The sequence below is a fragment of the Pseudomonas sp. GW822-FHT05A08 genome (genome assembly GCF_058800485.1).
In genome coordinates this window covers 5,388,958-5,443,230 of the sequence record NZ_CM179511.1, presented here as the reverse complement: position 1 = coordinate 5,443,230, position 54,273 = coordinate 5,388,958, and the positions used below count along the sequence as shown (strand labels likewise).

The following is a 54,273-nucleotide window of genomic DNA, read 5'->3' as shown; positions in this document are numbered from 1 at the left end:
GCTCTTGATCCGCGCCAGGGCGCTGACCAGCTCCGGGTTGCCGACCATGAAGCCGATGCGCCAGCCGGCCATGTTGTAGCTCTTGGACAGGGTGAAGAACTCCACCGCGATGTCCTTGGCGCCCGGCACCTGCATGATCGACGGGGCTTTCCAGCCGTCGTAGACGATGTCGGCGTAGGCCAGGTCGTGGATCACCAGCACGTCGTACTGCTTGGCCAGGGCGATCACCCGTTCGAAGAAGTCCAGTTCGACGCACTGCGCGGTAGGGTTGGATGGGAAGCCGAGGATCATCATCTTCGGTTTCGGGATCGAGCCGCGGATGGCCCGCTCCAGCTCGTCGAAGAAGTCCACGCCCGGCACCAGCGGCACCGAACGCACCTGGGCGCCGGCGATCACCGCGCCGTAAATGTGAATCGGGTAGCTGGGGTTGGGCACCAGCACGGTGTCGCCCTGGTCCAGGGTGGCGAGCATCAGGTGCGCCAGGCCTTCCTTGGAACCGATGGTGACGATGGCTTCGCTTTCCGGGTCGATATCGACCTCGTAGCGATCCTTGTACCAGCGCGAAATGGCCCGGCGCAGACGCGGAATACCCTTGGAGGTGGAGTAGCCGTGGGTGTCTTCGCGCTGGGCGACGGTGACCAGTTTCTCGACGATGTGCGGCGGAGTCGCACCGTCGGGGTTACCCATGCTCAAGTCGATGATGTCTTCGCCGCGCCGACGCGCAGCCATCTTCAGCTCGGCAGTGATATTGAATACGTAGGGGGGGAGTCGATCTATGCGCGCAAAGCGGCGCGGCGAACCTTGTTCGGCCATTGTTGCCTCGAGTACGTGAGCGCCCGGAACCGTCCGAGCGACGTCGGCCACTGCGGTGGCCTGGGGGCAGACGATAAGGGCTGTGGCGCCAGGCTGTCCAGAGGGGCGCGGCAACTATTTTTTGCCGGCAGCGGCGTTGCCTGGACAGGGATTTGCATCATGCAGGCTGGATTCGCAGCCCGCGCATTGTGTTTGCCGGGCCCTCCCGCGTTAAATACCCCCCACTCGAACAACCGCATCGAACAGGATGAATGATGGAGTTTACCAGCGGCTTTCTGCTGAGCCTTTCGCTGTGCCTGGACATAGGCGTGGCCAATATCGCGATGATTACCCTGGCCATGCAGCGTGGTTATTTCCAGGGTTTCTGTCTGGGCCTGGGCACCTGTGTCGGTGACCTGGTCTACGCCGTGCTGGCGCTGGCCGGCATGACCGTGCTGCTGCAGTACGAAGCGGTGCGCTGGGTGCTGTGGATCGGCGGATCGGCGCTGCTGGTGTACTTCGCGGCGAAGATGATCTATTCGGCGATCCACCACAGCGCGGTGCTGGCCGAGGCCGGGGAGGTGGACAACGGTTCGCCGCGCAAGGAGTTTTTCCGCGGCATTTTCCTGGCCATGTCGTCCCCCAGCGCGATCCTCTGGTTCGCCGCAGTGGGCGGTACCCTGATTGCCCGTTCCGGTGGTGGTGACCTGCTCAGTTCCGGGCTGTTCCTCAGCGGCTTCTTCTGCGCCGGGCTGGCCTGGGTCGTGGGCCTGTGCTTTGCCGCGACCCAGGGCGGCAAGCTGCTGGGCGACAAATTGTTGCGCTACTCCTACCTGGCATCTGCGGCGATCTTCTGCTATTTCGCGGTCTACGTGATCCTGTCCGGTTACCAGGAGTTCATTGTCGGCGCGGCGGTCGCGGAGCTTCCCGCGCTCTGACCCAGCGATTCGGGTTTGGCCTCTATACTCCCTGCCGAACCCATTTTTCAGGCAGGAGTCGCATCATGGATGAGCAAAAACAGGTCAGCGGGCCAGTGCCGCGTTTCGAGAAGGGGCGCTTTCTGCTGATCGCCGGTCTGGGCGGGCGTTTCACTCCCGAGACGACGCAGGGCATTCCTGAACTCTGGGAGCGCTTCATTCCCCATATCGGCAAGGTTCCCGGCCAGGTAGGGGAGGAGACCTACGGCCTCTGCTGCAACCCCGACGGCAAGGGCGGGTTCGAATACATCGCCGGGGTCGAAATCAGCAAACTCGACGATTTGCCCGAGCTGTACCGCTGGGTCGAGGTGCCGCCGCAGCACTATGCGGTGTTCGAGCACCAGGGGCCGCTTGCGGGCCTGCCGCAGACCTTCCAGTACATCTGGAAAACCTGGCTGCCACAGTCCGGGCGCGAAGCCGCCGATGCGCCGGAATTCGAACGCTACAGCGCCGACTTCAACCCCGATACCGGCCAGGGCGTGCTGGAAATCTGGCTGCCGCTCAAGGAACAGTGACCCGCACCGCGAGCACCGGCCGGGCCCGCGGTGGGCCCGGTCATTTGCCTTTGTTCGGCCGGCGGGCGCGCCACAGGTCGATGGACAGGGTGACAAAACCGAACGCACTGATACCGAACAGCACCAGCAAACCGATCTGAACATTGCTCATGGCGACTTCCGTACTCGACCAGGATGGGATTGATTGAGCCCTGATAAATAACCCGCTCGGCGCGCGGATGACAGCGACTCTACGCAGGTTTTACGGGCTTGCCGCCGTTCGATATGCAAGCCTTATTACTTTATGATCGGCGGCATTTCCCATAGCCGATCCGTTCCCCATGACCTTATCCAGCCTGTTGATCCGTCAGGTCGCCGCCGCTGACCTGGACCGCTGCTTCGCCATCGAAACCCTGGCCTACGAAGGCGACGAAGCCGCCACCCGGGAAAAGATCGCCACCCGCATCGCCACCTGGCCCGAGGGCTTCATCGTCGCCGAAGTGGAGGGCGTGGTGGCCGGCTTCATCAACTCCGGGGCGGCCTTCGAGGTGGAGATGGCCGACGAGGCCTTCAAGGAACTGATCGGCCACGACCCGGCCGGGCCCCATGTGGTGATCATGTCGGTGGTGGTGCTTCCGGACTCTCAGGGCCAGGGGGTTTCCCGGCGTCTGCTGGAGGCCTTTATCGAGCGCATGCGCGGCCTGGGCAAGGCCAGCATCAACCTGATGTGCAAGGAGCGGCATGTGCCCTTGTACGAGCGCTTCGGCTTCGTCTATCTCAAGGCTTCGGCGTCGGACCATGGCGGCATGGCCTGGCACGAGATGGTGCTGGAACTGTGAGGTCGTAACGCAGGTCGTAACGCCACGGCGTAGGGGCGAGGCTTGCCCGCGATAGGCGCGCCGCGGTCTGGCTGATGTACTGCGTCAGCCTTCATCGCGAGCAAGCTTCGCTCTTGCAGGGCCTTCAATACAGGCTGTTGCGCACCCGTTCCGGCATTTCCCGGTCGTAGCGGTCGGCGTCGAACTGGCCGTCGCAGAGGCGCTTGAGGATGGCGCCGGCCGAGGGCAGGGCCGAGCGTTCCAGGTAGTGCTCGGGGTTCCACAGGTCGGAACGCACGATGGCCTTGGAGCAGTGGAAGTAGGCCGCCTCGACGTCCACCAGGATCACTGTGCGCGCCGGCTTGCCATTCACCGCGAAGCTGTCCAGCAGCGCCGGCTCGGCCGAGATCCGCGCCCGGCCATTGACCCGCAGGGTCTCGCCGATGCCCGGAATGATGAACAGCAGGGCCACCCGCGGGTCGCTGACGATATTGCGCAGGCTGTCGATGCGGTTGTTGCCCGGGCGGTCGGGCAGGGCCAGGGTGCGCTCGTCGATGATCCGCACGAAACCCGGGGTATCGCCGCGGGGCGAGCCGTCCATGCCGTCCGGGCCGCTGGTGCTCAGGATCACCAGCGGCGAGGCGCGCACCATGGCCTGGTAGTCCGGGTTGAGGAAGGGGATTTCCTTGCGCACGGCCCGCTCAATGGGCTGGCCGTAGATTGCTTCCAGTTGCTCGAGGGTGGTCAGCATCATGCTTCTCCTGGGTAATGTCAGAACATCAGGACCAGACGGCGTTCATAGCCGATGCGGCCCCTGTAGGCCTCGCCGCTGTCGACCCAGCCTTGCTTCAGATAGAGGCTGAAGGCCGCGGCGTTGTCCGCGTCCACCGACAGCATCAGCCCCTTGATCTCTGGCCACGCCTGGCGCGCGGCGGCGGGCAGGGCTTGCAGGCAGGCCCGGCCGTAGCCCTGGCCCTGGACCCGCTGATCGACCTGCAAGGCATGCAGGGTGGCGGTGTCGGGGTCGGCCCAATGGGGCAGGAACGGTGGGCGCTTGAGCAGCAGGAACGCCACCGGGACCTCTTCGGCCAACAGGGCGAAGCCCTTGATACCGGGCTCCGGCGCCTTGAGCAGGGTATGCAGCGCGGTGTAGATATCGCCGGAATAACTCTTCTGCCGCGGGTGCACTTCGAGCGCGTCGAGCTGCTGCAATTGCCTGGCGTCGAGCTGTTCGTAGGGCACGAGTCGGGTGGTCACTGGGCTGTCCATATCCGGGCACTGAGGGTGGGCTGTATGAGTGGCGATTCTAGCGATTTTGTCCAGGGTTCCGGTTTTTTTCCGGGCCCTGTCGATTTACCGGGCGGCCAGACGACTAAGGGTGTCTTCACGATTTAACGGTCGCCTGTGGCGGCCACCTTGAGCCCGTATCACTCAATCGCAAGGAGAGTCGCCATGAACGCCCAAACCACCGAAAGCGAAATCCGCAGCCTGATCGACGCCTGGCGCCAGGCCGTGATGGCCAAGGACATCGAGCGCATCGTCAGCTATTACGCCGACGACATCACCGCGTTCGACGCCGTGGCCGCGTTGCAATTCAAGGGCAAGCAAGCTTACCGCGCGCACTGGAAGGCCTGCATGGAGTTCTGCCCCGGCCCTGGCATCTTCGACTTCGAGCAACTGCACATAGTCGGCGCCAGCGACAGCGCCTTCGCCCACTGGCTGGCCCACTGCGGCGGCACCGACGACAAGGGCGAGACCAAGGCCTGCTGGATGCGCGTGACCGCTGGTTACCAGCGCCTGGGCGGCCAGTGGAAAGTGGTCCACGAACACTGGTCGGCGCCGTTCGACATGCAGAGCGGCACCGCCTTGTTCGACCTGCAACCCTGATCGTCGGGTTTTTCGCCAAAGCCTGAAACTGCAGCCATAGTTGATCAGCCCGATCGAGGAGAGCCCCATGAAATACCTATGCCTGGTCTACAGCGACGAACAGCTGTTGCACAGCCTGCCGGAGAGCCCGAAGGACGCCGAGTGCATGGCGTATGCCGAGTCGGTGCAAGGCAGCGGCCGGATGCTCGCCGCCGAGGCCCTGGAGTCGGTGCAGACCGCGACCACGGTGCGTATGCGCGGCGGCCGGCTGTCGATCACCGACGGCCCGTTCGCCGAAACCAAGGAACAGTTGGCCGGGTTCTACCTGATCGATGCCAAGGACCTCAACGAAGCCATCCAGGTCGCCGGCAACATCCCGGCGGCCCGGGTCGGCAGCGTCGAGGTACGTCCGGTGCGCGAGTTGAATCCCTGATCGCCACCCTGGAAAAACGAGCCCTGAAAAAACAAGCATAAGCAGGAGTTTCGCCATGACCGAGCACAGCGTGGGCCGTGCGCCCGCCCAATATGAGTTGTCCATCAGCCGCCTGATCGATGCGCCGCCCGGCAAGCTGTTCCGTGCCTGGACCGAACCGCAGTTGCTGGTGCAATGGTGGGGCCCCCACGGCATGACCACCCCGGAGTGCGAAATGGACCTGTGGGTCGGCGGCCAGTTTCGCACCCTGATGCGCGCCCCGGACGGCAACGAATACCCGACCATGGGCGTGTTCCTGGAGATCGTCGCGCCGCGGCGGCTGGTGTTCACCGATGCCTTCCTGCCGGGCTGGATTCCTTCGGACAAGGCCTTCATGAGCGCCGAGGTGACCTTCGACGACCTGGACGGCAAGACCCTCTACACCGCTCGCGCCATGCACTGGAGCGAAGAGGATCGCCAGGCCCATGAAGCCATGGGCTTTCACGAGGGCTGGGGGCAGAGCCTGGATCGCCTGGAAAGCCTGGTGACCCGAGGCATGCCGGACTGATGCCGACGGCAACGCAAGACAGCGTCAAGGCGCTGGTGGAGACGGTCTACCGCAACGAGTCGCGGCGGATCCTGGCGACCCTGATTCGCCTGCTGGGGGATTTCGACCTTGCCGAGGAAGCCTTGCACGAGGCGTTCTTCGTCGCGGTCGAACGCTGGCAGCGCGATGGCGTACCGGACAACCCGCGGGCCTGGCTGGTGTCGGCCGGGCGTTTCAAGGCCATCGACGGTTTGCGTCGGCGGGCGCGTTTCGCCGCGTCCCAGGCGGCGCTGGTCAGCCAGCTCGAAGAGCTGGAGCAGGCTGACTGGAGCGAGGAGGACCTGGAAGACGACCGCCTGCGCCTGATCTTCACCTGCTGCCACCCGGCGCTGGCGGCGGACGCCCAGGTGCCGCTGACGTTGCGGGAGATCTGCGACCTGACCACCGAGGAAATCGCCCGGGCCTTTCTCTCGACGCCGGCCACCATCGCCCAGCGCATCGTGCGCGCCAAGGCCAAGATCCGCGATGCGCACATCCCTTATCAGGTACCGTCCCTGAGTGAACTGCCCGAGCGCCTGGACAGCGTGTTGCGGGTGATTTACCTGGTATTCAACGAAGGCTATTCGGCGTCGATGGGCGCGGAGCTGACCCGCGAAGACCTGACCCATGAGGCGATCCGTCTCGGCCGTCTGTTGCTGGAACTGCTGCCGGAACCCGAAGTGATGGGCCTGCTGGCCTTGATGCTGCTGCATGAGTCGCGGCGCCTGGCGCGAACCTCGGCCACCGGGGAGCTGGTGCTGCTGGACGAACAGGACCGCTCGCTGTGGGACCGCGAACTGATCGCCGAAGGCTGCGCCCTGGTGGAACACGCCCTGGGCACCCGCCGTTTCGGTCCGTACTGCCTGCAGGCGGCGATCGCCGCGGTGCATGCCGAGGCGGCGACGGCCGGGGAAACCGACTGGCAGCAGATCGTCGGCCTGTATGACGTGCTGTTGCGCGCCATGCCCTCGCCGGTGATCGAACTGAACCGCGCAGTCGCCATCGCCCAGCGGGACGGACCGTTGGCCGGCCTGGAGCGGGTCGAGGCGATCCTGGCCCGGGGCGAGTTGCAGGATTACCACCTGGCCCATTCGGCGCGGGCCGAGTTCTGCCGGCAATTGGGCCGGGTGGAGCCGGCGCGGGAAGCCTATCTGCGCGCCCTGGAACTGACCCGCCAGGAACCGGAGCGGCGTTTTATCGAGAGCAAGCTCGAAGCTCTGAAAACCCTCTGAACGCCTGCCGATCCGAAGACTGCGGTCGGCCGAGCGGTCGTGGTCTATTGACGATCGCTGAAGGCCTGCGGCCTTATCGCAGCCTGCGGCAGCGGCTACAGGGAGGGTGGCGCGAGCAGGGGCCGGGACCGACCTCGGAAACGTCGCAACGATGCGCTTTTCTTCAGATCAGCCGAGCCCTGTTGGCCTTATCGCAGCCTACGGCAGCGGTTACAGGGAGGGTGGCGCGAGCAGGGGCCGGGAGCGACCTCGGAAACGTCGCAACGATGCGCTTTTCTTCAGATCAGCCGAACCCTGTAGCCGCTGCCGCAGGCTGCGATCGGGCGCGGAGCGGCCGCCAGCGGGGCGAGCCTCTGCAAAAAAACGCTTATTCCAGCATCCGCCCCAGCAACCAGCTGCCCGCCGGGCCTGGCGGATGCAGGCGCGACCACAGGGCGTCGACCGCCACGTTGCGCGGCCAGCCACGGGCATCGAGTTCCACCAGGCTGTCGGCGCCGAAACGTTCCACCAGCCAGCGCGGCAGGGGCGCCCAGCCAAAGCCGCCCTGGGCCATTTCCAGCAGCATCAGGTAGCTCGGCGCCGACCACACCCGGCCCCGGGCCCGGCTGTCGTAGGGGTTGACGATGGTCGCCAGGCGCAGCTCGCGGTGCTGTTGCAGGCGTGCCTGATCGATATTTTTCAGCGCCGCCAAGGGGTGGTTGCGCGACACGAACAGGGCGATTTCGGTGCGCTCGTCCACCGTCGAATGGTCGAGGTCCGCCGGGTATTCGGGCTGCATCTCGGCGAAGGCGATCTGCGCCCGACCGCGCTGGACCAGCTCGATCAGGTCGTCGCATTCGGCGATCAGGCATTCCAGCTCCAGGTCCGGGTAGCGTTGTTCGAAGGCGCTCAGCGAGGTTTCGAAACGATCCGACTGATAGGTGTCGGACAGGGCCACCGTGAGCTTGGCTTCCACGCCCTGGGCCAGCTGGCTGGCAGCCATTTCCAGGCGGCTGGTGGCGGCCAGGATGTCTTCGGCCCGCTGCAGCATGACGTGGCCTTGTGGGGTGAGGGCGGGCTTGCGGCTGCTGCGGTCGAACAGCTGCAGGTCGAGGTCGATCTCCAGGCTCGCCACCGCCGCGCTGATGGTCGACTGGCTCTTGCCGAGCTTGCGCGCGGCCGCGGAAAACGAGCCTTGGGTGGCCGCCTGGACAAAGGCCAGCAGTACTTCGTGTGAGGCCATGAACTATCGCCTTGATCGATGGTTAATGATTATGAAGTATCGACAGGCAGGGTGATCATGGCAACCACATTCACTTGCAGGAGCCAGATCATGAGCAGCACCAAATCCTTGACCGAACGGGTTTTCCAGGCCGTGGGCTTCGAGCTGCTGGCGTTCGCGCTGTGTACGCCGCTGCTGGCCTGGATCATGGACAAGCCCTTTGTCGACATGGGCGTGGCGACTATCGCCATCGGCCTGATCGCCCTGGCCTGGAACGTGGTCTTCAATGGCCTGTTCGACCGCCTGCTCAAGCGCCTGGCCCTGGCGCCCAGCGGCTGGACCCGGGTCGCCCATGCGCTGCTGTTCGAAGGTGGTCTGGTGGCGGTAAGCGTGCCGCTGATCGCCTGGTGGCTGCAGGTCAGCCTGATGCAGGCGTTGATTCTCGACATCGGCGTGCTGCTGTTCTTCCTGCCGTACACCTATGTCTATCACTGGGGTTACGACCTGGTGCGGGAACGCTTGATGCTGCGTCGCCCGCTCGATCGCGCCAGTTGAACACCGCAGGGGTCAGCGGGCGGCGTGATGCCGCTCGATGGCCTCCAGGTAGGCTTTCATCGCCCGGGGGACTTCCTGCAACAGCAGGATGCTCTTGAGCTGACTATTCTCCAGAGCAACCTGGAACAGGCCGATGGGCAATCCGCGCATGGCCGTCACGTAGGCGTCGCGTTCCGCGGCGCTGGCGGTGGGCAAGCGCAGGGCGAGCATGCGGTCGTAGGTTTCCTGGATTCGTGCCTGGATGGTCGGGGCCTGGAGCTGGCAGGGCGTGAAGGTGGGGCTGATCATCTGCAGCAGGTCGGGATGGGTCTCGAGGTATTCCATGATCGGCATGATCATCCGGTCGATCACCTCCTGGCTGCTCGACTCGACCCAGGTGGCCGGGTCGATGGCCAGAAGGTTGGCGGTGATCTGTTCGAAGGCGTCGATATGGCGCTGGCCCAGAGCGTCGAGCACGCTCTGCTTGTCGCTGAAGAAGTGGTACAGCGAACCGATGGAGGTGCCGGCTTCGCGCGCGAGGCCATGCATGGTCAGGCTGGCCACTCCCTGGCTGACCAGCAGGTGGGCGCAGGCGTCGAGAATCGCCGTGACCCGTTCATGGCCACGAGTCTGTTTCGGCGAGCGCGGGTTTTTGGCCGGGAGCATTTTTGAATCGTTCATGGTCTGAGAGGCAGCAAGGGGCATACATTATGGCGCACCAGGGCGTTTGCAGTCCTCAGGTAAAACTAGACACCATCCTCTACTTTTGCAGAGAATACGCGCCATGGATCAGCGCCCTCCGCTGTCCCACCTGACTCGAAGACCATGACACTCTCTCCCAACTGGATCATCTGCGAGCATTGCGATTCGCTGTACGAATCCGTGCCGCTTGCAAAAGGCCAGACCTCCCAGTGCTCGCGCTGCGGGGCGGTGCTGGAGCGCGCCCGGCACCTGAACGTGCAGCAACTGCTGGCCCTGTCGATCACTGCGGCGCTGCTGTTCGTGTTCGCCAACGCCTTTCCGGTGATCGGCATCAGCCTCGAAGGCCTGAGCAACGAAGCCACCCTCTGGCAGTCGGTCGAGGCCCTGGCCCAGGGCCGCATCAGTCTGATCGCCGCCGTCACCGGCCTGGCCATCATCCTTGCCCCCGGCCTGCAGATTGCCCTGCTGTGCTGGGTGCTGGGCTTTGCCAACATCGGGCGCGCGGCGCCGGGCTTCAAGGCCTGCATGCGGGCCCTGGAACACCTGCGGCCGTGGAGCATGCTGGAGGTGTGCCTGCTGGGCATCCTGGTGGCCATCGTCAAGCTGGCCGGCATGCTCGACGTGCACCCGGGCCTGGGGCTGTGGTCGTTGGCGATGCTGACGGTGCTGATCATCCTGATTTCCGGCAAGGGCATCCGCCGCCTCTGGGACGACCTGGAGGGCCGCTACTGATGAACCAGCCTCCCTACGCCCGCGACCTGGGCCTGATGCTGTGCCACACCTGCGGCCAGACCTGCCCCCAGGACGTTCACTACTGCCCGCGCTGCGAGGCTGTGGTGCATGCGCGCAAACCCAACAGCCTGAGCCGTACCTGGGCCTTTCTCGTGGCCAGCCTGATTCTCTACATCCCGGCCAACGTGCTGCCGGTGATGTATACCCAGATCTTCGGCAGCGGCAGCGAAAACACCATTCTCAGCGGCGTGCTGGAGTTCTGGCAGCACGGCTCCTGGGACATTGCCCTGTTGATCTTCATCGCCAGCGTGGTGGTGCCGTGCAGCAAGTTCCTGGTCCTGGGGATGCTGCTGATCACCTGCCAGCGCCGCAGCCATTGGGCGATGCGCGAGCGCGCCAAGCTGTACCGCTTTATCGAGGTGATCGGCTACTGGTCGATGCTCGACGTGCTGGTGGTCGCCCTGGTGGCGGCGCTGGTGCAATTCCACGCCCTGAGCTCGATCGAGCCGCGCATGGGCATCCTGTTTTTTGGTTTGGTCGTGGTCCTGACGATGTTCGCGGCCATGAGTTTCGATCCCCGGCTTATCTGGGATGTAGAGGTTGAAGATGTCTGATCATCCAGGTTCCAACGCTTCAAGCGCGCCAGCGAGGCCGGGTACCCCCGCGGTCAGGACGCGCCGGTTCAATATCTCGCTGGTGTGGATCGTGCCCATAGTCGCGGCCCTCGTCGGCCTGTCGATGCTGGTGCACAAGTCGCTGTCGGCCGGGCCCGAGATCTCCATCAGCTTCCAGACCGCCGAAGGCCTGGAAGCCAACAAGACCCAGGTCAAATACAAGAACGTGGTGATCGGCAAGGTCACCTCCATCGCTTTGAGCAAGAACCGCAGCAAGGTGATCGCCAAGGTCGAGCTGGACCAGTCGGCGGAGTCCTTCACCGCCGCCGACTCGATGTTCTGGGTGGTGCGCCCGCGCATTGGCGCGGGCGGTGTGTCCGGGGTCGACACCCTGCTGTCGGGGGCCTTTATCGGCGCCGACGCCGGCCAGGAAGAAAAACGCAAGAAGAGCTTCGTCGGCCTGGAAACGCCGCCCCCGGTGACTTACGGGCAAAAGGGCAAACGCTTCACCCTGCGCACCGATGACCTGGGCTCGCTGGACGTCGGTTCGCCGGTCTATTACCGGCGCATCGAGGTGGGCCAGGTGATTTCCTACAAACTGTCGGAAAACGGCAAGGGCGTGGACGTGCGGATCTTCGTCAACGCGCCCAACGACCAGTACGTCACCACCGACTCGCGTTTCTGGAACGCCAGCGGCGTGGACGTGACCCTGGGCGCCAACGGCCTGAAGGTCAACACCGAATCCATGTCGTCGATCCTCGCCGGCGGCATCGCCTTCGTCGAACCCAAGTACAGCCCCAACGCCAAGCCGGCCGAGGAAAACGCCAGCTACCAGCTGTTCGCCGACCAGGACACCGCGCTGGCGCCGCCCGATGGCGACCCGTACTACATGCGCATGCGTTTCGACCAGACCCTGCGCGGGCTGGCGCTCAATGCGCCGGTGGAGTTCCTGGGGGTGAACATCGGCCGGGTGGTGTCGATGGACCTGGATTACGACGAGCAGAAAAAGACCTTCTCCACCGTGGTCGGCGTGGTGATCTACCCGGCACGCCTGGGCAAGGTCCATCAGCAACTGGAGAAGCTCAGCGGCGCCGACGAAAGTCGCGCGGGCTACCTGATCAGTACCTTTGTCCAGCACGGCCTGCGGGCCCAGGCGCGCAGCGGCAACCTGCTGACCGGCCAGTTGCTTATCTCCCTGGACTTCATCCCCAACGCCAAGCCGGTGCCTTTCGATGCGACCGCGCGGCCGCTGGAAATTCCTACCGTGCCGGGCGGCCTCGACAAGCTGCAAGAGCAGTTGCAGCGGGTGGTGGAGAAGATCAGCAAATTGCCGATCGATACCATCGCCAACAACCTCAACGGCAGCCTGACCGAGATGCAGAAGACCTTGCAGAACGTCAACGGCAAGGTATTGCCGGAGATGCGCGACACCCTGGAACAGACCAAGAAAACCCTGACCACGGCCAACGACAGCTTCGCCGAGGACTCGCCGCAGCGGCTGCAACTGGGCCAGGCGATGGACGAAGTGCAGCGCACCGCCCGTTCGGTGCGGGTGCTCACCGACTTCCTCAGTCGTCATCCCGAAGCACTGATCCGTGGGCGGCTCAAGGACAATCAGCCGGACGCCTACAAATCCTCGACCTCGTCTTCTCGTGAGCCTGAATCGGAAGTCCAGCCATGAAAAAAACTCTAGTGTTGCTGATCGCGTCCCTGGGCCTGGCGGCCTGCAGCTCGGCGCCGACCCATTACTACACCCTGATGCCGCCGGCGCCCGAGCCGGCGGCGGCTGGTGGCACGGCGTCGGGCCTGCAGTTCGAGATGGCCGGGGTGCGCATTCCGATGCAGGTCGACCAGCCGCAAGTCGTGGTACGCCAGGACGGTGGCACCCTGGCGATCCTGGAAACCGCGCGCTGGAGCGCGCCGCTGGTGGACGAGTTCCACGACGCCCTGGCCAGCCAGATGGAGCAGCAATTGGGTACGCGCAACCTGGAAGGCCTGCCCAAGTCCGCGGGGCAGCCGATCCTGTCGTTGCAGACCGATGTGCGTCGCTTCGAATCGGTGCCAGGGCGTTATGCGCTGATCGACGTGGTGTGGAACCTGCGCCTGCGCGGCGATGGCGTCGAGCGTCGCAGCCTGACCTGCAGCAGCCGCATCAGCCAGCCGGCCAGCGTCGAGCTGTCGAGCCTGGTCCAGGCCCACCAGCGGGCTATCGACGAGCTGGCCAAGCGCATTGCCGGCACCGCCAAACGCTGGGCGCAAAACCCTGCCATGCGCTGTCCCTGACCCGGCTCTTGTAGCCGCTGCCGTAGGCTGCGATAAGGCCGCAGGCCTTCAGCGATCTTCAGTACGCAGCGGCCGTACCGGCCGATCGCAGCCTGCGGCAGCGGCTACAGGGGGCCGTATACCGAAGGGCAATCCGGCCCCCTGTAGGAGCGAGCTTGCTCGCGATGGCGTCAGCAGCCACACCGCCGATTCAGCCGAAGAGGCGTGTTCAGAACAATTGGGTGAACAGCCAGTACAGGCTGCCGGACAGCAGGATCGCCGCCGGCAGGGTCAGTACCCAGGCCATCAGCAGGTTGCGGATGGTCTGCATCTGCAGGCCGCCGCCGTTGGCGACCATGGTCCCGGCCACACCTGAAGACAATACGTGGGTGGTGGACACCGGCAGGCCGAACAGATCGGCGGCGCCGATGGTCAGCATCGCCACGGTTTCCGCCGAGGCACCCTGGGCGTAGGTCAGGTGGGTCTTGCCGATCTTCTCGCCGACGGTGACCACGATGCGTTTCCAGCCGACCATGGTGCCCAGGCCGAGGGCAATGGCCACGGCGATCTTCACCCACAGCGGAATGAAGCGCGTGGCGTTGTCGATCTGCTGCTTGAACAGTTGCAGCTTGCCCTGGGTGTCGGCGTCGAAGTCGCCGACCTGGTTCTTGTCCATCAGGCGGATGGTTTCGCTGCTCAGGTACATGTCGTTGCGCACGTTACCCATGGCTTCGGCCGGCACCTTGGCCAACGAGCCGTAGCCCTTCACTTCGTCACCGATATGACCGGTCAGGGCGGCCAGGGCCGGGACCAGCTGCGGCGTGGCTTCCTTGCTGCGCACATAGTCGGAAAGCACCGCGCGCGGGTCGGCGGGGGCCGGTTGCGGGGCGTTTTTCACCAGGGCTTGCTGGGTGACCTCGGCCACCGCGGCGAATTGCAGGGCCTGGTCGGCCGGCATGGTGCGATTCAGCGCGTAGGCCATGGGCAGGGTGCCGACCAGGATCAGCATGATCAGGCCCATGCCTTTCTGGCCGTCGTTGGAGCCGTGGGCGAAGGACACGCCGGTGCAGGTGACGATCAGCATGCCGCGAATCCACCACGGCGGCGGGGTGTTGCCCTTGGGCGCCTTGTACAGCGCGCGGTTCTTGACGAACAGGCGCAGGGCCAGGAGCAGCAGGGCGGCGAAGGCGAAGCCGATCAGCGGCGAGAACAGCAGGGCGTAGCCGACCTTGGTGGCCTGGCTCCAGTCCACGCCGCTGGTGCCGTCGCGGCCGTGCATCAGGGCGTTGGCCACGCCGACGCCGATGATCGAGCCGATCAGGGTGTGGGACGACGAGGCTGGCAGGCCCAGCCACCAGGTGCCGAGGTTCCACAGGATGGCGGCGATCAGCAGGGCGAAGATCATGGCGAAGCCGGCCGACGAGCCGACCTGCAGGATCAGCTCCACCGGCAGCAGGGCGATGATGCCGAAGGCCACCGCGCCGCTGGACAGCAGCACGCCGAGGAAATTGAAGAAGCCCGACCAGACCACCGCGAAATGTGGCGGCAACGAGTGGGTGTAGATCACCGTGGCCACGGCGTTGGCGGTGTCGTGGAAACCGTTGACGAACTCGAAGCCCAGGGCGATCAGCAGCGCCACGCCGAGGAGCAGGAACGGGGTCCAGGTGGTGACCGTGGTGCCCAGCTCGTGCACGTCGTGCATCAGGCTGTAGGCAGTGAACAACAGGCCCATGGCGAGGACCGCGAAGAACACCACCAGGGTGAAGGGGCTGGCTTTTTTATCCAGCTGCGGTCTGGCTTCGAGGGCGGGGGAAGGGGAGGCGGCGGTCAGGGAAGGGGTGGCCATTGCCGGACAATCCTGTGGCAGGGAGGAGTGTCGCCCATGATCGTTGCCAAATATTACAGAGAGGCTGCCTCAGGTCAGTGTTTGGGTGAATCCTTTAACCACTGGTCGTAGGAGCGAGGCTTGCCCGCGATGAGGTCATGACAAACGCTACCGGGCCAGGCTCCTGACACGGTTGGGTAATCACCGGCGCCATCGCGGGCAAGCCTCGCTCCTACGACATGCGGCGGCCTACATATCCTGGCGCTTGCGAAACGCCCAGCGGCCGGCGATGACGGTGAAGGTGGCGACCAGCGCGACGAGGATCCAGAAGCCCTCCGGGTCCTCGGAGAAGGGAATGCCGCCGACGTTCATGCCGAAGAAGCCGGCGATGATGTTGATCGGCAGCGCCAGAACCGTGACCACGGTCAGGGTGAACAGGGTGCGGTTGGTCTGTTCGTTGATATTGGCGGCGATCTCTTCCTGCAGCAGCTTGATCCGCTCGCCGAGGGCGGTGAGGTCGTTGATGATCAGGGCGAACTCCTCGGTGGACTTGCGCAGCTCCTTGACGTCCTCCTTCTGCAGCCATTGCGGCGGCCGGTTGAGCAGTCGCAGCAGCGAGCCCGGCTCCAGCGCCAGCAGGCGTTGCAGGCGCACCAGCACCCGGCGCATGGCCCCCAGCTCGGCACGGTTGGTGGCGATCCGCGCGGCCAGCAACTGGTCTTCGATCTGGTCGACGTTGAGGCTGGTCTTGCGCACGATCTGGGTCAGCACTTCGCCCTGGTCGCGCAGCAGGTGCACCAGCAGTTCCAGGGGCGAGCGGAAACGTTCGCCGGCCTTGACCGAGGAGCGCAGCTTGTCCACCGAATGCAAGGGTTGCAGGCGCGCGCTGACGATCAGCCGGCTGCGCACGCAGACCCACAGGGTGGAGATGTCCGAGGAAACCATGCTGCCGAAGTTGAACACCACGTCGTTGACCACCGCCAGCAGGGCCGAGTCCACATGCTCGATACGGGTCGAGCGCGAGCCTTCGTGCAAGGCTTCGAAGAATTCCTCGGGCAGGGCCAGGTGAGTCTGCATCCAGCGTTCGCAGGCGGCATGGGCCAGGTTCAGGTGCAGCCAGAGAAACGCCTCGCCATCGTCCGGCTGTTGCAGGGCTTGCAGGGCCTTGGCCGAATCCAGTTCGCGACCCCGCTCGCCGGGGCGGAACGCAAAGCCGTAGAGCAGGCCGAACAGATCCGAATCGCGATGGGCATGGTCGAGGCTGTGGTTCATGGAGGCTCGCAGGAGGGAAGGCACCTGTAGGCGGTTTTACAGGTTCACTTGAACCCGATCATCGCAAGGCTCCATGACTATTTTGTGACGATTCGAAGTGCAATATTCGGCGGTTATAACCGGCTGTCGGAGGCGCTCAAGAATGCCTCTTTCAGGCCGATCACGCCTGCGACGACTGCGCGATCGGCTTGCCCCGGTTTGCCTGACAGGGATGTTCGCACGCTACCCATGCCCGCCTCGGGCGTGCTCTATCCCTGTTGAGAGATCTCATTCGATGTCCTTGCAAAAATCCCTGAGAGCGCAAGTTCTGGCTTTGTTGAGCGGCAGCCTGCTGGCGGTGCTGTTGATCGCGCTGGCGTGTTTTCACTTCCTGTCCAACGGCGTGCAAAGTTATCGCGAACTGATCGAGGGGCCGTTGCGCACCTCGCAGTTGATCGATGAAGCCAACCTGCAATTCAAGGTCCAGGTGCAGGAATGGAAAAACGTGTTGCTGCGTGGCAAGCAGAGCGCCGACCTGAGCAAATACTGGCAGCAGTTCGAGGATCGCCAGCGCGATGTGCAGGGCATTCTTGGCCAGCTGGCGGCCGAGCCCGGCATCGATGCGGCGCTCAAGGGCCGTATCGAGCGCTTGCGTGAAGAGCACCGGGTGCTGGGCACGGCGTACCAGAAAGGCCGCGATGCCTTTGTCGCCGCCGGTGCCGATCCGGCCGCCGGCGATGCCGCGGTCAAGGGCGTGGACCGCGCCACCAGCGAGCAGATGAGCGCACTGGTGAGCGAGCTGCGCAAGCAGGGCAGCGAGCGGTCGCGCGACATCAGCGCCGCCGCCCAGCGCACGGTGTGGATCGGCCTGCTGGTGATGCTGGCCTCGGGGGTGCTGATTGGCCTGCTGAGCCTGTGGCTGGTCAACCGCAGCCTGGTGGAACCGATCCGTCAGTTGATCGACTACGTGGCGCAACTCAGCCGTGGGCGGATTGCCGAGCGCGTGGCCAGCAGCCGTCAGGACGAGTTGGGCAAGCTGGCGGTGGCCGCCAATACCTTGCGGGATTTCCTCGCTGAAACCTTCAGCCGCCTGCAGCGCAGCGCCACCGACCTGGACAGCTCCAGCGGCGAGCTGAATGCGATTGCCACCCTGATGTCCCAGGGCACCAACGATCAGTTCAATCGCACCGACCAGGTCGCCACGGCGATGAACGAAATGTCCGCCACCGCCCAGGAAGTGGCGCGCCATGCGGCGGATGCGGCGCGCGCCGCCGATGACGCCGACCAATCGGCCCAGCAGGGCGAGCAGGTGATGCAGGGCACCATCCACACCATCACCCTGATGCGTGGCGAAATCGCCAACACCGCCGAGGTGATCCGCCGCCTGGAAGCCGACAGCGGGCGTATCGGCAAGGTGCTGGAGGTGATCCGCGGCATCGCCGAGCAGACCAACCTGCTGGCGCTCAATGCGGCCATCGAGGCGGCCCGGGCCGGCGAGGCCGGGCGTGGTTTCGCCGTGGTCGCCGACGAGGTACGCAGCCTGGCGCAGCGCACCGCGGCGTCGATCATCGAGATCAACCAGATTATCCAGAGCGTGCAGACCGGCGCGCTGGACGCCGCCCATGCGATCGAGAGTGGCCAGGCGCGCAGCGATGCCAGCGTCGAGCAGGTGACCCAGGCCGGCGCCATGCTGGAGCGGATCACCGAGGCGGTCGAGGCGATCCGCGACATGAACCGGCAGATCGCCACGGCGGCGGAAGAGCAGACCTCGGTGGCCGAGGACATCTCGCGCAACCTGACCGAGATCACCTCGATCGCCAGCACCAACCTGGATAACGTGCAGCGCACCGAGCGCGCCAGCCAGAACCTGCACGAGCTGTCGGGGCAGTTGAACGAGGTGACGGCACACCTGAGTGCCTGATGCGCCAGGGCATGAAAAAGCCGCGTGGCCTTTCGGCCGCGCGGCTTTTTTTGTCCTGAAGAATTACTTGTCTTGCTTGTTGCTCAGGACCTTGCCGGTCTTGGCATCCAGATCGACGTCCCACTCGACGCCCTTGGCGTCACGCAGTTCCACCTGGTAGACGTAGGCGCCGGCCGCGGTCTGCTCAAGCTCGGTGTCGGTGATGTTGGCGGCGGTGGTGCCTGGGTGTTCGGCCAGGGCCGCCTGGTTGAGTTTTTCCAGGTCCATGATGGTGCCGGCCTTGAGCAAGCCCGGGATCAGGTCCGGGCGCACGTCGGCCTGGGCCAGGCCAGCGGTCAGGGTCAGGGCGGTAGCGGCGAACAGGGCAGTCAACGTTTTCATAGGGTCTTTCCTTGGGGTGATTCGTTTAAGTGGGTTCAGGTTAGCCGGTACAACTTAATTCACCCTTAATTCAGCGCAAGCTTTGCGCCGTTTGTTCAATTGCCGTGGCCCTCGGGTCTTTCAAGCTGTGCTCTCGAACAGGAGAGGCAGTGATGAAAGCAATGATCAAAGGCTTGTACGGTCCCGCGTTTTTCGCCGGCTTCATCGGTGCTGGCGTGTGGGTGATGGGCTCGACGGGGCTGGCCCCGGGCTGGTTGCTGCTGGTGTTCGCCGGGGCGCTCGGGGTGTCCTTTGTCGCGGAATGGTGGTTGCCCTATGAGGTGGACTGGAACCGCCCGCGGCAGGATCGCCTGCGTGACGTGTTGCACGCGCTGGTCAATGAAAGCCTGAACGCCCTGGGGTTGCTGCTGTTGCCGGGGCTGGTGAGCCTGCTGGCGTTCGATGGCCTGTGGCCGCGCGGCTGGTCGCTGTGGGCGCAGTTGGCGCTGGCGATGGTCATCGCCGATTGCGGCCTGACCCTGGCGCATTACTTCAGCCATCGGCTGCCCTGGCTGTGGCGCCTGCATGCGGTGCATCACAGCGTGCAGCGCTTGTATGGCTTCAACGGCTTGATGAAGCACCCGCTGCATCAGTTGCTGGAAGCCAGCGCCGGACTATTGCCGCTGCTGTTCTTGGGAATCCCCTTGCCGGTGGCGCAACTGCTGGCGTTTGCCATTGCCATCCAGCTGCTGTTGCAGCACTCCAATGTCGACATGCGCCCCGGTCCCCTGGGCTGGGTGTTTGCCTGGGCGCCGATGCACCGCTTTCACCACATGAAGTACGGCACCGCCGGCAATGTGAATTTCGGCCTGTTCCTGAATGTCTGGGACTGGTTGCTGGGCACGGCGTTTTATTCCTCGGCCTACCCGATCCGCCAGGGCGACCTGGGCATCGGCAGCCAGCCGGATTATCCGCAGGCATATTGGCGACAGTTGCTGGCACCCTTCAGCAGGCAAACCGTGCATGAAGAACCGCCGGTGCCCTTGCCGTTGCGCCGTTGAGTCAGTCCAGCAGGCGCAACTCGATATGTTGCAGGGCCTGGCGCGCGGTGACGCCGAACAGGGTTTTCAGGGTGCGGGAGAAGTGCGCGGAGTCGGCAAACCCAGCGCCATGGGCGGCCTCGGTGATGGCCTGGCCCGCCAGCACCAGGCCCATCGCCAGGCGCAGGCGCCGCCACAGCACCAGGCGCCGCACCGGCAAGCCGAGCTGGCCGCTGAACAGCCGTTCCAGCTGGCTCAGGGACAGGTGCGCGTGGGCTGCCAGAGCACTGGCCGAGACCTTGCCTGCCAATTGTCGGTCGAGGGCGGCCAGGGCCTTTTCGATCCGTCGGTCCTGCAAGATACGGCGCGGGCAATGCCGCAGCGCCTCGGTCAGTGCCGGCAGCGTCAGCTCGACACCCAGCAGGCTGTCTTGCAGAGCCTGGGCGTCAATCGTCAGCGGTTCGGCGTAGAGGGTGAACAGGGTCCCGGGTGCGTCGAGGATGGCATGCCGTTGCATGGCCGGGATAAACACCTGTCGGGCGGTACAGGGCAGGCCGTCGAGGCTGACGGTGACCGGTGCGGCGGGGGCGAGGATCAGTTGATGGGCGTAGTGGGCGTGGGGCGCGGTACGCCCCAGCTCGCCCTGGATCAGTCCGTAGTCACGCCCGAGCCACAGCTGGCCTGTCCACTCGGGCGTGCGCACGGCGACGGGCTCAGTAGCCGTTGGCCTCGAGCAACTGGCTGACGCTGCCGCTGGCCGGGCGCTTGACGTACTTGAGCAGCTCCGCGGCGCGGTTGGTGAAGATGCCGTCGACACCGGAGTCCAGGACCTTCTTGAAGTCCACCGGCTCGTCGATGGTGTAGACGTGCACCAGCAGACCTTGGTCGTGGGTGAACTGGTTCATCCAGGGTTGCACCAGGTCGAAGTAGCTCTGGTCGCCGCCATTGGTCAGTGCCGCCGACGGGCCGGTGCCGATGGCGCCCTGGGCCTTGGCGTAGCTGACCCACTGCTCGAACTCGGCCTTGTCCTTGGGCTCCTGCTTGGCGTAGTAGGCCGCCTTGTCCTTCTCGCCGCTGTTGGCGAAGGTCACGTCGGACTTGGGCTGCATGCCGCCTTCACCGATCCACAGCAGGAGGATCTTCGGCACTTTCGGCATTTCTTTCTGCAGCAGTTCCAGGCTGCTCTTCTCGAAGGTCTGCAACACCACCTTGCCTTTGCCCTGGCCTACCGCCAGGTCGCTTTTCGCCAGCTTGGAGCCGGCCGGGCTGAGCCAGCCGCGGTCCTGGAGTTTTTCCTTGAGGTCGTGCTCGATGCCGGGGAACTGCTGGGGCTCCTTGGTCTCGATGTACAGGCCGGGCTTGTGATGCGGGTTGCTCTGGGCGATGTCGATGATTTCGTCGAGGGTCAGGATCTTCAGGCCGACGTAGCTCGCACGGGCACGGCCGGGATAGGCCTGGTTGAACCAGCTGCCGGCGTCGAGGGTTTTCAGCTCGGCCATGGTGAAGGCGTTGGCCGGGCTGTCCTTGCGCTCGGGAAACTTGCTGGCGACGTCGGTGGTGCGCTGCAGGTTGTTGTCGTGCAGGGCGAACAGCACGCCGTCCTTGCTGCGTTGCAGGTCCATTTCCAGGTAGTCGGCGCCCAGGTCGCGGGCCAGTTTGTAGGCGGCGGCGGTGGACTCCGGTGCATCGAAGGACGCGCCCCGGTGAGCGATCACCGCAGGGTGTGGAATGCCTTGGCTGACAGCCAGTGCGGTGGGGTTTGGGCTGGCGGCCTGTGCCTGGCCCAGGCCAAGCATCAGGCTCAGCATCAGGGCGCTTTTGGTGAAGGTGGCAGGCATGGTCGAGGTCCTTTCGTGGAGGGCGATTTTCAAAGGACTACCTTTTAACAATTGAATGGCCGTTGTGCTATCGCGAAACCGACATAAATCTGCAGGTGCGGCAAATTTTCCGACGCTTTTGCGGGGTGCTTTGCAGTACGCTTGCGCCCTGAAGTTTCCCCGTCAGAGGGAAGCGCGAAAACATTTCCACCCTTGCCTGGCGTGTAAACCATCGATCACCTGTCCTTCGGGACACTCAGTGAGGTTTACCATGCGCATCACATCCGAACTCATCTGCCAGGCCGCCGACCAGCTCAAGGGTTTTGTCGGTTTCAACCGCAAGAGCGGCCAGCACATCGTGCGCTTCAGCGAAGACTCCTTCGGCATGGACGTCGCCGACGACGCCATCACTCCCGCCAGCGAATTCGTCTGGGCCAGCGCCGAGGGCCAGGTCATGGTGCTCAAGCGCGAGCTGATCCAGTTGCTGCTGGAACAGAACATCGATGACCGCATCAACATCAGCGAACCCTTGCGCGTGTACATGCGCCGCACCGACCTGCCGGAGATTTCGGCGGTGCGCAATCTGCTGCCGGCGGCGCAATAACCGGGATGCGCGGTGGCCGGGCTGGCGCTATCGCGAGCAAGCTCGCTCCCACAGGGGGCGGTTTCTGTAGGAGCGAGCTTGCTCGCGATCAGGTCTCAGCGTTCGAACAGGTAGGCGCGTTCGACCTTGCACACCCGGGTGTGACAGGCCGCGTACCAGTCGCTGCGCCCGCGTTCGCGGGCGATGCGGTGTTCGGCCTGCTGCTTCCAGGCGAGGATCGAGGCCTGGTCCCGCCAATAGGAGACCGTGATGCCGAAGCCCTCCTCGTTACGCGCGAACTCCATGCCGAGAAACCCCGGTTGCTGTCGCGCCAGTTCGACCATGCGTTCGGCGATCTGCTCGTAGGCCGGGTCTGGTTCGCGGCGCTGGGCGCTGAAAATCACCGCGTAATAGGGCGCCTCGGGGGTATGGGCGATCATGCGTGACGCTCCAGGCAAGCGGCGAGCAGGGCGCTGACCAGGGGCGGCACGACGCCTTTGAGCGCTGCCCGTTCCGGCTGGAACAGGGTGGCGACAAAAAACCGCTGGTCGCGCAGTTCCACTGCCCGCAGATCGCCGGCCGAGTCGTAGCCGCTGGGGCGCAGGTCGTGCTCGAGCAATTGCGCCGCGAACTGCGGATTGACCTCGTAGCGACAGCGATAACCTTCGCTGATCTGGTGCTCGCCATAGGCTTCGGCGATGCGGCTGCCTGCGCACAGGTGAATGCTGTCGGTGGCTTCCACCAGGGCGCAGGTCAGCGGCGTGAGCAAGGCGCGCTCGGCCTCGGGATGGGTTTCGCCGTGTTCGGCATCGGCCCAGCCCAGCACGTTGCGCGCGTACTCCAGCACCGCGTGCTGAAAACCGCCGCAGGTGCCGAGGAAGGGGCGGTGCTGCTCGCGGGCAAAGCGGATCGCCCGCAAGGCGCCGTCCATCGAGCGGTAGGGGCTGGCGGGCACACACCAGATGCCGTCGACCGCTTGCAGTGGCGCGTCGCTGGTCAGGCTGTCGGTGGCCAGCCAGCGGTAGTGCACCTTGAGGCCGGTTTCCTCGGCGGCCATTTCCAGGGCCAGGGGAATGGCCTGGTGCGCGGTGACCTGAGGGTCGTAGTCGCCCACCAGGGCGATGTGCAGGATGGGCGGACGTGCGATGTGCGGCATGGACTTCTCCCAGTAGGGCCAACGCTTGTCGGTTGCTGGCCGTCACTATAGATTGGCGTTCACGCATTCAATATTGGCGTTTATCCAAGTGATCAATGCAGCCACGCACTATCGTCTCGACTACCCCGACCTGTCGCTGATCCTCGCCCTGGTGCGCGGTGGCTCCCTGGCCCGAGCGGCGGCGTTGTTGAAAGTCGATGTGTCCACGGTGTTCCGTGCGGTGCGTCGCCTCGAGGCCGCGCTGGGCCAGCAGCTGTTCGACAAGAGCCGCGCCGGCTACCTGCCCACCGGCCTGGCCCGCACCCTGGCCGAGCAGGCCGAACGCGCGGAACAGGCACTGGACGCGGCACAGATCGGGGTGGAGCAGGGCGGCGCGGTGGTCAGCGGCACGGTGCGCCTGACTTGTACCGATTCGGTGCTGCAGGGCCTGTTGTTGCCGGCGCTGGCTCACTTCATGCCGCGCTATCCGGCACTGGCCCTGGAGCTCAGCACCTCGAATGATTTCGCCAACCTCAGCCGGCGCGACGCCGACCTGGCCCTGCGCCTGACACGCACGCCGCCGGAGCACCTGGTGGGCCGGCAGTTGCGGGCGGTGTCTTACCGGGTCTGTGCCAGCCCGAGCTATCGGCAGTCGGTCGGGGCGACGGATCTGGCCGGACTGACCTGGATCGCCCCGGACGATTTCCTCCCGGACCACGCCACAGTGGCCTGGCGTCGGCAGGCATTGCCCGGCGTGGTGCCGGGCTATCGCTGCAACAGCATGCTGGCGGTCAGCGAACTGGTGAAGGCCGGGCTGGGGGTGGCGGTGTTGCCGGATTTCCTGCTCGACGACACCACCGCCCTGCAATCCCTGAGCGACCCGCTGCTGGGGTGCGACACCGCGCTCTGGTTGCTGACCCGGGCCGACTGCCGGGCGCTGCGCGCGGTGGTGACGCTGTTCGACGAATTGAGCCAGCGTCTGCGCGCGCCGCAGTGAGTCATGCCTGGGGCGGGTCCTTGTGCAGGACGTGCCGGTGCATTTCCGAGGTCAGGCCCTCGATGCGTTCGCTCAGCTGTTTGGTCATCTCGGTCAGGCGGGTGTTCTGCTCCAGCAGTTCGAGCAGTTGCGCGCTGTGTTGCGCGGCTTGCGCCTGACGTTCGCTGTTGGCGATAGCGATGGCTTCGCGGTGCTGGGCATCGGCGTCGGTCTGGGCTTTGTCGCGCGCGGCCTGGCGAGTCTGGGCCAGCAGGATCAGTGGCGCGGCATAGGCCGCTTGCAGACTGAAAGCCAGGTTGAGAAGGATGAAGGGGTAGACGTCGAAGTGCGTCACCCCGCTCAGGTTGAGCCCGATCCAGATCAGTACGATCAGGGTTTGCGCGCCGAGAAAGGTCGGGGTGCCGAAAAAGCGGGCGAAGGCTTCGGCCTTCAGGGCAAAGCGGTCGGTGCCGAAGGTCGGGGCCAGATGGGCGTGGGGGCGGTGGAAACGCAGGTGGTCGACAGGGGCGGCTGAGGCTGTTTCGGATGGAGTCGGGTTCATGGCGGGCTCGGGGCGATGGGACTGCCGGTCACTATAGAGCCCTGTCGGCGTCGACGCCTTCCCTGGCATCGATTCAGAAACGCCGGTTCAGAACGCTGCACGTTCGTTGGCGAACATGCTCACGGCCTGTACCGCTTCGCTGGTACCGTCACGAATCTGCAGGATCACCGTGCCGGCCTGATCCGCCAGGTCGACGCCCTTGGCCGCCCGATCCCGGGTGCCGTCCATGCTCTTGATGGCTTGCTGGGTTTCGGTCTGGATCATGTCGATCATCTCGGAGATTTCCGCAGTCGAACCGCTGGTACGGGCGGCCAGTTGCCGAACCTCGTCGGCGACCACGGCAAAGCCGCGGCCCTGGTCGCCGGCACGCGCGGCTTCGATCGCGGCATTGAGCGCCAGCAGGTTGGTCTGCTCGGCGATCGCGCGGATGGTGTTGACGATGGCGGTGATCTGCTCGGAACGCTCGCCGAGCTTGGCGATCAGGGTCGAGGAGTCTTCGATGTTGGCCGCGATCTGACGCATTTCGCTGGCCGCCTGCTGGATCACCGAGGTGCCCTGTTCGGCAACTTGCCGGGTTTCTACCGAGATGTGGTAGGCCTGGGTCGCGCTCTGGGCGTCCTGGGCGTGTTTCTCCACCCTCGCGGTCACGTCGGAAGCGAACTTCACCACCTTGCACAGGCGCCCGGCGGCGTCGTACACCGGGTTGTAGTTGGCCTCCAGCCATACCGATTGGCCACGTTTGTCGACGCGCTCGAACTGCCCGCTGAAGAACTCGCCCTGGTTGAGGCGCCGCCAGAAGTCCTGGTAGGCATTGCTGTTGGCCAGCTCGGGTTTGCAGAAGATCCGGTGATGCTTGCCCTTGAGTTCGGCAAGGCTGTAGCCGAGGCGATCGAGGAAGTTCTGGTTGGCGGTGATGACGCTGCCGTCGAGGTTGAACTCGATCACCGCCATGGCGCGGTCGATGGCGTGCAGCTTGCCCCTGGACTCGCTTTCCTGCTGGATTTTCTCGGTGACGTCGAGGGCGTACTTGACCACCTTGAAGACCTTGCCGTCGGCATCCCTGATCGGGTTGTAGCTGGCCTCCAGCCATACCGGCTGGCCTTGGGCATTGACGCGCTCGAAGGTCCCCGATTGGAACTGGCCGTTTTTCAGGCGCGTCCAGAGCTCGCGGTATTGATTGCCGCGGGCGAATTCGGCATTGCAGAACTGCCGATGGGGGTGGCCGATGACCTGCTCCGCGCGATAGCCCATGGTCTTGAGGAAGTTGTCGTTGGCCCGCAGGACCGTGCCCTCCAGGTCGAACTCGATCACTGCCATCGAACGGTCGATGGCCTCGAGCAGGCTGGCTTGCTGGGCGATGGTGTGGTGCAAGGCGTCGATGGTTTTGTTGTGGCGGTTGAATAGCATGATGGCTGGTGCTCAGTGGGAAAAACCTGGAGTCAGTCCCTGTTGTCTGCGCCTGCATGCCGATAGCCCCGGGGCCTCGGCCTTGTCTGCTCAATGCCAGCATTCCATGACTGGCAGATAACCCTTGGAAGGGCACGACCCTGTCCGGAGCGTACCCTTGCTCAACGTCTGAGGTGAGACGCTGGGCCTGCGAGTCAATTTAGGGAGGTTATGTTGCACGGTCGAGAATGGCCGGCTCGGCTTTTTTGGGATAACCGCATAGCGGCATTATGCCGGCTTGGCTCGGAGTGGTGTTCGTGAAAGTTGTACAAAATGTTGGATTTTTACATTTTTGTATAACTTTTCAAGGGCCGGTCGGCACGGAGGGTGTCGTTTACCGGACTGGCGGCGGCGACTTTGTTGCGCCCGGTGTTTTTCGCGGCATACAGGGCTTTGTCGGCCTCCATGAGCCACATTGCGGCATCGCGCAGCCCAGGGTGCCAGGCGGCCAGGCCGATACTCAGGCTGACCCTGAGTTGTGGAACGCCAGGATGGCGATAGTTGCTGAAGACTTGCCGCAGCCGTTCCATCACTTCGTGGGCCTGCTGGATAGAGGTCGTCGGCAGGATCACGCAGAACTCGTCGCCGCCATAGCGCCCGGCCAGGTCGTCCTGACGCAGGTTGAGCTTGAGGTCCCGGCTCAATTGATGCAGCACGGCATCGCCGAGGATATGGCCGTAGCTGTCGTTGATGTGTTTGAAGTGATCGATGTCGATCAAGGCAATGGTGCCGTGACAGCGTTGCTGCTGGCACTTGGTGAACTTGAGGTGCAGCAGGTCTTTCCAGGCGCCGTGGTTGAGCAGGCCGGTCAGGCTGTCGGTGCGGCTCAGCGCGCTGAGGGTGCGCTTGTGCTCGGAGAGCTTGATCGCCAGCCGGTAGCAGACCATACCCACCGCCATCGGGTAGAGGGTCAGCATCGGCAGGCAGGCGTAGATCTGCAGCTGGGTGGCATCCCCGGTGAAGGCAGGACCGAGCAGCAACCACGACAGCAGTACCCCGCTCAGTTGGGCCATGGAGCCATGGATGAACAGGCGCAGGCCACCGGCCGCGACGTTGTTCATTGCCATCATGGCCAGAATGGTCACCGTGGGCAGCGGATTGAACTGCATCGCCGCCGCCCAGAAACCACCGAAGAGCGAGTCGCACAGCAGGTTGCGGCGTTCGGCCTGGTAGGGGAAGGCCGCGCGGCTCGAGATCAGGTACGCCAGGTGCGGCCAGATAAAACCGTTGAACAGCAGGAACAGCCAAACCCAGGTCGGTTGCGGCACCGGGTACAACCCGGCGAATACGCTGAGGCTGCCAATCCCCAGCCCGACGATCCTGGGCAGGTAAATACGTTTGGCAAACGACAGCCCTTTGCCTTGTTGGTTATCCATAAATTTCTGCGCGAGCCCGGGTTTGAAACACTTTGTGGTGTTTTTATTGGCCGTCACCCTTCATTGGGCAAGGCGGCGAATATTGTCATTTATTCCAACAAGAATAATCAGTGTCCTTGCAGGCCATTTAGTGGAACGAGCGTACGCAAATGCCCATTGCAGAGCACTCGGTGCACGTCATGGCGGTCGGCAGATCCGCTGTCGGAGCAAATCGAGGGAGAAGGGAATCAGGCTTGATAGCAGGCCAGGAACATGTCCAGCGTGGACTCGACGACGCGCTGCTGTTCGTCTTCCTTGAGGGGCGGCCGGTTCATGGTGATCTGTGGCCAGAAGGCAAACGCCTTGAGCATGCCGTGGAGTTGCTGGGCGGCGAAGTCCGGGTCCAGGGGCTTGAGTCGGCCGTCCGCCTGGGCCGAGCGAATCCACACCATCAGGCTTTCTTCACGCTCGCCCATGCGCGCCACCATGTACTGGGCGCGCTCGGGGGAATGCAGGGTCGCGGCAATGGCGACCCGCGCCAGGTTGAGGAAGTTGTCATCGGCCAGCAGTTGCAGCTTGGCCATCAACAATTCCCGCAACTGTTCACGCAGGGTTAATCCGGGGTGGTAAAGAATGTCCGCCCGCGCCCTGATGCTTGCCCATAACTTATGCATGATCTCGGTGAACAACTCCTCCTTGCTGGGGAAGTGGTTGTACACCGTGCGCTTGGACACTCCGGCGGTTGCCGCGATCTTGTCCATGCTGGTGATATCGAACCCGCTGGCATGGAATTCGGTGATCGCCGCCTGGATGATGGCTTCGCGTTTGAGGTCGGTCAGGCGCTTGGGAGCTGTCATAAGTTGGGTTCGATGGCGGTCGTTGGCAGTTATCCGGGGGCAGTTTACTTAGTCCCGGGTTTGTTGCAATCTAGAAAAACTACACTGTGCAGTGTAGTTAATGACAGAAAAAACGATGGTCGGCTGACGCTTGCGTGCATTGGCCTTTGTCGTTCCGCAGAGAATCACCGGAGCCTTTTCGGGTTCCTTGGAGTCACTGATTCATGGCCACTCTCTCTTCCCGTGCAGACAGCGCCTCACGTCCCGAAACGTCCCTGCAGGAACAAGGTGCGTTCCGTAATCACACGCCGGTACGACGCGCCGGGCTGGGCAAGACGCTGGGTATTTTCTGGCGCATGCTGTTCCACAAACCGCGTAATACCCGCCCGGTCGGGGCCATCCCGGTGCAGCCTTTGACCCACGAACAGCTGCTGGCGGCGCCGAACCAGAGCGTCTACCGCCTGGGGCATTCGACGGTGCTGTTGAAGCTGCATGACAAGTTCTGGATCACGGATCCGGTATTCGCCGAACGCGCATCGCCGGTGCAATGGGCCGGTCCCAAACGTTTCCACCAGCCGCCTATCAGCCTGGAGCAATTGCCACCGATCGAAGCGGTGATCCTGTCCCATGATCACTACGATCACCTGGACCACCAGACCGTGCTCAAGCTGGCGGACAAGACCCGCCATTTCCTCACCCCCCTGGGCGTGGGCGATACCCTGGTGAAGTGGGGTGTGCCGGCCGACAAAGTGCGTCAGCTGGACTGGTGGGAAGGCACGGAAGTCGATGGCATTCGTCTTATCGCCACGCCGTCCCAGCATTTCTCCGGCCGTGGCCTGTTCGATGGCAACAGCACGCTGTGGGCCTCCTGGGTGATGATCGATGGCGACAGCCGGATCTTCTTCAGCGGTGACACCGGTTACTTCGACGGCTTCAAGCGGATTGGCGAGCGTTACGGCCCTTTCGACCTGACCCTGATGGAAACCGGCGCCTACAACGTCGAGTGGCCGGGCGTGCACATGCAGCCTGAGCAGACCCTGCAGGCGCACATCGACTTGAAGGGCCGCTGGTTGTTACCCATCCACAACGGCACGTTCGACCTGTCGATGCATGCCTGGTACGAACCGTTTGACCGCATCCTTTCGCTGGCCTGGGAACGCAGCATCGCCATTGCCACGCCGCAGATGGGCGAGGCCTTCAACCTGTCGCACCCGCAGCGGGGGCACGCCTGGTGGATGGAGGTCGACCCCGTGGCCGAGCAGGTAACGGCAAGCGATCTGTAGACCCTTCATCGGCTACTCCCCGAGCCCGGCTATCGCCAGGTTGCCGTGTCCGGGCCTGGGGAGTATCTAGAGAACTCCCCCAATACCCTCGACGGACCTGGTGATGGCTTATCGGCTTCATCTGTTTGGCGCGTCTGGTTCCGGCACCACGACCTTGGGCCAGGTGCTGGCCCAGCGTTTGGGTATTGCCCACTTCGATTCCGATAACTTCTTCTGGCGCCCCAGCGAACAGCCTTTCAGCCTGCGCCGTCCCCGGGACGAGCGCATCCAGCTGTTGCGGCAGCAGGTGGCCGGGTTGGACAGCTGGGTGTTGTCCGGCTCCTTGTGCGGTTGGGGCGACCCGATGATTGAGGCTTTCACCCATGCCATTTTCCTCCGCCTGGACCCCGAGGTCCGCCTGCAGCGTTTGCGGGTGCGCGAGTTTCAGCGTTACGGCGAGCAGATCCATGAGGGCGGCGAACGCCATCTCGCGACTCAAACCTTTCTTGCCTGGGCGGCTGGCTACGACACGGGTGGCCAAGGTACGCGCAGCCTGCGGCGGCATGAGAGCTGGATCACCGGGCTGAGCTGCCCGGTAATCCGCCTCGATGCCACTCACCACTCGGTGCAGGCATTACAGGAAGAGGTATTGAGCGCCCTGGATCACTCGATCATGGCGTAGTCGGGCCGTTCCATCGGGTTGGGCGTCGCACCCTTGATGTTCATGCCACGCCCCGGAGCGAAACCGGGGAAGAACACCAGGCCTTCTGCTTCCAGGCGAAAGGCCAGGGCCAGTCGGGTCACGTCGAGCAATTCGCCGCCCGCCTCGAAGCGGTGAATGGCGGCTATCGAGACGCCGGATTCCTGTGACAGCTGTTCCTGGCTCCACCCCAGCATGGCGCGGGCCTGAATGCAGTGTTCTGGGGTGAACTGGAAGAGGGCGATACGTTCCAGGGTGACTTTCATCGCGAGTGAGGCCATGGGATTTCTCCGGAAGCGGGTGAAAATGAGTCAATAAGGTACTGTTTATTTGTACAGTTGTTTTGCTCCCGGATCAAACTCATTTTGCCGATCGCCTCAACGTCTTCGTGACAAGTCTTGTCCCGGCGCTATGCCCCCGGTTTCCAGGTAGGCGCTGGGCGCTTGCCCCGCTACCCGGCGGAACATGGTGGAAAAGGCGGCGGGGCTGTCATAACCGAAATCGAGGGCGATTCGCGTCACCGACTCGCCTGCGGCCAGTCGGGGCAAGGCCCTGACCACGCAGGCGCGCTGGCGCCACTGGACGAAACTCATGCCGGTCTGCTCGCGGAACAGGCGGTTGAAGGTGCGCAGGCTGATGTGCAGCTGTTGCGCCCATTGCTCGGGAGACTGGTGGGCATCGGGTTGTTGCAGGAAGGCCTGGCACAGGGTGAGCAGGCGTGGCATTTCGGGCAGGGGAATGTGCAGGGGCAGGCGGGTGGTACGGCTCAGTTCATGCAACAACAGGCTGACCAGCACACCGTCGCGTCCGTTCTCGTCGTACGCCAGCGGCAGATCCACCGCCTCCATCAGCAACTGGCGCATCAGTGGCGACACGCTGATCACCTGGCACTCATCGCTCAGGGCCGGCATGGCCGCCGGTTCGATGTACAGGCTGCGGGTACTGACCCCGAGCATCAGCACCTCATGGGCCACCCGGGGCGGAATCCATACCGCACGCTGTGGCGGCACCACCCAGCGGCCATTCGTGGTGCTGACCTGCATCGCCCCGGTGGCGCCATACAACAGTTGCGCGCGACGATGGCTGTGGCTCGGCAACAGGTGGCCCTGGGGGTAATCGGTGCCGATCGCCACCACGGCGCGTGGGGTGTGATCCAGCAGGTCGATCGAAGTGTTACGCATGGCGTCGGCGTCCGCGGGTTGGCGTGAATGCAAACAGTATTGGCTAACTTTCTAAAGCCGGCCAAGCCCTGGCGCTCTATCGTCGAGGTCTTCTGCTAACGGAGAACCCTTCGATGTTTTATCTATGGCTGGCGGTGTTCGGCTGCATGAGCGGGATCAGCGCGGTGCTGTTCGGTTTTGGCGGTGGCTTTGTGGTGGTGCCGCTGCTGTATCGCATGTTGCTGAGCAGCCATGGCGCTGACGATGCCGTCGCTCAGTCGGCCATGCATATAGCGGTCGCCACCTCGACCTGCGTGATGATCGTCAACGCGCTGATGGCCACCGGCAAACACCGCCGCGCGGGCAACCTGATTCGACATTATCTGTGGCCGCTGGGTGGCTACATCGGGCTGGGAGCTATAGCGGGGGCGGTCCTGGCAATGGCGGTGAGTGGTGAGGCGATGCGCTACGCCTTTATCGCCTACCTGGCGCTGACCATTGCCGATTGCCTGATGCGTCGTGGCTTTCTTGAACAGAGCGACACCCGTGCGCCGCGCTGCCTGGGGCGACTGGAAAACACCGGAGGCCTGGGCATCGGGGCCATTGCTACCTTCCTGGGTGTCGGCGGCAGTGTGATGACCGTGCCCCTGCTGCGCCGTTGTGGCTTGAGCATGACCCAGGCCACCTCCATGGCCAACCCGCTGAGCGTGCCGGTAGCCCTGGCCGGGGCCTTGACCTATATGGCCATGGCCGGCTTCAGTCGCTTCGATCTGGGCCCCTGGTTTATCGGCTATATCGACCTGCTGGCGTTTGCCGTGCTGACCCTCGGCTCATTGCTGGGCATGTGCCTGGCCTCACCGTGGATCGGGCGCATTCCCGACCGGCTGCATGCGCGGGTGTATATCGGCCTGCTGGTGCTGGTAATGCTTGGCATGCTGGTTCGCTAAGGGTTAGCCCAGCGCCAACCCCGGCGCTTCACGAATGATGAAGTGGTCGAGGTTCTCGATGTTGGCGCTGAATACCCCGAACGTCTGTTCGGGGTGTTTTTTGCTTGGCACCTGTTTCAGCTCCGGGGTCACGCCATAAAAGAAGCAATACAGCTCTTGTTCGCTGTCGATCGCATGCTTGATCTCTTCGAGGAAGGCTTTGCGCTTGCGGTAGCTCTCGATCAGTTTTTTGCTCAGGTAGACGTTGACCGAGTAGGGCTTCTTTTTCGTCTCGTCCGCCTGTTTGAACCAGACCTTCTGTTCGAAGTCGATGCGAAAGCTCTGGGTGTAGTCCTTGATCTCCTTGATCTTGCCCCAGTAGATCAACCCCTTGTTGTCCAGCAGGTATTCGATCTTCTTGAAGAACGAGGCATAGGACGCCGTGTGTTCGCCGATCTTCAGCGGCATGCGCTTGAGCAGCTCCTTGTCGTCGATATTCGACACAAAACACTCCACCGGATGAGCGAAGACACTGGTCTTGTCTGGGGTGCCGGCCTGAGCCGGGGCTGGCGTGCGCGGGCTGGAGGAGGGGGCTGGCGCGGCAGTTCCTGGCGTATCGCTATCCGCTGCCGGGCTGGCGGGCTTGCGCACATATTCGCGGCGGGCCAGCAGCAATTCCGATGGGAAGTGCTCCTCCCGATCATCCTCGTCCGGCGTACCCTCCACCCCGGCTGCCAGCGTCCTGCTGGTGCCATACGGGCAGCCTTCGATATGCCGGGTGCCAGGCAGGTTCTTGAAATGCGGGGTGCGGATGTAATTGACGTTCTTGGCATTGAAGGTCCCCAACTGATTGTCAGCGGCAAAGGTGGCGCGACAGGCATCGTTGGGGCACTGGAATTGTTCCTTGGCTGAGTCGAAGGCCATGGTCTCGTCGAAATTCAGATCGCGCACGTCATAGATCGACAGCTTGTCGTCGAGGCTGATGCAGTAGGCGGTGTCGAATTTCATGGGGGCTCGGGTCCTTGAGTGAAGAAGGCTATTAATAGCGGGTGGCGCAGGGGAGTGCACTGATCTTTTCAAGCATGGGCGCTGATCTCGGCATAACCTTGTAGGTAGCACGTTCCACTCATCACCGGAAAAGGCTCAGGTTCATGTCTGACGGTAATCGCATCAATATCGGCTCCATTGGTGATGCCAACCACATCAACATTGCCCAGAATCAGGCGCCTGAACGCACCAGCATTCAGTTCGTCATCGATCCCAGGAGTGTCGAGCGGGTTAGCCGGGGCAGCGTCATCAAAGGCGCGGTGGCGTTTTTTCTATCGCTGCCGGCGCTGGCGCTTTCGGTCATGTCGATCCTGGCCGACGCGTTGGGCATCCTTTCCTACTTCAATGTGGAGTCGCGGATCCTGGCCTACCTCATCATGGCCGCCGCCATGGGCGGGGTGATGCTGTGCAACGGCAAGCGCAAGATGGCCACCGCCAGCATTGCGCCCGACCAGGCCCGATTCATCGATGGGCGTTGGGTCGAGCGTGATGAAAGTGGCGATTACCTGCTGTATCGCAATACCGCGCCCTGCAATTACGAAAACTGCCACGGTACCGTGCGTATCCAGACGCCACCGCCGCGCGAACAGCATAACCACGATCTGATCGGCGTCTGCGATATCGGCGGCAAGCAACACACCTATCGCGTCGACTTCAATGGCGTCGGCGAACGGCAGCATTTCGACTGGCGTCCGCTGGAACAGAACAAGCCATGACCCCGTTCCAACCACGCCCTTGGTAGGGCGGGCGTGCTCACGAAAAATCCCCCGTCGGGACCAATCAAACTGACAGCCTTCCTGAGTCTTGCCAGGTCATGGCGGCTGCATGAGGGGCATGAAATTTCCTACAGTTCTAATTAACAAAACTCTCACCATATAGAGACGATTCCTACGAGTTAAAGCTTGTAAAAACAAAAGCTTAGGTGTCTTGAACAGTCCTGGCAGAGAACGTCACACCTTTGGCAAGGAGGGACAAGTAAGCCTCGAACAAATGGCCGATAAGAAGGCGCCGGCCTCATGAATGAAGGCCCGGTGGGAACCAGCCAGACGGCTTTTCCCCTCACAATAACGAGGACCTCCATATGCCTGTTCTTGCGCGTTCATTGTTGTTTTGTCTGGCCCTGTCCGGCACCGGGGCCGTCCTGGCGGAACAGGCAGCCTTGCCTTATCTGCCGGCCAATCAGTTCCGGTTGGCTGACTACCTGCCACCACCTCCAACTGTTGATTCATCGTTGCAACAAAGCGATTTGACAGCCGTGCTGGCGGCCCAGGCAGCACGCAGTAGCGCTCAGGTGAGCCGGGTCCAGCAGGATGATGAATGGGAAGACAGCGTGTTCCACTTCGCCAGGGAATCCCTCGGCGCCGGTTTCAGCATTGAGCGCCTGCCCCTGACCCGGGCCTTCTTCCGGCGGGCCCAGGAAGACCTGGTGCAATTCCTGATGCCGGCCAAGCACAGCTATGGTCGGCCGCGCCCTTACGAAGCCTCGGCACTGGTGAAGCCAGTATTGCCGCCACCGGAGGGCGATTCCTACCCCAGTGGTCACTCGATGAATGGTTATCTCAATGCCACCTTGCTGAGCATGGCGCTGCCGGAGAAACGCAGCGAGTTGTTCAGCCGCGCACAGATCAATGCCGACAGCCGGGTCATCGCCGGTGTGCATTTCCCCAGCGACCTGGAGGGCGGAAAGATCAGTGCCGCGGTGTTGGCGGCCCGGCTGCTGGACGATCCCCGCGCGGCGGCGGATTTCGAGGCGGTGAAAAAGGAGATTCGTGGTGTCCTGGTCTCCGCCGATTGAGTTCCGGGTTGGATGATTTGCCTGGAGTCGGGGATACCGGGTCTCAATAAAAAAGCCCTGAGCAAGTCAGGGCTTTTTTTGATCTTTCGTTGTGCCGATTCAGATCGAGATCGGCACAGGGCAGGAGCTCGGAATCAATCCCAGCTCAGCGCGCCGCCAGTCTGATACTCGATCACGCGAGTCTCGAAGAAGTTCTTCTCTTTCTTCAAGTCCATGATTTCGCTCATCCATGGGAACGGGTTGGTGGTGCCCGGGTATTCTTCTTTCAGGCCGATCTGCGACAGGCGACGGTTGGCGATGAACTTGAGGTAGTCCTCCATCATCGCCGCGTTCATGCCCAGTACGCCGCGCGGCATGGTGTCGCGAGCGTATTCGATTTCCAGTTGGGTGCCCTGGAGGATCATCTGGGTGGCTTCTTCCTTCATCTCGGCATCCCACAGGTGCGGGTTTTCGATCTTGATCTGGTTGATCACGTCGATACCGAAGTTCAGGTGCATGGATTCGTCGCGCAGGATGTACTGGAACTGCTCGGCGACGCCGGTCATTTTGTTGCGGCGGCCCATGGACAGGATCTGGGTGAAGCCACAGTAGAAGAAGATGCCTTCCAGAACGCAGTAGTAGGCGATCAGGTTGCGCAGCAGTTCCTTGTCGGTGTCGACGGTGCCGGTTTCGAACTTCGGATCGGAGATCGAACGGGTGTACTTCAGGCCCCAGGCCGCTTTCTTGGCGACCGATGGAATCTCGTGGTACATGTTGAAGATCTCGCCTTCATCCATGGCCAACGATTCGATGCAGTACTGGTAGGCGTGGGTGTGGATCGCCTCTTCGAACGCTTGGCGCAGGATGTACTGGCGGCATTCCGGGTTGGTGATCAGGCGGTACACGGCCAGTACCAGGTTGTTGGCAACCAGGGAGTCGGCGGTGGAGAAGAAGCCCAGGTTACGCATCACGATGCGGCGCTCGTCGTCGGTCAGGCCTTCCGGGTTTTTCCAGAGGGCGATGTCGGCGGTCATGTTGACTTCTTGCGGCATCCAGTGGTTTGCGCAACCGTCCAGGTACTTCTGCCAGGCCCAGTCGTATTTGAATGGCACCAGCTGGTTGAGGTCGGCGCGGCAGTTGATCATGCGCTTTTCATCGACGGCGACACGGGCGGAAGCACCTTCCAGCTCGGCCAGGCCTTCGGCGATGTCGAGCTGGTCCAGGGATGCCTTGGCACGGGCAACGGCAGCGGAATCACTGGCGGTTACGGCGCGGGCTTCGAGAGCGGCGGCACCACCGGCGCTGTCGAGTTTGTCCATGGCAGCTTCGGCAGCGTGGCCGGCGTTGGCGCCTTTAACGGTGACTTCGCCTTCTTCTTTGTCGAATTCGTCCCAGCTCAGCATGACGTGTCGTCTCCTGCGTGAGGGCCTGATGCCCGTGTGAAAACTGATGGTTGGCTTTTCACACGGCCGAACTGGCCGCGTTGGATCTTAAGGAATCGTTTGTTGCGGCAGCTAACGCAGGCAATAAACAAAAATATGTACGGGAGTTCCGAGGCGGTTATGGGCGCAGAGGACCGAGTCGACTCCTGCGCTGGCTTCGGATTGGCTGTTTATCCCTGTAAGGGAATATTGCAGGCCCGTTTTAAGGCCGCATTATAGGGATTTTTTTGCCGCTGTGGTGCGACGAAGTGGCTCACGATTCGGTTGGCGAGGGGCGTGATCGCGGCGGAGCGAGGGTTTACAAGGCTTTGGCCGGCAAAGATTTTTTTTCACCCGGTTTTGCGGTTTTTTGCCGCCTGGAAGCGATCCGAGGCCTTGGCTTTTTCGCGCAATGCTCTGCAAGCCCTGTAGTACATGGCTTACAGGGAAGGTCGTGGGCTTTGGTAGACAGGATTGTGTTCAATTCACGGTACAAATTGTCAGTCGTATATTTTGCTCAAAAAATAAGCAAAAAAACGCTTTTGCCACTACATCTTGTGTTGGATGATCAATTCTTGACCTTTGAAACACTACTGTCCCGGGTTGCCACCCGAGGTCGCTCTTGATGCTCGAGAAGGCATTTTCGGACCATCATCAAGCCCCTTGGGGCGATACGGAAACGCTCCCTGCAAGGTGGCTCGACAGATGAAAAAGGGGAGTGCGAAAGCCGTGGTCGCACTGCATTGGGCGATGGCTTGCAACCAGTCTGGATTCAGCTGTGCATCTGGCCATCTTTGCCGCAAGAAAGATCTCTTGCGGCCGGCAATTGTTGGAACTTGAAGAGCAACTTTAGTATCAGCCGTTAGAGCAGCCGTTACCCATGACGCGGTATTGCAGAATGTGCCGCAGACCTTTCGAGTCTTCATATTCCATACGTGCAGGTACAACTTCGCATACATTTGGAACTTCGCTCATGGATATAACTTTGGCGATGTCCAGGTCGGACGAGTAAGAGTATTCCTCTACTGCTGGTTGCTGGCTTGCGACATCAGTCGGGATCTCGTCGGCCATTGCTGTAACGCAAAGACTGCTGAGGGCCAGAACTAATAAAGCTTTCATTTTGATTTCACCTTTCTAAGGTCGTGTGGGGTCACGCAGCCTTTGTGGGGCTGCGTGTGGAACTTGAGTAGAAGTCTGGATTAACTGCCTTCGTGGGGGCTGTAACTTGGTTAATCACATTGCCTTGTTGGCGAGGTTGATTTTAGGCGCCTGAGTAGGCGCTATACAGGCGTGCTTTTGATAAACACTATTGACGGTTTTTGTAACAATCCCGGTAAAAACGACCCCCAGCGGCCTGGCAGCGGTCTTCTACTTACCGCAGAAACTACCGCAAGTCCCGTAATAGAGGGGGTAAAGCACTTTTCAGGGGGATCGGCTGGGGGTTGTTACTACCATCGTCGAATGGTTCTATAGGCCCGCCCCGGCTACAACGGGGTCATACAACAACAACTATGTCACCGAGGTAAGAAAGATGAGTGCGGCTTCTCTGTATCCCGTTCGTCCCGAGGTTGCGGCCAACACGCTGACTGACGAGGCGACCTACAAGGCCATGTACCAGCAGTCGGTCGTCAACCCGGACGGCTTCTGGCGCGAGCAAGCCAAGCGCCTCGACTGGATCAAGCCTTTCACCACGGTGAAGCAGACCTCCTTCGACGATCACCATGTCGATATCAAATGGTTTGCCGACGGCACCCTCAACGTTTCCTACAACTGCCTGGATCGCCATCTGGCCGAGCGCGGCGATCAGATCGCGATCATCTGGGAAGGCGACGATCCTTCCGAAAGCCGCAACATCACCTACCGCGAACTGCACGAGCAGGTCTGCAAGTTCGCCAACGCCCTGCGTGGCCAGGACGTGCACCGCGGCGACGTGGTGACTATCTATATGCCGATGATTCCCGAAGCCGTGGTCGCCATGCTGGCCTGTACCCGGATCGGCGCGATTCACTCGGTGGTATTCGGCGGCTTTTCGCCGGAAGCGCTGGCCGGGCGGATCATCGACTGCAAATCCAAAGTGGTGATCACCGCCGACGAAGGCATTCGCGCGGGCAAGAAGATTCCGCTCAAGGCCAATGTCGACGATGCGCTGACCAACCCGGAAACCAGCAGCATCCAGAAGGTCATCGTGTGCAAGCGCACCAATGGCCAGATCAAGTGGAACCAGCATCGCGACATCTGGTACGAAGACTTGATGAAAGTGGCCGGTACCGTCTGCGCACCTAAAGAAATGGGTGCCGAGGAAGCGCTGTTCATCCTTTATACCTCCGGCTCCACCGGTAAGCCCAAAGGCGTGCAGCACACCACTGGCGGCTACCTGCTGTACGCGGCCCTGACCCACGAGCGCGTATTCGATTACCGTCCGGGGGAAATCTACTGGTGCACCGCCGACGTCGGCTGGGTTACTGGCCACACCTATATCGTCTATGGTCCGCTGGCCAATGGCGCGACCACCGTGCTGTTCGAGGGCGTGCCTAACTATCCGGACGTGACCCGCGTGGCGAAGATCGTCGACAAGCACAAGGTCAATATCCTCTACACCGCGCCGACCGCGATCCGCGCCATGATGGCCTCGGGTAACGCCGCCTGCGCAGGCGCCGATGGCAGCAGCCTGCGCCTGCTGGGTTCGGTGGGTGAGCCGATCAACCCGGAAGCCTGGGACTGGTACTACAAGAATGTCGGTCAATCCCGTTGCCCGATCGTCGATACCTGGTGGCAGACCGAGACCGGCGCCACCCTGATGAGCCCGCTGCCGGGCGCCCATGCCCTCAAGCCGGGTTCGGCGGCGCGTCCGTTCTTTGGCGTGGTGCCGGCGCTGGTGGACAACCTGGGCAACATTATCGAGGGCGCCGCCGAAGGCAACCTGGTGATCCTCGATTCGTGGCCAGGCCAGGCGCGCACCCTGTATGGCGACCACGATCGTTTTGTCGATACCTACTTCAAGACGTTCCGTGGCATGTACTTCACCGGTGACGGTGCCCGTCGCGATGAAGACGGCTACTGGTGGATCACCGGGCGGGTGGACGATGTGCTCAACGTCTCCGGCCACCGCATGGGGACCGCGGAGATCGAAAGCGCGATGGTCGCTCACCCGAAAGTCGCCGAAGCGGCGGTGGTCGGTGTGCCCCACGACATCAAGGGGCAGGGCATCTATGTCTACGTCACCCTCAACGGTGGCGAAGAACCGAGCGAAGCATTGCGCCTGGAGCTGAAGAACTGGGTGCGCAAGGAAATCGGTCCGATCGCCTCGCCGGATGTCATCCAGTGGGCGCCTGGCCTGCCGAAGACCCGTTCCGGGAAGATCATGCGCCGTATCCTGCGCAAGATCGCCACGGCGGAGTACGACAGCCTGGGGGATATCTCCACCCTGGCGGACCCGGGCGTGGTGCAGCATCTGGTCGATACCCACAAGACCATGAACGTCGCCTGAGACGGACCTGTGTCAGCGAAAGCCCCGCCCGGCCTTGTGCCGGGCGGGGCTTTTTTATGGGCGTTACTCAGTTCCCCTGTAGCCGCTGCCGAAGGCTGCGATCGGCTCCGCAGGAGACGCGCTCTTGAAGGCCCTGAAAGGCCCTTCGGGCCTTATCGCAGCCTGCGGCAGCGGCTACAGGCAGCGGCTTTTCGATCGAATAAATATCGGTATGTCCATCAGGCATATCTGAATGTTACCGGGGGAGGGGAATGTGTAACCCGCTGCCCGGATTCGGGGCAATGAGAAACGCCAAGCCCTGTTTCAGGGCCTTTGCGGGGGCGGTAAAAAATAAGTCATAACGCTGCGCTTGCCGGAATAGAAGGCTTTGCGAATAATAGGCCCGCAATTTGCAGCACAGATTGGTTTACCGTCTTTTGCTCTTGCATAAACTTGAAGAGCTGTCAATGTGCTCGACCTGGTTTCTCGGTGCTTCTGTAATTTGTTGTCGCATTGAGGAAATATCGGCTTCGGGCCTGTCGTTAGAATGCCGATCACTCGCTCGTCGTTGCCTGCCCGGGAACCCGCATGAGGTTCGTGGCCAGGTCCTCAAGGACGCAGCACCGCTATCAGGTTCCACCCATTCGCATATTGGGCTGTCGCTCACTCTGCCGTTTTCGCCCTTTACCGATGGAGTCCTAAGATGAAGAAACTCGTGCTTCTTGGCGCCCTGGCACTGTCCTCCGTACTTTCCCTGCCGACGTTCGCCGATGAAAAGCCTCTGAAAATTGGTATCGAAGCGGCTTACCCTCCATTCGCCTCCAAGGCGCCGGACGGCAGCATCGTCGGTTTCGACTACGACATCGGCAACGCCCTGTGCGAAGAAATGAAGGTCAAGTGTGTGTGGGTCGAGCAGGAGTTCGACGGCCTGATCCCTGCGCTCAAGGTTCGCAAGATCGATGCGATCCTGTCGTCCATGTCGATCACCGACGACCGCAAGAAGTCCGTGGACTTCACCGGCAAGTACTACAACACCCCTGCGCGTCTGGTCATGAAGGCCGGTACCCAGGTCAGCGATGGCCTGACCGAGCTCAAGGGCAAGAACATCGGCGTGCAGCGCGGTTCGATCCACGAGCGTTTCGCCCGTGAAGTGCTGGCTCCGCTGGGTGCCGAGATCAAGCCATATGGCTCGCAGAACGAGATCTACCTGGACGTGGCGGCCGGTCGCCTCGACGGCACCGTGGCAGACGCTACCCTGCTGAATGACGGCTTCCTGAAAACCGACGCCGGCAAAGGCTTCGCGTTCGTCGGCCCGGCGTTCACCGACAGCAAATACTTCGGCGACGGCGTGGGTATCGCCGTACGCAAAGGCGATGCGCTGAAAGACAAGATCACCGGTGCGATCGCCGCCATTCGCGAGAACGGCAAGTACAAGCAAATCCAGGACAAGTACTTCGACTTCGACATTTACGGCCAGTAAATCGTCGAATCAGCAAGTCCGAGATGGCGCAAGCAGCAGAATCTCTGAAGTTTGCGCCATTTTTTCATCCCAATTTTCGAGGACCTGAATCATGTTGAAAGGCTACGGGGCTGTCATCCTCGATGGCGCTTGGCTGACGCTTCAGCTTGCCTTGTCGTCCATGGCCCTGGCCATCGTTCTGGGTCTGATCGGGGTCGCACTGCGTCTCTCGCCGGTGCGCTGGCTGGCGTGGCTGGGCGACCTGTATTCCACGGTGATCCGCGGGATTCCCGACCTGGTGCTGATCCTGCTGATCTTCTACGGCGGCCAGGACCTGCTCAACCGTGTCGCGCCAATGCTGGGTTACGACGACTACATCGACCTGAACCCGCTGGCTGCCGGTATCGGCACCCTGGGCTTCATCTTCGGTGCCTACCTGTCGGAGACCTTCCGTGGCGCCTTCATGGCGATTCCCAAGGGGCAGGCGGAAGCGGGCATGGCCTACGGCATGAACAGCTTCCAGGTGTTCTTCCGGGTGCTGGTGCCGCAGATGATCCGTCTGGCGATTCCGGGCTTTACCAACAACTGGCTGGTACTGACCAAGGCCACCGCGCTGATTTCGGTGGTGGGCCTGCAAGACATGATGTTCAAGGCCAAGCAGGCGGCTGACGCCACTCGCGAGCCTTTCACCTTCTTCCTCGCGGTGGCGGCGATGTACCTGGTTATTACCAGTGTCTCGTTGCTGGCATTGCGTCACCTTGAGAAGCGCTACTCGGTAGGCGTAAGGGCGGCTGATCTATGATCTTCGACTACAACGTCATCTATGAGGCCTTGCCGCTGTATTTCAGCGGCCTGCTGACCACCCTGAAACTCTTGGCCCTGTCGCTGTTCTTCGGCCTGCTGGCGGCGCTGCCCCTGGGGTTGATGCGGGTGTCCAAGCAGCCGATCGTCAACCTCAGCGCCTGGCTCTACACCTATGTGATCCGCGGCACGCCGATGCTGGTTCAACTGTTCCTGATCTACTACGGCCTGGCGCAGTTCGACGTGGTGCGTCAAAGCTTCCTCTGGCCTTGGCTGTCCAGTGCGACCTTCTGTGCGTGCCTGGCATTTGCCATCAACACCAGCGCCTACACCGCCGAAATCATCGCCGGCAGCCTCAAGGCCACGCCGAACGGCGAGATCGAAGCGGCCAAGGCCATGGGCATGTCGCGCTACAAAATGTATGCCCGCATCCTGCTGCCGTCGGCCTTGCGCCGGGCACTGCCGCAGTACAGCAATGAAGTGATCATGATGCTGCAGACCACCAGTTTGGCCTCCATCGTGACCCTGATCGACATCACCGGTGCGGCCCGTACGGTCAACGCGCAGTACTACCTGCCGTTCGAGGCCTACATCACCGCCGGCGTGTTCTACCTGTGCCTGACCTTTATCCTGGTGCGCCTGTTCAAGCTGGCCGAAGGCCGCTGGCTGCGTTACCTGGCGCCGCGGAAGCACTGATATGGAACGCATTGACCACGCATTGCCATGGAGCCACCTGGGCAGCGAGCGGCAGATCTCGGTGTTCCGTTTCGGCCACGGCGAGCGCAAGGCCTATATCCAGGCCAGTCTGCATGCGGACGAACTGCCCGGGATGCGCACCGCCTGGGAGCTGAAAAAGCGCCTGGCCGAACTGGAAGCCCAGGGCGCGCTGAACGGCGTGATCGAACTGGTGCCGGTGGCCAACCCGATGGGCCTGGGGCAGTTGTTGCAAGGCAATCACCAGGGGCGGTTCGAGGCCGGCAGCGGCAAGAACTTCAATCGCGATTTCGTCGAGCTGAGTGTGCCGGTCGCGGCCCGCCTGGAAGGGTGCCTGGGGGATGACCCGCACGCCAATATCCAGATGATTCGCCAGGCCATGAGTGATGTGCTGGCTGAACTGCCGGCGCCATCGAGCCAGCTGCAAGGCATGCAGCGTATTCTCCTGAGTCATGCCTGCACCGCGGACGTGGTGCTGGACCTGCACTGTGATACGGAAGCGGCGCTGCATATGTACGCCTTGCCGCAGCATTGGCCGCAGTGGCGTTCGCTGGCAGCCCATCTGAACGTGCGGGTCGGCTTGCTGGCGGAAGACTCTGGCGGCAGTTCGTTCGACGAGGCCTGTTCGCTGCCCTGGCTGCGCCTGTCGCGCCAGTTCCCGCAGGCGCAGATTCCGCTGGCCTGCCTGGCGACCACCCTCGAGCTGGGCGGTCAGGCCGACACCGGTCGTCCGCAAGCCGAGGCGCACGCCGAGGGCATCCTGGCGTTTCTCGCCGAGCAGGGGCTGATCGCGGACGAATGGCCGGCGCCGCAGCATGAAGCGTGTGAGGCCATGCCTTTCGAAGGCACCGAATTGTTGTTTGCGCCGCATCCCGGCGTGGTGAGTTTTCTGCGTCCGGCCGGTAGCTGGGTGGAGAAGGGCGAGCCGATTTTTGAAGTGATTGATCCCTTATCCGATCGGGTCAGCACCCTGTGTGCTGGCACCAGCGGCGTGTTGTTCGCCGTTGAGCGGCTGCGTTACGCCCAACCCGGTTTCTGGCTGGCCAAGGTGGCGGGGCGCGAAGCGCTGCGGCACGGGCGCTTGCTCAACGACTGACTGCTTTTGTGAGAACCGACAGCATGTACAAACTTGAAGTCCAAGACCTGCATAAACGCTATGGCAGTCACGAAGTGCTCAAGGGCGTGTCCCTGAAAGCGGCGGCTGGCGATGTGATCAGCATCATCGGCTCCAGTGGCTCCGGCAAATCCACCTTCCTGCGTTGCATCAACCTGCTGGAGCAGCCGCACGCCGGCAAGATCCTGCTGAACAACGAAGAGTTGAAGCTGGTGGCGAACAAGGACGGCGCCCTGAAGGCGGCCGATCCAAAACAGTTGCAGCGCATGCGTTCGCGCCTGTCGATGGTGTTCCAGCATTTCAACCTGTGGTCGCACATGACCGCCATCGAAAACATCATGGAAGCGCCGGTGCATGTGCTCGGCGTACCCAAGGCCGAAGCCCGTGAAAAGGCCGAACACTACCTGGCCAAGGTCGGCGTGGCGCATCGCAAGGATGCCTACCCGGGCCACATGTCCGGCGGTGAGCAGCAGCGTGTGGCGATCGCCCGGGCGCTGGCGATGGAGCCTGAGGTCATGCTGTTCGACGAGCCGACTTCGGCGCTCGACCCCGAGCTGGTGGGCGACGTGCTGAAAGTGATGCAGGCCCTGGCCCAGGAAGGCCGGACCATGGTGGTGGTGACCCACGAAATGGGCTTTGCCCGTGAAGTCTCGAATCAGCTGATATTCCTGCACAAGGGCCTGGTGGAAGAGAGCGGCAACCCCCGCGAAGTGCTGGTCAATCCGCAATCGGAACGTTTGCAACAATTCCTCTCGGGCAGCCTGAAGTAAATCGCTCCCGTAATGCACCAAATTAGGTCATGCTGCGCACCGCGCGCCAGATGGTCTAATTTGGTTGCAGCCGCCTTTGGCCTCTAACACTGTTTTCGTTTCGGATTGCCCGCCATGACTGCCCATCGAATTGGTTTCCTGATTTGGCCCAGCACTAAAGCCTTGACGCTGGCGCTGGCCGAGGAGGCCTTGCGTGTCGCTCAGCGCGTGCATCCGGAAGTGGTCTACGAACTGGCCTTCCTGCAGGCCGAAGCGCCGGCCGACGGCGCCTGGCAACTGCCCGGTGAGCCCTGGTCGGGCAAGCTCGAAGGCTGCCAGAAACTGTTCCTGCTGGCCGATGAGCCGCCTGCCACCCTGGCGCCGGCCCTGAGCAGCGCGCTCAAGCAACTGGTGCGCGCCGGCTGTGTGATCGGTGGTTTGTCCGCCGGTGTGTATCCCCTGGCGCAGCTGGGGTTCCTCGACGGTTATCGGGCGGCGGTGCACTGGCGCTGGCAGGATGATTTTGCCGAGCGTTTTCCCAAGGTCATCGCCACCAGTCATCTGTTCGATTGGGATCGCGATCGCCTGACGGCCTGCGGCGGAATGTCGGTGCTGGATCTGTTGCTGGCGGTGCTGGCCCGTGACCACGGCGCGGAACTGGCCGGCGCGGTCTCGGAAGAACTGGTGGTAGAGCGGATCCGCGAAGGCGGCGAGCGCCAACGCATTCCGTTGCAGAACCGCCTGGGTTCCAGCCACCCGAAGCTGACCCAGGCGGTGCTGCTGATGGAGGCCAATATCGAGGAGCCGCTGACCACCGACGAAATCGCCCAGCATGTGTGCGTCTCGCGTCGGCAGCTGGAGCGGATCTTCAAGCAATACCTCAATCGCGTGCCGAGCCAGTACTACCTGGAATTGCGCCTGAACAAGGCGCGGCAGATGCTGATGCAGACCAGCAAATCGATCATCCAGATCGGCCTGTCCTGCGGTTTCTCCTCGGGGCCGCATTTCTCCAGCGCCTACCGCAACTTCTTCGGCGCCACGCCGCGGGAGGACCGCAACCAGCGGCGCAGCAGCAGCCCGTTCGAACTGTCTTCGGTGCCTTCCGAGCGCGGTTGATCCACCTCTTCGTTTTGTCTGTCAGTTTTTATCGCGAGCAATCGAGCGTCGACCGGCTGCTCCTACAGAAGATCACTTCCTTTTGTAGGAGCGAAGCTTGCTCGCGATGGCGCCGTAATGTGTGGTGCAAATCGTTGGACAATCCTGCCGTTAAAGCCTCCAGCAGTTTAAACTGCGCCTTTGCGACGCTATTTGTCGCATTGCCGTAAACCCGTGTAAAACCGGGGTTGGCGCTATAAGAAGTTGTCGCTTGGCGACAAGGCCGGGCAGAAAACTGTCCTTACAATCCCCCCATCGCTCGCCAGTTTCAGGCAGGCGTTCCTCTTCAGGAGACTCCGATGTCCGTTGAGCAAGCTCCGGTGCAACGCGCCGATTTCGATCAGGTCATGGTTCCCAACTATGCGCCTGCGGCTTTCATTCCTGTGCGTGGCGCGGGTTCCCGAGTCTGGGATCAGTCGGGCCGAGAGCTGATCGACTTTGCCGGCGGGATCGCGGTCAACGTACTGGGCCACGCCCATCCGGCGCTGGTTGCTGCTCTGACCGAGCAGGCCAACAAGCTGTGGCACGTATCCAACGTCTTCACCAACGAGCCGGCCCTGCGCCTGGCCCACAAATTGGTCGACGCCACCTTTGCCGAGCGCGCGTTCTTCTGCAACTCCGGGGCCGAGGCCAACGAGGCCGCCTTCAAGCTGGCCCGTCGTGTCGCTTTCGACCGTTTCGGCGCGGAAAAATACGAAATCATCGCGGCCCTCAACAGCTTCCACGGTCGCACCCTGTTCACCGTGAACGTCGGCGGCCAGTCGAAATACTCCGATGGCTTTGGTCCTAAAATCACCGGTATCACCCACGTTCCCTACAACGATCTGGCGGCATTGAAAGCGGCGATTTCGGACAAGACCTGCGCGGTGGTACTGGAGCCGATCCAGGGCGAAGGCGGTGTATTGCCGGCCGAGCAGGCTTACCTGCAAGGCGCCCGCGAGCTGTGCGACGCGCACAACGCGCTGCTGGTGTTCGACGAAGTGCAGACCGGCATGGGCCGCAGCGGCGAGCTGTTCGCCTATATGCACTACGGCGTGACCCCGGACATCCTGACCAGCGCCAAGAGCCTGGGCGGCGGTTTCCCGATTGCTGCGATGCTGACCACCGAGGCGCTGGCCAAGCACCTGGTGGTCGGTACCCACGGCACCACCTACGGCGGCAACCCGCTGGCATGCGCGGTGGCCGGCGCGGTGATCGACGTGATCAACACGCCCGAAGTGCTGAACGGCGTGAAGGCCAAGCACGATCGCTTCAAGACCCGCCTGCTGCAGATCGGCGAGAAATACGGCCTGTTCACCGAAGTGCGTGGCCTGGGCCTGCTGCTCGGTTGTGTGCTCAGCGATGCCTGGAAAGGCAAGGCCAAGGACGTGTTCAACGCCGCTGAAAAAGAAAACCTGATGATCCTCCAGGCCGGCCCGGACGTGGTGCGTTTCGCCCCGAGCCTGGTGGTCGAGGAAGCGGACATCGAAGAGGGCCTGCTGCGCTTCGAGCGCGCGGTCACCAAGCTGACCCAGGCCTGATTCGGGCCGCGGTACTTCTCGGCGCTTGTCTGCAGGGCAGGCGTCGAGCCTCATTTTCGGTGCCGGGCTGTCCCGGCATTTTTTTCCCTGAGTCGGCCTCCTGGCCGGCCTGTTTCGAGTAAGGAGTGACACCATGCTGGTGATGCGCCCCGCGCAAATGGCTGATCTGGGCGAGGTACAGCGTCTGGCTGCGGACAGCCCGATTGGTGTCACTTCCTTGCCGGATGACGTGGAACGCCTGAGCGACAAGATCGCCGCAAGCGAGGCTTCGTTCGCCGCCGAGGTGAGCTTCAATGGCGAGGAGAGCTACTTCTTCGTCCTCGAAGACACCGAAACCGGCAAGTTGGTAGGTTGCTCGGCCATCGTCGCCTCGGCCGGTTATTCCGAGCCGTTCTACAGCTTCCGTAACGAGACCTTCGTGCACGCCTCCCGCGAGCTGAAGATCCACAACAAGATCCACGTGCTTTCCCAGTGCCACGACCTGACCGGCAACAGCCTGCTGACCAGCTTCTATGTGGTCCCGGAGCTGGTGGGTTCGCCGTGGTCGGAACTCAATTCCCGCGGCCGCCTGCTGTTCGTCGCCAGCCACCCTGAGCGTTTCGCCGATTCGGTGGTGACCGAGATCGTTGGCTACAGCGATGAGAATGGAGACTCGCCGTTCTGGGATGCCATCGGTCGCAACTTCTTCGACCTCAACTACGCCGCCGCCGAGCGTCTGTGCGGGCTGAAAAGCCGCACCTTCCTCGCCGAGCTGATGCCGCATTACCCGATCTATGTGCCGCTGCTGCCGGATGCCGCGCAGGAAGCCATGGGCCAGGTGCACCCGCGGGCGCAGATCACCTTCGACATCCTGATGCGTGAAGGTTTCGAGACCGACCATTACATCGACATCTTCGACGGTGGCCCGACCCTGCACGCCCGGGTCTCGGGGATCCGCTCGATCGCCCAGAGCCGCGTGGTGCCGGTGAAGATCGGCGAGGTCGCCAGGGGCGGCGGCCGCCAGTACCTGGTCGCCAATGCGCAGTTGCAGGATTACCGCGCGGTGCTGCTGGAGCTGGATTACGCGCCGGGCAAGCCGGTGACCCTGGATCTGCAAGCGGCCGAAGCCCTGGGCGTCGGCGAAGGTGCCAGCGTGCGCCTGGTGGCGGTTTAACGGCTGCGGCAAATGCCGGAAGAATCCTGGAAAGCAGCGAGTTTCGCGGGGGCCGTCAGCGGCTCCCGTCTGAGGAGATAGCATGATCGTTCGTCCCGTACGCAGCAGCGACTTACCCGCTCTGATCGACCTGGCCCGCAGCACCGGCACCGGCCTTACCACCTTGCCGGCCAACGAAGAACGCCTGAAACATCGCGTGGGCTGGGCGGAAAAGACCTTCCGTGGCGAAGCCGAGCGGGGCGATGCGGATTATCTGTTCGTGCTCGAGGACGACAATGGCCGCGTGGTGGGGATTTCCGCGATCGCCGGCGCCGTTGGCCTGCGCGAGCCCTGGTACAACTTCCGGGTCGGCCTGACCGTCAGCGCCTCCCAGGAACTGAACATCTACCGCGAGATTCCGACGCTGTTCCTGGCCAACGACCTGACCGGCAATTCCGAGCTGTGCTCGCTGTTCCTGCATGCCGATTATCGCACCGGCCTCAACGGCCGCATGCTGGCCAAGGCACGCATGCTGTTCATCGCCGAATTCCCGCAGCTGTTCGGCAACAAGATCATCGCCGAGATGCGCGGCATGTCCGATGAAGCCGGGCGCTCGCCATTCTGGGAAAGCCTGGGCCGGCACTTCTTCAAGATGGAGTTCAGCCAGGCCGACTACCTGACCGGCGTGGGTAACAAGGCGTTCATCGCCGAACTGATGCCGAAGTTCCCGCTGTACACCTGCTTCCTCTCCGAGGGCGCGCGCAACGTGATCGGCAAGGTGCACACCGATACCGAGCCGGCTCTGGCCATGCTCAAGAGCGAGGGCTTCAGCTACCAGGGTTACGTCGACATCTTCGACGCCGGCCCGGCGGTGGAGTGCGAAACCGCCAAGATCCGTGCGGTGCGCGACAGCCAGGCGCTGGTGTTGGCCATCGGCACGCCGGGCGACGACGCCACGCCTTTCCTGATTCACAACCGCAAGCGCGAGGACTGCCGGATCACCGCTGCACCCGCGCGCTTCGCGTCGGGCACCCTGGTGGTTGATGCGCTGACCGCCAAACGCCTGCAACTCAATGCGGGCGATCAGGTCCGTGCCGTTGCGCTGTCTGCTTCCCGGGAGTCGAAATAATGAACACGCTGTACATCGCAGGCCAATGGCTGCCAGGCCAGGGCGAAGCCTTTGAATCCTTGAATCCGGTGACCCAGCAGGTGCTGTGGTCGGGCAACGGCGCCACCGTCGCCCAGGTTGAAAGTGCGGTGCAGGCCGCGCGCCAGGCATTCCCGGCCTGGGCCAAGCGGTCGCTGGACGAGCGGATCGCGGTGCTGGAAGCCTTTGCCGCCAGCCTGAAAAGCCATGCCGACGAACTGGCGCGCTGCATCGGCGAGGAAACCGGCAAGCCGCTGTGGGAAGCCGCCACCGAAGTGACCAGCATGGTCAACAAGATCGCGATCTCGGTGCAGAGCTACCGTGAACGTACCGGCGAGAAGAGCGGCCCGCTGGGCGACGCCACCGCGGTATTGCGCCACAAGCCTCACGGTGTGGTGGCGGTGTTCGGCCCTTACAACTTCCCAGGCCATCTGCCTAACGGGCATATCGTTCCTGCGCTGCTGGCGGGTAACAGCGTGCTGTTCAAGCCCAGCGAGCTGACCCCGAAAGTCGCCGAGCTGACCGTCAAGTGCTGGATCGAAGCCGGCCTGCCGGCAGGCGTTCTGAACCTGCTGCAAGGTGCGCGGGAAACCGGCATCGCCCTGGCTGCCAACCCGGGGATCGACGGTCTGTTCTTCACCGGTTCCAGTCGTACCGGCAATCACCTGCACCAGCAGTTTGCCGGCCGCCCGGACAAGATCCTCGCGCTGGAGATGGGCGGTAACAATCCGCTGGTGGTGGACCAGGTCGCGGACCTGAACGCGGCGGTCTACACCATCATCCAGTCGGCCTTCATTTCCGCCGGCCAGCGTTGCACCTGCGCGCGCCGCCTGCTGGTGCCGCAAGGCGCCTGGGGCGATCAGTTGCTGGAGCGCCTGGTGGCGGTCAGCTCGACCATCGAGGTCGGTGCGTTCGACCAGCAGCCGGCACCGTTCATGGGCTCGGTGATTTCCCTTGGCGCGGCCCGCGCGCTGATGCAGGCCCAGGAAAACCTGTTGGCCAATGGCGCCGTGGCGCTGCTGGAAATGACCCAGCCGCAGGCCCGGGCCGCGCTGTTGACCCCGGGCATTCTCGACGTGACCGCGGTGGCCGAGCGCCCGGACGAAGAACTGTTCGGCCCCTTGCTGCAAGTGATTCGCTACGCCGATTTCGCAGCCGCGATCGCCGAGGCCAACGACACCCAATACGGCCTGGCAGCGGGTCTGCTGTCGGATTCCGAGGCGCGTTACCAGCAGTTCTGGCTGGAAAGCCGGGCCGGTATCGTCAACTGGAACAAGCAGCTGACCGGTGCCGCGAGCAGCGCGCCGTTCGGCGGTGTGGGTGCCTCGGGCAACCATCGCGCCAGTGCCTATTACGCGGCGGATTACTGCGCGTACCCGGTGGCGTCGCTGGAAGCCTCGAGCCTGACCTTGCCGAGCGCGCTGACGCCGGGTGTACGCCTGGGGTGATGGGTTGCACCGCAGATTGCCGGAAGGTCTTGTGGACCTTATCGCAGCCTGCGAAGCGGCTACAGAGAGCGGTGGGGCGTCGGTGGTTGTGGTAACCCTGTAGCCGCTGCCGCAGGCTGCGATCGTCCCGCGAAGCGGGCGCCGACGGCCTCAAGACATGTACTGATACCGATGCCTATAACAACAGATTCTCGTGGAGCCTCGCTGATGAAATCCTATGAAGTCAATTTCGACGGTCTAGTGGGGCCTACCCATAACTACGGCGGCCTGTCCTACGGCAACGTCGCGTCCCAGAGCAACAGCCAGCAGTCTTCCAATCCCAAGGAGGCCGCGCTGCAGGGCCTGGCGAAAATGAAAGCGCTGATGGAAATGGGTTTCCAGCAAGGCGTGCTGGCACCCCAGGAGCGCCCGGACGTGGCCGCCCTGCGTCGGCTGGGTTTTGCCGGCAGCGATGCGCAGGTCATCGAGCGCGCCGCCAAGGATGCGATGCCGCTGCTGGTCGCCAGTTGCTCGGCGTCGAGCATGTGGGTGGCCAACGCCGCCACGGTCAGCCCGAGCGCCGACACCGCTGACGGTCGCGTGCATTTCACCGCCGCCAACCTGAACTGCAAATACCACCGCAGCATCGAGCACCCGACCACCAGTCGCGTGCTGGGGGCGATGTTCGCCGACCAGAAACACTTCGCCCATCACGCGGCGTTGCCGGCGGTGGCGCAGTTCGGCGATGAGGGCGCGGCCAACCACACCCGTTTCTGCCGTGACTACGGCCAGGCCGGTGTCGAGTTCTTCGTCTTCGGTCGCAGCGCCTTCGATACCCGCTACCCGGCACCGCAGAAGTACCCGGCGCGCCAGACCCTGGAAGCCTCGCAGGCCGTCGCCCGCCTGCACGGCCTGAGCGACGACGGTGTGGTGTATGCCCAGCAGAACCCGTCGGTGATCGACCAGGGTGTGTTCCACAACGATGTGATCGCGGTGGGTAACGGAGAAGTGCTGTTCTATCACGAAGACGCATTCCTCGAGACCGACAAGATGCTCGCCGAGCTGCAGGCCAAGCTGGGCAAGTGTGGCGGCAACTTCCAGTCGATCTGTGTGCCGCGCTCGCAGGTCACGGTGGAAGACGCGGTGCGTTCCTACCTGTTCAACAGTCAACTGCTGTCCCGCGCTGATGGCTCGATGCTGCTGATCGTGCCGGAAGAGTGCCGCGGCAACGAGCGTGTCTGGCAGTACCTGCAAAGCCTGACCAGCTCCGGCGGCCTGATCCGCGAAGTGAAAGTCTTCGACCTCAAGCAGAGCATGCAGAACGGCGGTGGCCCGGCGTGCCTGCGGCTACGGGTCGCGCTCAATCAAACCGAGCTGGCGGCGGTCAACCCAGGGGTTATCATGACCGCGCCGTTGTACGGCACGCTGACCCAGTGGGTCGACAAGCACTACCGCGACCGCCTGAGCGAAAACGATCTGGCGGACCCGCAATTGCTGCTTGAGTGCCGGACGGCACTGGATGAACTGACGCAAATCCTTAAACTGGGCGCGGTTTATCCATTCCAGATCAATTAAAAGCCCGCGCCTGCTTCTGCTGATCCAGGCGCGCCGCTTTACCTCCAGATGAGAGCGTAATAAATGAGCGATACCCTGCAGCTGATCCTTGAAGACACCGACGGCACTCAACTGGAAACTTCCTGCACCCGCGTTGCCGTGATGTGGCAAGGCAAGGAACTGTGGATCCAGCAGGACGGCCGCGGCCAGCTGCTGATCGGCGTGGACGTCGAGGAAGGCGACGAAGAATACGCCAACCTGCTGCTGCGCCCATTGGCGACTAATCTGGTAAGTCTGCAACTGGAAATGGAACCGGCCGACGCTGGTGACGACGATCACGTGCACGGCCCTGACTGCCAGCACGACCATTAAGGAATAACGTTCTATGCTCGCCCTCGGCAAACTGCTTGAACTGACCCTCGCCGGTCGTGAACCGGCGGAGAAGACTCAACTGACTGTCGACGGCGTGCGGATGCGCTGGCTAAGCGAAGGTGCGCTGGAAGTCCGGCCACCCCAGGCGCGGGACAATGGCATGGATGTGCTGCTGTCGGCCGGCATCCACGGCAACGAGACGGCACCGATCGAGTTGCTCGACCGTCTGTTGCACGACATCGCCCGCGGCGACCTCAAGCCGTGCGCACGCATTCTGTTCCTGTTCGGCAATCCCGAGGCGATGCGCCGCGGCGAGCGTTTCATCGAGCAGGACATCAACCGGCTGTTCAATGGCCGTCATGAACAAAGCAGCGGCAACGAAGCCTTGCGCGCCTGCGAGCTGGAGCGCCTGGCGGCGAGTTTCTTCAGCCTGCCGGAGCGTACCCGCCTGCACTACGACCTGCACACGGCGATCCGCGGTTCGAAGATCGAACAGTTCGCCCTGTATCCGTGGAAGGAAGGTCGCCAGCACTCGCGCCGGGAACTGGCGCGCCTGCGGGCCGCGGGCATGCAGGCGGTGCTGCTGCAGAACAAACCATCCATCGTGTTCAGCTCCTATACCTACGACAAGCTGGACGCCGAGTCTTTCACCCTGGAACTGGGCAAGGCCCGGCCGTTCGGGCAGAACCAGGGGGTGAATGTCGAGCGTCTGGAAACCCGCCTCAAGCAGATCATCGAAGGCCGCGAACCGCCCATGGCGGAGGAGAAGCTGGATGGATTGCAGCTGTTCAGCGTCGCTCGGGAAATCATCAAGCACAGCGATACCTTCCACCTGCATCTGCCGGCGGACATCGAGAACTTCTCCGAACTGGAAGTGGGTTACCTGCTGGCCGACGATATCGCCCAGACCCGCTGGATAGTCGAGGAGGAGGGCGCGCGGATCATTTTCCCCAACCCCAAGGTGAAGAACGGCCTGCGTGCCGGAATTCTGATCGTGCCGAGCACGGCTGACGGCCTGGCTTGATACGGCAATCTGTAGCCGCT

Annotated in this window: 56 protein-coding genes (1 of these 56 only partly in view); 35 read left to right on the top strand and 21 right to left on the bottom strand. The window is 62.9% G+C overall.

Annotation, left to right across the window (positions count from 1 at the left end):
• Positions 1-813 carry the 5' portion of an alanine transaminase gene (gene alaC, locus AC3RCP_RS24400; RefSeq protein WP_007925133.1) on the bottom strand. The gene continues 399 nt to the left of window position 1, outside the view, so 813 of the gene's 1,212 nt are visible here — the first part of the coding sequence; it begins with the start codon at positions 811-813; the stop codon falls past the left edge of the window.
• 254 nt (positions 814-1,067) lie between these two features.
• Here alaC and AC3RCP_RS24395 point away from each other — a divergent pair, with 254 nt between their 5' ends.
• The 3 genes from AC3RCP_RS24395 (at position 1,068) to AC3RCP_RS24385 (ending at position 3,102) form a co-directional block, all read left to right on the top strand.
• On the top strand, positions 1,068-1,730 hold the full coding sequence (locus AC3RCP_RS24395; protein WP_007925134.1) for a LysE family translocator: 663 nt from the start codon (positions 1,068-1,070) through the stop codon (positions 1,728-1,730).
• A gap of 65 nt (positions 1,731-1,795) precedes the next feature.
• Complete coding sequence (locus tag AC3RCP_RS24390; protein ID WP_101338845.1) at positions 1,796-2,284, top strand: GyrI-like domain-containing protein; 489 nt, start codon at positions 1,796-1,798, stop codon at positions 2,282-2,284.
• A 320-nt stretch (positions 2,285-2,604) separates the two neighbouring features.
• Complete coding sequence (locus AC3RCP_RS24385) at positions 2,605-3,102, top strand: GNAT family N-acetyltransferase (protein ID WP_492570834.1); 498 nt, start codon at positions 2,605-2,607, stop codon at positions 3,100-3,102.
• Positions 3,103-3,226: 124 nt separating this feature from the next.
• Here the strand turns inward: AC3RCP_RS24385 and AC3RCP_RS24380 are convergent, their stop codons facing one another.
• Positions 3,227-3,832: a pyridoxamine 5'-phosphate oxidase family protein gene (locus tag AC3RCP_RS24380; protein ID WP_007925141.1), complete on the bottom strand. Its 606-nt coding sequence runs from the start codon at positions 3,830-3,832 to the stop codon at positions 3,227-3,229.
• A gap of 20 nt (positions 3,833-3,852) precedes the next feature.
• On the bottom strand, positions 3,853-4,338 hold the full coding sequence (locus tag AC3RCP_RS24375; protein ID WP_037034506.1) for a GNAT family N-acetyltransferase: 486 nt from the start codon (positions 4,336-4,338) through the stop codon (positions 3,853-3,855).
• Positions 4,339-4,533: 195 nt separating this feature from the next.
• Here AC3RCP_RS24375 and AC3RCP_RS24370 point away from each other — a divergent pair, with 195 nt between their 5' ends.
• The 4 genes from AC3RCP_RS24370 to AC3RCP_RS24355 all read left to right on the top strand — a co-directional run bounded on the left by AC3RCP_RS24370 (position 4,534) and on the right by AC3RCP_RS24355 (position 7,177).
• Positions 4,534-4,968, top strand: coding sequence for a YybH family protein (locus tag AC3RCP_RS24370; protein ID WP_123363013.1), 435 nt, complete (start codon positions 4,534-4,536; stop codon positions 4,966-4,968).
• 67 nt (positions 4,969-5,035) lie between these two features.
• The gene (locus AC3RCP_RS24365) at positions 5,036-5,380 is read left to right on the top strand and encodes a YciI family protein (protein WP_007925146.1); all 345 of its coding nucleotides are present in this window, start codon (positions 5,036-5,038) and stop codon (positions 5,378-5,380) included.
• Between the two features lie 55 nt (positions 5,381-5,435).
• Positions 5,436-5,927, top strand: coding sequence for an SRPBCC family protein (locus AC3RCP_RS24360; RefSeq protein WP_101338843.1), 492 nt, complete (start codon positions 5,436-5,438; stop codon positions 5,925-5,927).
• Entirely contained in the window at positions 5,927-7,177 is a 1,251-nt protein-coding gene (locus tag AC3RCP_RS24355) for an RNA polymerase sigma factor (protein ID WP_101338842.1), read from the top strand. Before AC3RCP_RS24360 ends, AC3RCP_RS24355 begins: the two co-directional genes overlap by 1 nt.
• A 367-nt stretch (positions 7,178-7,544) precedes the next feature.
• Here the strand turns inward: AC3RCP_RS24355 and AC3RCP_RS24350 are convergent, their stop codons facing one another.
• Positions 7,545-8,399 carry a LysR family transcriptional regulator gene (locus AC3RCP_RS24350; RefSeq protein ID WP_053262327.1) on the bottom strand — a complete coding sequence of 285 codons (855 nt, stop codon included), beginning with the start codon at positions 8,397-8,399 and terminating at the stop codon, positions 7,545-7,547.
• A gap of 90 nt (positions 8,400-8,489) precedes the next feature.
• Here AC3RCP_RS24350 and AC3RCP_RS24345 point away from each other — a divergent pair, with 90 nt between their 5' ends.
• Positions 8,490-8,933 carry a multidrug/biocide efflux PACE transporter gene (locus AC3RCP_RS24345; protein WP_009045193.1) on the top strand — a complete coding sequence of 148 codons (444 nt, stop codon included), beginning with the start codon at positions 8,490-8,492 and terminating at the stop codon, positions 8,931-8,933.
• 12 nt (positions 8,934-8,945) lie between these two features.
• On the opposite strand, the gene AC3RCP_RS24340 is transcribed toward AC3RCP_RS24345, so the two are convergent.
• Positions 8,946-9,593, bottom strand: coding sequence for a TetR/AcrR family transcriptional regulator (locus AC3RCP_RS24340; RefSeq protein ID WP_009045192.1), 648 nt, complete (start codon positions 9,591-9,593; stop codon positions 8,946-8,948).
• 144 nt (positions 9,594-9,737) lie between these two features.
• Here AC3RCP_RS24340 and AC3RCP_RS24335 point away from each other — a divergent pair, with 144 nt between their 5' ends.
• Genes AC3RCP_RS24335 through AC3RCP_RS24320 form a run of 4 tightly spaced genes read left to right on the top strand, consistent with a single transcriptional unit; the run spans position 9,738 to position 13,243 of the window.
• A complete protein-coding gene (locus AC3RCP_RS24335; RefSeq protein WP_007925154.1) occupies positions 9,738-10,346 on the top strand; it encodes a paraquat-inducible protein A in 609 nt (202 codons plus the stop codon).
• A complete protein-coding gene (locus AC3RCP_RS24330; protein WP_053262326.1) occupies positions 10,346-10,960 on the top strand; it encodes a paraquat-inducible protein A in 615 nt (204 codons plus the stop codon). The genes AC3RCP_RS24335 and AC3RCP_RS24330 overlap by 1 nt, the downstream gene beginning before the upstream one ends.
• Positions 10,953-12,641 carry a PqiB family protein gene (locus tag AC3RCP_RS24325; protein WP_101338841.1) on the top strand — a complete coding sequence of 563 codons (1,689 nt, stop codon included), beginning with the start codon at positions 10,953-10,955 and terminating at the stop codon, positions 12,639-12,641. The genes AC3RCP_RS24330 and AC3RCP_RS24325 overlap by 8 nt, the downstream gene beginning before the upstream one ends.
• Positions 12,638-13,243, top strand: coding sequence for a PqiC family protein (locus AC3RCP_RS24320; protein ID WP_101338840.1), 606 nt, complete (start codon positions 12,638-12,640; stop codon positions 13,241-13,243). The genes AC3RCP_RS24325 and AC3RCP_RS24320 overlap by 4 nt, the downstream gene beginning before the upstream one ends.
• Positions 13,244-13,451: 208 nt before the next feature.
• On the opposite strand, the gene AC3RCP_RS24315 is transcribed toward AC3RCP_RS24320, so the two are convergent.
• Positions 13,452-15,068 carry an inorganic phosphate transporter gene (locus tag AC3RCP_RS24315; protein WP_101338839.1) on the bottom strand — a complete coding sequence of 539 codons (1,617 nt, stop codon included), beginning with the start codon at positions 15,066-15,068 and terminating at the stop codon, positions 13,452-13,454.
• Positions 15,069-15,296: 228 nt separating this feature from the next.
• Positions 15,297-16,319 carry a transporter gene (locus tag AC3RCP_RS24310; RefSeq protein WP_101338838.1) on the bottom strand — a complete coding sequence of 341 codons (1,023 nt, stop codon included), beginning with the start codon at positions 16,317-16,319 and terminating at the stop codon, positions 15,297-15,299.
• Between the two features lie 274 nt (positions 16,320-16,593).
• On the opposite strand from AC3RCP_RS24310, the gene AC3RCP_RS24305 reads away from it, so the two are divergent.
• Positions 16,594-18,219, top strand: a complete 1,626-nt coding sequence (locus tag AC3RCP_RS24305) for a methyl-accepting chemotaxis protein (protein WP_492570835.1) — start codon at positions 16,594-16,596, stop codon at positions 18,217-18,219.
• A 63-nt stretch (positions 18,220-18,282) separates the two neighbouring features.
• On the opposite strand, the gene AC3RCP_RS24300 is transcribed toward AC3RCP_RS24305, so the two are convergent.
• Positions 18,283-18,600: a PepSY domain-containing protein gene (locus tag AC3RCP_RS24300; RefSeq protein ID WP_007925169.1), complete on the bottom strand. Its 318-nt coding sequence runs from the start codon at positions 18,598-18,600 to the stop codon at positions 18,283-18,285.
• A 152-nt stretch (positions 18,601-18,752) separates the two neighbouring features.
• Here AC3RCP_RS24300 and AC3RCP_RS24295 point away from each other — a divergent pair, with 152 nt between their 5' ends.
• Entirely contained in the window at positions 18,753-19,640 is an 888-nt protein-coding gene (locus tag AC3RCP_RS24295; protein WP_492570836.1) for a sterol desaturase family protein, read from the top strand.
• A gap of 1 nt (position 19,641) precedes the next feature.
• On the opposite strand, the gene AC3RCP_RS24290 is transcribed toward AC3RCP_RS24295, so the two are convergent.
• Positions 19,642-20,322: a helix-turn-helix domain-containing protein gene (locus AC3RCP_RS24290; protein ID WP_150052608.1), complete on the bottom strand. Its 681-nt coding sequence runs from the start codon at positions 20,320-20,322 to the stop codon at positions 19,642-19,644.
• 10 nt (positions 20,323-20,332) lie between these two features.
• Positions 20,333-21,457, bottom strand: coding sequence for a glycerophosphodiester phosphodiesterase (locus AC3RCP_RS24285; protein ID WP_492570837.1), 1,125 nt, complete (start codon positions 21,455-21,457; stop codon positions 20,333-20,335).
• Between the two features lie 250 nt (positions 21,458-21,707).
• On the opposite strand from AC3RCP_RS24285, the gene AC3RCP_RS24280 reads away from it, so the two are divergent.
• Positions 21,708-22,040 carry a DUF2025 family protein gene (locus tag AC3RCP_RS24280; RefSeq protein ID WP_007925175.1) on the top strand — a complete coding sequence of 111 codons (333 nt, stop codon included), beginning with the start codon at positions 21,708-21,710 and terminating at the stop codon, positions 22,038-22,040.
• Between the two features lie 95 nt (positions 22,041-22,135).
• Here AC3RCP_RS24280 and AC3RCP_RS24275 read toward each other — a convergent pair whose 3' ends face one another.
• On the bottom strand, positions 22,136-22,459 hold the full coding sequence (locus tag AC3RCP_RS24275) for an antibiotic biosynthesis monooxygenase family protein (RefSeq protein ID WP_101338833.1): 324 nt from the start codon (positions 22,457-22,459) through the stop codon (positions 22,136-22,138).
• Positions 22,456-23,175: a CTP synthase C-terminal region-related (seleno)protein gene (locus AC3RCP_RS24270; RefSeq protein ID WP_492570838.1), complete on the bottom strand. Its 720-nt coding sequence runs from the start codon at positions 23,173-23,175 to the stop codon at positions 22,456-22,458. Before AC3RCP_RS24270 ends, AC3RCP_RS24275 begins: the two co-directional genes overlap by 4 nt.
• Positions 23,176-23,257: 82 nt before the next feature.
• On the opposite strand from AC3RCP_RS24270, the gene AC3RCP_RS24265 reads away from it, so the two are divergent.
• A complete protein-coding gene (locus AC3RCP_RS24265; protein WP_492570868.1) occupies positions 23,258-24,151 on the top strand; it encodes a LysR family transcriptional regulator in 894 nt (297 codons plus the stop codon).
• A gap of 1 nt (position 24,152) precedes the next feature.
• Here the strand turns inward: AC3RCP_RS24265 and AC3RCP_RS24260 are convergent, their stop codons facing one another.
• The 4 genes from AC3RCP_RS24260 to AC3RCP_RS24245 form a co-directional block, all read right to left on the bottom strand.
• Positions 24,153-24,692 (bottom strand): DUF1003 domain-containing protein, encoded by a 540-nt coding sequence (locus AC3RCP_RS24260; RefSeq protein ID WP_007925179.1) that lies wholly within the window; start codon positions 24,690-24,692, stop codon positions 24,153-24,155.
• 87 nt (positions 24,693-24,779) lie between these two features.
• Complete coding sequence (locus AC3RCP_RS24255) at positions 24,780-26,099, bottom strand: methyl-accepting chemotaxis protein (protein WP_492570839.1); 1,320 nt, start codon at positions 26,097-26,099, stop codon at positions 24,780-24,782.
• A gap of 323 nt (positions 26,100-26,422) precedes the next feature.
• Complete coding sequence (locus AC3RCP_RS24250) at positions 26,423-27,514, bottom strand: diguanylate cyclase (protein ID WP_101338829.1); 1,092 nt, start codon at positions 27,512-27,514, stop codon at positions 26,423-26,425.
• Between the two features lie 227 nt (positions 27,515-27,741).
• Positions 27,742-28,350 carry a TetR/AcrR family transcriptional regulator gene (locus AC3RCP_RS24245; protein WP_101338828.1) on the bottom strand — a complete coding sequence of 203 codons (609 nt, stop codon included), beginning with the start codon at positions 28,348-28,350 and terminating at the stop codon, positions 27,742-27,744.
• Between the two features lie 203 nt (positions 28,351-28,553).
• Between AC3RCP_RS24245 and AC3RCP_RS24240 the strand changes: the two genes are divergently transcribed.
• On the top strand, positions 28,554-29,612 hold the full coding sequence (locus AC3RCP_RS24240) for an MBL fold metallo-hydrolase (protein ID WP_492570840.1): 1,059 nt from the start codon (positions 28,554-28,556) through the stop codon (positions 29,610-29,612).
• Positions 29,613-29,715: 103 nt separating this feature from the next.
• The gene (locus AC3RCP_RS24235) at positions 29,716-30,273 is read left to right on the top strand and encodes an AAA family ATPase (RefSeq protein ID WP_101338826.1); all 558 of its coding nucleotides are present in this window, start codon (positions 29,716-29,718) and stop codon (positions 30,271-30,273) included.
• Here the strand turns inward: AC3RCP_RS24235 and AC3RCP_RS24230 are convergent.
• Entirely contained in the window at positions 30,255-30,572 is a 318-nt protein-coding gene (locus AC3RCP_RS24230) for a helix-turn-helix transcriptional regulator (protein ID WP_007925185.1), read from the bottom strand. The two genes, AC3RCP_RS24235 and AC3RCP_RS24230, sit on opposite strands and share 19 nt — an antisense overlap.
• 96 nt (positions 30,573-30,668) lie before the next feature.
• Entirely contained in the window at positions 30,669-31,472 is an 804-nt protein-coding gene (locus AC3RCP_RS24225) for an AraC family transcriptional regulator (protein ID WP_101338825.1), read from the bottom strand.
• Between the two features lie 113 nt (positions 31,473-31,585).
• Here AC3RCP_RS24225 and AC3RCP_RS24220 point away from each other — a divergent pair, with 113 nt between their 5' ends.
• Positions 31,586-32,398: a sulfite exporter TauE/SafE family protein gene (locus AC3RCP_RS24220; RefSeq protein WP_492570841.1), complete on the top strand. Its 813-nt coding sequence runs from the start codon at positions 31,586-31,588 to the stop codon at positions 32,396-32,398.
• A gap of 3 nt (positions 32,399-32,401) precedes the next feature.
• Here the strand turns inward: AC3RCP_RS24220 and AC3RCP_RS24215 are convergent, their stop codons facing one another.
• Positions 32,402-33,385: a hypothetical protein gene (locus AC3RCP_RS24215; RefSeq protein ID WP_101338823.1), complete on the bottom strand. Its 984-nt coding sequence runs from the start codon at positions 33,383-33,385 to the stop codon at positions 32,402-32,404.
• Positions 33,386-33,528: 143 nt separating this feature from the next.
• Here AC3RCP_RS24215 and AC3RCP_RS24210 point away from each other — a divergent pair, with 143 nt between their 5' ends.
• Together AC3RCP_RS24210 and AC3RCP_RS24205 are read left to right on the top strand one after the other, a co-directional pair.
• Positions 33,529-34,140 carry a phage holin family protein gene (locus AC3RCP_RS24210; RefSeq protein ID WP_007925190.1) on the top strand — a complete coding sequence of 204 codons (612 nt, stop codon included), beginning with the start codon at positions 33,529-33,531 and terminating at the stop codon, positions 34,138-34,140.
• A 365-nt stretch (positions 34,141-34,505) separates the two neighbouring features.
• A complete protein-coding gene (locus tag AC3RCP_RS24205; protein WP_101338822.1) occupies positions 34,506-35,219 on the top strand; it encodes an acid phosphatase in 714 nt (237 codons plus the stop codon).
• 134 nt (positions 35,220-35,353) lie between these two features.
• Here the strand turns inward: AC3RCP_RS24205 and AC3RCP_RS24200 are convergent, their stop codons facing one another.
• Together AC3RCP_RS24200 and AC3RCP_RS24195 are read right to left on the bottom strand one after the other, a co-directional pair.
• A complete protein-coding gene (locus tag AC3RCP_RS24200) occupies positions 35,354-36,601 on the bottom strand; it encodes a ribonucleotide-diphosphate reductase subunit beta (protein WP_101338821.1) in 1,248 nt (415 codons plus the stop codon).
• 873 nt (positions 36,602-37,474) lie between these two features.
• Positions 37,475-37,738, bottom strand: a complete 264-nt coding sequence (locus AC3RCP_RS24195; protein ID WP_081002338.1) for a DUF2790 domain-containing protein — start codon at positions 37,736-37,738, stop codon at positions 37,475-37,477.
• A 412-nt stretch (positions 37,739-38,150) separates the two neighbouring features.
• On the opposite strand from AC3RCP_RS24195, the gene acs reads away from it, so the two are divergent.
• From acs to astE, 14 genes are all read left to right on the top strand, one after another.
• Positions 38,151-40,106, top strand: a complete 1,956-nt coding sequence (gene acs, locus AC3RCP_RS24190; protein WP_007925196.1) for an acetate--CoA ligase — start codon at positions 38,151-38,153, stop codon at positions 40,104-40,106.
• A gap of 682 nt (positions 40,107-40,788) precedes the next feature.
• Entirely contained in the window at positions 40,789-41,565 is a 777-nt protein-coding gene (locus tag AC3RCP_RS24185; protein WP_007921537.1) for an ABC transporter substrate-binding protein, read from the top strand.
• Positions 41,566-41,656: 91 nt separating this feature from the next.
• Positions 41,657-42,346, top strand: coding sequence for an ABC transporter permease (locus tag AC3RCP_RS24180; protein WP_007921541.1), 690 nt, complete (start codon positions 41,657-41,659; stop codon positions 42,344-42,346).
• A complete protein-coding gene (locus AC3RCP_RS24175; RefSeq protein WP_007921542.1) occupies positions 42,343-43,041 on the top strand; it encodes an ABC transporter permease in 699 nt (232 codons plus the stop codon). The genes AC3RCP_RS24180 and AC3RCP_RS24175 overlap by 4 nt, the downstream gene beginning before the upstream one ends.
• 1 nt (position 43,042) lies before the next feature.
• A complete protein-coding gene (locus AC3RCP_RS24170) occupies positions 43,043-44,155 on the top strand; it encodes a succinylglutamate desuccinylase/aspartoacylase family protein (RefSeq protein ID WP_101338820.1) in 1,113 nt (370 codons plus the stop codon).
• Positions 44,156-44,178: 23 nt separating this feature from the next.
• On the top strand, positions 44,179-44,943 hold the full coding sequence (locus tag AC3RCP_RS24165) for an ABC transporter ATP-binding protein (protein ID WP_007921545.1): 765 nt from the start codon (positions 44,179-44,181) through the stop codon (positions 44,941-44,943).
• A gap of 114 nt (positions 44,944-45,057) precedes the next feature.
• Positions 45,058-46,038: a transcriptional regulator ArgR gene (gene argR / locus AC3RCP_RS24160; RefSeq protein WP_007921547.1), complete on the top strand. Its 981-nt coding sequence runs from the start codon at positions 45,058-45,060 to the stop codon at positions 46,036-46,038.
• A gap of 338 nt (positions 46,039-46,376) precedes the next feature.
• Positions 46,377-47,597, top strand: a complete 1,221-nt coding sequence (locus AC3RCP_RS24155; RefSeq protein ID WP_492570842.1) for an aspartate aminotransferase family protein — start codon at positions 46,377-46,379, stop codon at positions 47,595-47,597.
• Positions 47,598-47,730: 133 nt separating this feature from the next.
• Positions 47,731-48,750, top strand: a complete 1,020-nt coding sequence (aruF, locus tag AC3RCP_RS24150; protein ID WP_101338818.1) for an arginine/ornithine succinyltransferase subunit alpha — start codon at positions 47,731-47,733, stop codon at positions 48,748-48,750.
• 82 nt (positions 48,751-48,832) lie between these two features.
• A complete protein-coding gene (gene astA / locus AC3RCP_RS24145) occupies positions 48,833-49,858 on the top strand; it encodes an arginine N-succinyltransferase (RefSeq protein WP_007921553.1) in 1,026 nt (341 codons plus the stop codon).
• Entirely contained in the window at positions 49,855-51,324 is a 1,470-nt protein-coding gene (astD, locus tag AC3RCP_RS24140) for a succinylglutamate-semialdehyde dehydrogenase (RefSeq protein ID WP_492570869.1), read from the top strand. Before astA ends, astD begins: the two co-directional genes overlap by 4 nt.
• Before the next feature lie 207 nt (positions 51,325-51,531).
• A complete protein-coding gene (gene astB / locus AC3RCP_RS24135; RefSeq protein ID WP_492570843.1) occupies positions 51,532-52,878 on the top strand; it encodes an N-succinylarginine dihydrolase in 1,347 nt (448 codons plus the stop codon).
• Between the two features lie 63 nt (positions 52,879-52,941).
• The gene (locus AC3RCP_RS24130) at positions 52,942-53,229 is read left to right on the top strand and encodes a hypothetical protein (RefSeq protein ID WP_007921560.1); all 288 of its coding nucleotides are present in this window, start codon (positions 52,942-52,944) and stop codon (positions 53,227-53,229) included.
• Between the two features lie 13 nt (positions 53,230-53,242).
• A complete protein-coding gene (gene astE / locus AC3RCP_RS24125) occupies positions 53,243-54,253 on the top strand; it encodes a succinylglutamate desuccinylase (protein ID WP_492570844.1) in 1,011 nt (336 codons plus the stop codon).
• Positions 54,254-54,273: the final 20 nt, after the last annotated feature.

What these genes read in the sequence shown, in the direction of transcription:
- AC3RCP_RS24395 (WP_007925134.1), top strand. Translation starts at nt 1,068, where the DNA reads ATGGAGTTTACCAGCGGCTTTCTGCTGAGCCTTTCGCTGTGCCTGGAC.
- AC3RCP_RS24390 (WP_101338845.1), top strand. Translation starts at nt 1,796, where the DNA reads ATGGATGAGCAAAAACAGGTCAGCGGGCCAGTGCCGCGTTTCGAGAAG.
- AC3RCP_RS24385 (WP_492570834.1), top strand. Translation starts at nt 2,605, where the DNA reads ATGACCTTATCCAGCCTGTTGATCCGTCAGGTCGCCGCCGCTGACCTG.
- AC3RCP_RS24380 (WP_007925141.1), bottom strand. Translation starts at nt 3,832, where the DNA reads ATGCTGACCACCCTCGAGCAACTGGAAGCAATCTACGGCCAGCCCATT.
- AC3RCP_RS24370 (WP_123363013.1), top strand. Translation starts at nt 4,534, where the DNA reads ATGAACGCCCAAACCACCGAAAGCGAAATCCGCAGCCTGATCGACGCC.
- AC3RCP_RS24365 (WP_007925146.1), top strand. Translation starts at nt 5,036, where the DNA reads ATGAAATACCTATGCCTGGTCTACAGCGACGAACAGCTGTTGCACAGC.
- AC3RCP_RS24360 (WP_101338843.1), top strand. Translation starts at nt 5,436, where the DNA reads ATGACCGAGCACAGCGTGGGCCGTGCGCCCGCCCAATATGAGTTGTCC.
- AC3RCP_RS24355 (WP_101338842.1), top strand. Translation starts at nt 5,927, where the DNA reads ATGCCGACGGCAACGCAAGACAGCGTCAAGGCGCTGGTGGAGACGGTC.
- AC3RCP_RS24350 (WP_053262327.1), bottom strand. Translation starts at nt 8,399, where the DNA reads ATGGCCTCACACGAAGTACTGCTGGCCTTTGTCCAGGCGGCCACCCAA.
- AC3RCP_RS24345 (WP_009045193.1), top strand. Translation starts at nt 8,490, where the DNA reads ATGAGCAGCACCAAATCCTTGACCGAACGGGTTTTCCAGGCCGTGGGC.
- AC3RCP_RS24340 (WP_009045192.1), bottom strand. Translation starts at nt 9,593, where the DNA reads ATGAACGATTCAAAAATGCTCCCGGCCAAAAACCCGCGCTCGCCGAAA.
- AC3RCP_RS24335 (WP_007925154.1), top strand. Translation starts at nt 9,738, where the DNA reads ATGACACTCTCTCCCAACTGGATCATCTGCGAGCATTGCGATTCGCTG.
- AC3RCP_RS24330 (WP_053262326.1), top strand. Translation starts at nt 10,346, where the DNA reads ATGAACCAGCCTCCCTACGCCCGCGACCTGGGCCTGATGCTGTGCCAC.
- AC3RCP_RS24325 (WP_101338841.1), top strand. Translation starts at nt 10,953, where the DNA reads ATGTCTGATCATCCAGGTTCCAACGCTTCAAGCGCGCCAGCGAGGCCG.
- AC3RCP_RS24320 (WP_101338840.1), top strand. Translation starts at nt 12,638, where the DNA reads ATGAAAAAAACTCTAGTGTTGCTGATCGCGTCCCTGGGCCTGGCGGCC.
- AC3RCP_RS24315 (WP_101338839.1), bottom strand. Translation starts at nt 15,068, where the DNA reads ATGGCCACCCCTTCCCTGACCGCCGCCTCCCCTTCCCCCGCCCTCGAA.
- AC3RCP_RS24310 (WP_101338838.1), bottom strand. Translation starts at nt 16,319, where the DNA reads ATGAACCACAGCCTCGACCATGCCCATCGCGATTCGGATCTGTTCGGC.
- AC3RCP_RS24305 (WP_492570835.1), top strand. Translation starts at nt 16,594, where the DNA reads ATGTCCTTGCAAAAATCCCTGAGAGCGCAAGTTCTGGCTTTGTTGAGC.
- AC3RCP_RS24300 (WP_007925169.1), bottom strand. Translation starts at nt 18,600, where the DNA reads ATGAAAACGTTGACTGCCCTGTTCGCCGCTACCGCCCTGACCCTGACC.
- AC3RCP_RS24295 (WP_492570836.1), top strand. Translation starts at nt 18,753, where the DNA reads ATGAAAGCAATGATCAAAGGCTTGTACGGTCCCGCGTTTTTCGCCGGC.
- AC3RCP_RS24285 (WP_492570837.1), bottom strand. Translation starts at nt 21,457, where the DNA reads ATGCCTGCCACCTTCACCAAAAGCGCCCTGATGCTGAGCCTGATGCTT.
- AC3RCP_RS24280 (WP_007925175.1), top strand. Translation starts at nt 21,708, where the DNA reads ATGCGCATCACATCCGAACTCATCTGCCAGGCCGCCGACCAGCTCAAG.
- AC3RCP_RS24275 (WP_101338833.1), bottom strand. Translation starts at nt 22,459, where the DNA reads ATGATCGCCCATACCCCCGAGGCGCCCTATTACGCGGTGATTTTCAGC.
- AC3RCP_RS24270 (WP_492570838.1), bottom strand. Translation starts at nt 23,175, where the DNA reads ATGCCGCACATCGCACGTCCGCCCATCCTGCACATCGCCCTGGTGGGC.
- AC3RCP_RS24260 (WP_007925179.1), bottom strand. Translation starts at nt 24,692, where the DNA reads ATGAACCCGACTCCATCCGAAACAGCCTCAGCCGCCCCTGTCGACCAC.
- AC3RCP_RS24255 (WP_492570839.1), bottom strand. Translation starts at nt 26,099, where the DNA reads ATGCTATTCAACCGCCACAACAAAACCATCGACGCCTTGCACCACACC.
- AC3RCP_RS24250 (WP_101338829.1), bottom strand. Translation starts at nt 27,514, where the DNA reads ATGGATAACCAACAAGGCAAAGGGCTGTCGTTTGCCAAACGTATTTAC.
- AC3RCP_RS24245 (WP_101338828.1), bottom strand. Translation starts at nt 28,350, where the DNA reads ATGACAGCTCCCAAGCGCCTGACCGACCTCAAACGCGAAGCCATCATC.
- AC3RCP_RS24240 (WP_492570840.1), top strand. Translation starts at nt 28,554, where the DNA reads ATGGCCACTCTCTCTTCCCGTGCAGACAGCGCCTCACGTCCCGAAACG.
- AC3RCP_RS24235 (WP_101338826.1), top strand. Translation starts at nt 29,716, where the DNA reads ATGGCTTATCGGCTTCATCTGTTTGGCGCGTCTGGTTCCGGCACCACG.
- AC3RCP_RS24230 (WP_007925185.1), bottom strand. Translation starts at nt 30,572, where the DNA reads ATGGCCTCACTCGCGATGAAAGTCACCCTGGAACGTATCGCCCTCTTC.
- AC3RCP_RS24225 (WP_101338825.1), bottom strand. Translation starts at nt 31,472, where the DNA reads ATGCGTAACACTTCGATCGACCTGCTGGATCACACCCCACGCGCCGTG.
- AC3RCP_RS24220 (WP_492570841.1), top strand. Translation starts at nt 31,586, where the DNA reads ATGTTTTATCTATGGCTGGCGGTGTTCGGCTGCATGAGCGGGATCAGC.
- AC3RCP_RS24215 (WP_101338823.1), bottom strand. Translation starts at nt 33,385, where the DNA reads ATGAAATTCGACACCGCCTACTGCATCAGCCTCGACGACAAGCTGTCG.
- AC3RCP_RS24210 (WP_007925190.1), top strand. Translation starts at nt 33,529, where the DNA reads ATGTCTGACGGTAATCGCATCAATATCGGCTCCATTGGTGATGCCAAC.
- AC3RCP_RS24205 (WP_101338822.1), top strand. Translation starts at nt 34,506, where the DNA reads ATGCCTGTTCTTGCGCGTTCATTGTTGTTTTGTCTGGCCCTGTCCGGC.
- AC3RCP_RS24200 (WP_101338821.1), bottom strand. Translation starts at nt 36,601, where the DNA reads ATGCTGAGCTGGGACGAATTCGACAAAGAAGAAGGCGAAGTCACCGTT.
- AC3RCP_RS24195 (WP_081002338.1), bottom strand. Translation starts at nt 37,738, where the DNA reads ATGAAAGCTTTATTAGTTCTGGCCCTCAGCAGTCTTTGCGTTACAGCA.
- acs (WP_007925196.1), top strand. Translation starts at nt 38,151, where the DNA reads ATGAGTGCGGCTTCTCTGTATCCCGTTCGTCCCGAGGTTGCGGCCAAC.
- AC3RCP_RS24185 (WP_007921537.1), top strand. Translation starts at nt 40,789, where the DNA reads ATGAAGAAACTCGTGCTTCTTGGCGCCCTGGCACTGTCCTCCGTACTT.
- AC3RCP_RS24180 (WP_007921541.1), top strand. Translation starts at nt 41,657, where the DNA reads ATGTTGAAAGGCTACGGGGCTGTCATCCTCGATGGCGCTTGGCTGACG.
- AC3RCP_RS24175 (WP_007921542.1), top strand. Translation starts at nt 42,343, where the DNA reads ATGATCTTCGACTACAACGTCATCTATGAGGCCTTGCCGCTGTATTTC.
- AC3RCP_RS24170 (WP_101338820.1), top strand. Translation starts at nt 43,043, where the DNA reads ATGGAACGCATTGACCACGCATTGCCATGGAGCCACCTGGGCAGCGAG.
- AC3RCP_RS24165 (WP_007921545.1), top strand. Translation starts at nt 44,179, where the DNA reads ATGTACAAACTTGAAGTCCAAGACCTGCATAAACGCTATGGCAGTCAC.
- argR (WP_007921547.1), top strand. Translation starts at nt 45,058, where the DNA reads ATGACTGCCCATCGAATTGGTTTCCTGATTTGGCCCAGCACTAAAGCC.
- AC3RCP_RS24155 (WP_492570842.1), top strand. Translation starts at nt 46,377, where the DNA reads ATGTCCGTTGAGCAAGCTCCGGTGCAACGCGCCGATTTCGATCAGGTC.
- aruF (WP_101338818.1), top strand. Translation starts at nt 47,731, where the DNA reads ATGCTGGTGATGCGCCCCGCGCAAATGGCTGATCTGGGCGAGGTACAG.
- astA (WP_007921553.1), top strand. Translation starts at nt 48,833, where the DNA reads ATGATCGTTCGTCCCGTACGCAGCAGCGACTTACCCGCTCTGATCGAC.
- astB (WP_492570843.1), top strand. Translation starts at nt 51,532, where the DNA reads ATGAAATCCTATGAAGTCAATTTCGACGGTCTAGTGGGGCCTACCCAT.
- AC3RCP_RS24130 (WP_007921560.1), top strand. Translation starts at nt 52,942, where the DNA reads ATGAGCGATACCCTGCAGCTGATCCTTGAAGACACCGACGGCACTCAA.
- astE (WP_492570844.1), top strand. Translation starts at nt 53,243, where the DNA reads ATGCTCGCCCTCGGCAAACTGCTTGAACTGACCCTCGCCGGTCGTGAA.